Below are 57214 nucleotides of genomic sequence, written 5' to 3' on the forward strand. Positions count from 1 at the left end.
TTTAAGCAGTAGATAGAGCAATGGAATAATGATTGCAGCGAACATGGCGAGAAGAGAATCGATTCTGAACATTAAAGCCAATGCGCCGCTGACGGTGAAGAAGAGCGGCAAGGCAGCAAGTGCGGTCCCGCTGATGTAATCGCTCACGACATAAACATCATGAGTAAGTAACGCCAGCGTATCGCCATGGCGCCGCCGGTTGGAGAAAGCAAGCGGCAAGGCCTGAAGATGGTCGTAAACTCGGATTTTCAAGTCCGCCAGTATTCGTGTTGTCGTCCCACCAAGCAGGTATATATTGCTGAATTTTAAAACAGCCTGAACCGCGAACAGCGCCAATGCACCTAGAAAAAGTACCTGAATATCAATCGTGCTGCTGCCTGCGCGTTCCCCGAGGAACGTTTCAGCAAGCCTGCCACCAAGCCAAGGCATAACCAACAAAGCAGCGCTTTCGCATAGCATCAATACCAGGCCAACGGCCAACGCCAGGCGATAAGGTGCCGCTAATGTCAGCAGCATGTTTGTCTCACTAATTTTCGACAATCTGTTCATAGTTCCACAAGAGATCGATCGACGTGATCTGCTGGAGTGAGCACCAAGAGGCAGGCTGCATCCTCAACCGCCGTAGAATTTCTTACGATTTCGGAATCACGCGCCCGCAGAGAGTCTCAACTATCCCGGTTGCGTAAATACTTCAAAGACCCGGCCAGGGCCCGGCGTAAGTAGAGCCAAGGCAGCCACGATAGGTTTGCCTGGCGATATTTTTGCCGCATATGGGTTGCCGGCGGGAAGAGGAGTTCGGTCAGGAAACCGGACCTGCTTCGCACGCCTCTCGCGGCCTGGAAGTCCATCCATATTCGGTACCACCTGGGTCCGCTGAGATAGCCAGACGCGGTCTCTGTCGGTCCAGGACGGGAAAGCGCGCCAGACACGGCTTCGGGTATGGTGGCATGAAAGCGGGCTCGGGTCGCCTCGATGCCGTCCAGACAGGTCGCCCGCAATCCTTTACGCTCGGCAAGTTCAACAAATTCATTGCGTTGCGACGGCGATAGCATCGAAAACAGAAGCTGAATGTCGTAAAACCAGATCAGTCGATCGCCGCCATAATATTCCACGCCATCGACATAATACAAAGCGTGCTTGTGGACCGCTCGATGCATGCAGGCGAGCACGAGCGCGTGCACCGGATCAGCTGCGAGGGCATTCGTGCTTAAGTTCGGCAGTGGCCGGGCCCCGGAGCGCAATTCTTCATACGAGAACAGATTTGACAGGAGTGTGGAATTGGTGATCCGCCAATGCAAATCGAGGGTGTGTTCCTGATTGGAGGCGGGATCTGTCCAGCTGTAGCTCGTCTGACCGCTAATGACGTCCGCTCTTGTTCCCAGTTCACGAAACCCCAGGGTCTCTAAGGCTTTGGCTACCCGATCACGGGTGTCCGACGGCACGAGGAGGTCCGTGTCACCTCTTGTACGCAGGAAAGGCGCCGGATAGACATCGTAGGCTAGGGCCGTGCCTTTGAACAGAATTGGATGGACGCCAATAGCCACGAGCCGCTCCAGTACTTGATTCAGCAAGTACTGGTGGCGCATCTCCCACAATGCTTGAGCAGTAGCCTGCTGCCGACAAGCATCCAAAATAACTTTCGGCCAGCCCAAGTCACCGCGTTCGCGATCTGCAATAAAATGATGAAGCAGCGACTGGACACCGTGATAAGCACTCTGCTCGAGGAGGCCGTCCACGAACTCATCGTTGCCGTGCTCCGGCCAAGGCGGATTATCGCCACGTAAGGTGGCGCAAAGCAGCTCATCAATTCCCTGCACGACTAAAGCTCCGTTGCCGTTCGCAGCCCCCAAATCAGGCTGGTGGCACCTGTTACACAATAGCGGGGTTTTTCCAGATCTGGCGCCATTTTGAGGGCTCGACACTTGTGCCTGAGCATCGGATTCGCCCAAAAACCGGTGCCCACTCCTGGGTCCGATGCTTGTTGTTTGAGCATCGGATTCTCGCAAAACCGGTGCCCAGTTTTGGGTCCGATGCGGTGCTTTCAGCGCCGCCCCCTAGCCAGGCTGCCGAGGATGCCGCGCACGATCGCCCGTCCAACCGACGTGCCGACCGAGCGAACCACCGATTTGATCGCCGCCTCCGCCACCGTCTGGCGATTGGACGCTCGCGGCGCCGGTGCTCGCCTGCCGCCGGTGGGCTGGGGGGCGGGATCGTCATTGCCGAAGCCTGGAATGGTCCAGCGCGAGCCGCCGCTCTCCTGCTGCTGCGCCTCCGCATCCAACGCATCCTTGGCTTTTTTCTGCAGCATCTCGAAAGCCGATTCGCGATCGACGGTCTGATCGTACTGTCCCGCAACCGGGCTCTCGGTGATCAGCGTGCGGCGCTCGTCAGGCGTGATCGGGCCAAGTCGCGACGACGGCGGGCGAACCAGCGTCCGCTGGACCATCGACGGAACACCTTTGGCTTCCAGCGTCGAGACCAGCGCCTCGCCGGTGCCGAGTTGCGTGATCACGGTAGCACAGTCGAAGGCGGGATTGGGCCTGAACGTCTCGGCGGCGGTCCTCACGGCCTTCTGCTCCCGTGGCGTGTAGGCGCGCAGGGCGTGCTGCACCCGGTTGCCGAGCTGGGCCAGAACGGTCTCGGGGATATCCAGCGGATTCTGGGTGACGAAGTAGACGCCGACTCCCTTCGAACGGATCAGGCGGACCACCTGTTCGACGCGGTCGATCAGCACCTTAGGCGCGTCGTCGAACAGAAGGTGCGCCTCGTCGAAGAAGAAGACCAGCTTTGGCTTGTCGGGATCGCCGACTTCGGGCAGCTCCTCGAACAGTTCCGACATCAGCCACAACAGGAATGTCGCATAGAGCCGGGGATTCATCATCAGCTTGTCGGCGGCCAGCACGCTGATCGCGCCGCGCCCGTCGCGGGTGGTGCGCATGATGTCGGCGATCCGTAATGCCGGCTCGCCGAAGAAATTCGTCGCGCCCTGCTGCTCCAGAACCAGCAGGGTGCGCTGGATCGCGCCAACCGAAGGTTTCGTTACATTGCCGTAGCGAGCGCCGATTTCTTCGGCGCGTTCGGCGATGTTGGCAAGAAGCGCTTGCAGGTCCTTCAGGTCCAGCAGCAACAAGCCTTCCTCGTCGGCGATACGGAAGGCGATGTTCATGATGCCTTCCTGCGCCTCGGACAGGTTCATAAGGCGCGACAGTAGCAGCGGGCCCATTTCAGAGACGGTGGCGCGGATAGGGTGGCCCTGCTCGCCGAAAAGATCCCAGAAGATGACCGGAAATTCCTGGAAATCATAGGGATCGAGTTTGACCTGCTCGGCGCGCTTGACCAGAAAATCCTGTGCCGTGCCCATCATGGCGATACCGGACAGGTCGCCCTTGATGTCGGCGCAGAAGACCGGCACGCCGGCATTGGAGAAACCTTCCGCCAAAATCTGCAAGCTCACGGTCTTGCCGGTGCCGGTCGCGCCGGTGACCAGGCCATGACGATTGCCATACTGAAGCAGCAGGTTTTCGGCGCGCTGGTGGCTGTCATCAGGCTTTCGGCTGGCTCCGATGAAAATACTGGTGTCGTCAGCCATGTGTCGGGTCTCCGCAACCTGAAGTGTTGAATGCCCTGATCTATTGAAAGTAGCGGGGCTCGCCGCAGGTATAATGACGCCACTGCGCAGCGACAATGGCCATGGTCGAAATTGGGTTTTGGAGCTTGCGGATTTTGCGCATGTTTGGCAATCGGTTGACGGTTCACCGTAGCAGGACGCGTGTTGCATTGTGATATGCGACGGGGAACCGTAGACTGACGTTCCAGGCCTATCGGCCGAGAAGACGAGGAGAGCGGATGGCCGGTGCCTTGAACCACGATGCCGAACTTCCGAACCCTGACCGGCAGCGGTGGCTGGCCCTTGCGGAAAAAGCCATGGCCGGCGGATCCTTCGAGGAAAAGCTCGTATCCCATACGGACGATGGCATCCGCATCGAACCGCTTTATGATCGTTCGGTCACCGCAGAGCCTCTCGCACGGACAAACCCCGGATCGCCGTGGATCGTCAGCCAGCGTATCGACGATCCGGATGTCGGCCGCGCCAAAGCCCAGGCCCTGGAGGACGTCGCACAGGGCGCCACCGGATTGTCGCTTGTCTTCGAAGGCGCGCCGAATGCGTTCGGCTACGGCCTGCCTAGGACTGCCGAGGCGCTGGAGACCGTGCTCGACGGCGTGCCGCTCAACCGCATCCAGGTCCGCATCGACGCGCATCCCTGGAGCCGCGCCGTGGCCGACTGGCTGGTTGCGTTCTTGAGCAAGCGACGGTCAGACCCGGCAAAGCTCAACCTGTCCTTCGGCATCGACCCGGCGGCGATCTTTGCCGGAACCGGCCGGTTGCGGATGTCGATCGAGGCCTTGCAGGCATCGATGCCGCAGTCCCTGGCGCACTTTTTCTCGATGGGCGTGCCCGGGGTCCTGCTGGAGGCAGACGGACGCGTCTTCCACAATGCCGGCGCAACCGAAGCGCAGGAGCTGGGCGCCATGATGGCTTCGGCGGTCTCCTATCTCCGGATGTTTGAGGAGGCGCGCCAGCCGCTTGTCTATGCGGCGCCCCATATCGGCTTTGCGCTAAGCGTCGACCAGGACCAGTTCGTATCGATGGCCAAGGTCAGGGCCCTACGCAGGCTGTGGGCGCGGGTCCAGGAGGCATGCTCGATCTCCGCCGCTACTGCCAACATCCATGCCGAGACATCGTTCCGCATGATGACTTCGGCGGACCCGGAGACAAACATCCTGCGCACCACGATCGCCGCTTTTGCCGCGGCAGCCGGCGGGGCGGATTCGGTCTCCATCCTGCCGCATACTATCGCGCATGGCCTGCCGGCGGGCTTTGCCCGCCGTGTTGCCCGCAATACGCAACTGATCATGGTCAACGAAAGCCATATCGATCATGTCGCCGACCCTGCTTGCGGTTCGGGCGCCGTTGAAGCGCTGACTGCCGAACTCTGCGAAGCGGCGTGGGAAGAATTCCAGCGGATCGAGGCGGAAGGCGGCGTTCTTTCCAGTCTGCAGCAAGGACACATCCAGAAACGGGTTCAGGCGGCCCCCGCCCGCCGCAATGCTGCCTATCAGGCGGGCGAGCGGGCCATCATCGGCACGACGCTTCACCCGTCGAAGACCGAACGTCCGGTCGAAACCTTGGCGGCGGAGCGGCGGCCCGCGGTCACCGAGGGCGTCGCGGTGTGCGAGCCGCTGTTTCCGATCCGTATCGATCAATCGATCGGAGCAGCGTCATGATCCCGGATTTCAGCCAAATCGGCTGGTCGGCGCCGCGCCGGGCGCCGATCGAGGTCAAGGGCCAGCGGATGACCCCGGAAGGACTGGCCATCAAGCATGTGTACAACCAGGGCGACCTCAAGGGGTTGCCGCATCTCGACACTTATCCGGGCCTGCCGCCATTCGTGCGCGGCCCCTACCCGACCATGTATGTCCAGCAGCCCTGGACGATCAGGCAATATGCCGGCTTCTCGACGGCGGAAGAGTCGAACGCCTTTTACCGGCGCAACCTCGCGGCCGGCCAGAAGGGATTGTCGGTCGCTTTCGACCTTGCCACGCATCGCGGCTACGACAGCGATCATCCGCGCGTTGCCGGTGATGTCGGCATGGCAGGCGTCGCCATCGATTCCATCCTCGACATGCGCCAGCTCTTCGACGGCATCCCGCTTGACGAGATGACGGTGTCGATGACCATGAACGGCGCGGTGCTGCCGATCATGGCTCTCTACATCGTCGCGGCGGAAGAACAGGGCGTTGCGCAAAAGGACCTCGCCGGGACCATTCAGAACGACATTCTGAAAGAGTTCATGGTGCGCAACACCTACATCTATCCGCCAAAACCTTCGATGCGGATCGTGTCGGACATCTTCTCCTACACGTCGCAGCACATGCCGAAGTTCAATTCGATTTCGATCTCGGGCTATCACATGCAGGAGGCAGGGGCGACCGCCGACCTCGAGCTCGCCTACACGATCGCCGATGGCATCGAATATGCCCGCGCCGGTGTCGCGGCGGGTCTCGATATCGACCGTTTTGCGCCGCGCCTGTCCTTCTTCTGGGCGATCGGCATGAACTTCTTCATGGAGGTCGCCAAGCTGAGGGCAGCCCGCCTTTTGTGGTCGACGCTGATGCTGAAGAACTTTTCGCCGAAGGACGAGCGCTCGCTGTCGCTGCGCACCCATTGCCAGACTTCGGGCTGGTCGCTGACGGCGCAGGACCCTTACAACAACATCATCCGCACCATGATCGAGGCGATGGCGGCGACGCAGGGTCATACACAATCGCTGCACACCAACGCCTTCGACGAGGCGATGGCGCTGCCGACCGACCATTCGGCCCGCATCGCCCGCAACACGCAGCTCATCCTGCAAAAGGAATCCGGCACCTCCCGCATTATCGACGCGTGGGGCGGCTCTGCCTATCTCGAACGGCTGACGCATGATCTGGCGGCGCGCGCGCTTGCCCATATCGAAGAGGTCGAGAGCCTGGGCGGCATGGCCGCCGCAACCGAAAAAAACATACCGAAGCTGCGCATCGAAGAGGCCGCCGCGCGCACGCAGGCGCGGATCGATTCCGGCGAGCAGATCCTGGTCGGCGTCAACGCCCATCGTCCCGAGACGGATATCAAAGTCGACGTGCTGAAGATCGACAACGCCGAAGTCAGGGCCCGGCAATTGTCGAAACTGCAGCGGCTAAAAGGCACGCGCGACGTCGGCGCCGTCGAGAGCGCACTGAGTGCGCTGAGCCGGGCTGCGGAGAGCGGCGAAAATCTGCTGGAGTTCGCCATTCGCGCCGCGCGCGCCAACGCCACGATCGGCGAGATTTCGCTGGCGCTGGAAAAGGTCTTCGGCCGCCATGTCGCCTCGGTCCAGACGATCTCCGGCGTCTATCGCAAGGCGCTCGGCGACAATCCGGTGGTCGATCGGCTGCAGGACAAGATCGTGGCGTTCGAAGAGAAGTCCGGCGGCAAGCCACGCATTCTCGTCGCCAAGATGGGACAGGACGGCCACGATCGCGGCCAGAAGGTGATCGCCACCGCCTTTGCCGATCTCGGCTTCGATGTCACCGTCGGACCGATGTTCCAGACGCCGGACGAGATCGCGAGGCTTGGCGTCGAGCACGACGTGCATATCATCGGCGCGTCGTCGCTGGCGGCGGGACATTTGACGCTCATTCCCGAACTCAGGGACGCGCTGAAGAAGCTTGGCCGCGACGATATGCTGATTGTCGCCGGTGGCGTCATCCCGCCGCAGGATTATGAGGCGGTACGGCAGGCGGGGGCGGCGGAGATCTTCCCGCCGGGCACGGTTATCCCCGAGGCCGCCGACCGGCTGATGGACCGGCTGCTGCAGGCCGGCTGAACCTGTTATAATCCATGTTGCAACGACCGACAATTTGAGTTATAATTGGCGTTGCAACAAAGGCTGAGCCCATGAACACGACCATTCGCAAAATCGGCAATTCCGAAGGCGTGATCCTGCCCAAGGAAATTCTTGACCGCCTGAACCTGAAGGCCGGCGATCAGCTTGAAATCGTCGAAACGAGCAAGGGCATCGCCCTTCAGCCAGTGGACGATAGCTTTGAGCGGCAGATGGAAGCTGCTCGTCAAGTCATGGACAAATACAAAGTCGCGCTTCAGAAGCTCGCCGAATGAGCTGGGAGTTCCTGAGCCGGCGTGCGGTCGAAGCGATGCACGCCGAGCAGTTGCGTCGGCACGGCGGAGCGCACGGTTTGAGGGATGAGAATGCCCTCGAATCGGCGCTCGCCCGAGCCGAGAACAAGGCGAACTATGGTGATCCATCGATCGAGGATCTGGCCGCGGCCAATATCTTCGGCATCGCCAGAAATCACGCCTTTGTCGACGGCAACAAGCGCACGGCCATCGTCGCCGCCGGCGCGTTCCTGATTGTCAACGGCTATGTGCTGACGGCCGACAACGGCACGATCTATGAGTTCGTCATGGGCGTCGCCGCCGACGAGATCGACGAGGCTGGGGCGGCGGCATTCTTCCGCGACCATGTCGTCAAGATCGAGGTCTAGTTGTCGGAGAGCTTGACGATTTCCCACTCCTTGCCGTTCACCACGGCAATTTCGCCGACCTTCTTGCCGAACAAGGCCAGGGCCATCGGTGAAACATGGGAAATCGTCCCCTTGGCCGGATCGGCCTCATCCTCGCCGACGATCTTCCAGTGCACCTTCCTGCCGTCATCGCCTTCCAGGGTGACGCCCATGCCGAAGCGAACCAGGTCGCTGCCCGGTTCCGGCACGGAAAGCTCGGCGCTTTCACGCCGCGCGGTCCAGTAGCGCAGGTCGCGCGAGATGAGCGCGATGCGCTCGCGGTCGGCCCTCTTCTCCGCTCTGCCCAGATCATCGCGCAGGGCAGCCAGTTCGGCGTCGATCAGCGCCAGGCCGCGTTGCGTCACCAGATTGCGATGGTGGCTGATCGGCCGCTCGCCGATGCCGGCGATGGCGTTTTCGCTATCCTCTTCGCGGGTGAAGGCTCTGCTCATCAGTCGAGCTTATGCCTCGCGCGGCGACTTCACAAGCTATTGCCGGCAAACCGGATCTGCCGATCCGGTCTGGCACGATTCCTGCGGCGCGACGGCCGAACGCTGGGAATCTGTGCCGATGTTGAACAGACGAAAATTGCTTGTGCAGACTGCCGGTTTCGCCGTCCTGGGGCTCTCGCTCGGCAAGGCGGCGGCGGGCAGCCTGCCTGGCATCGACAATGCCTCGATGCGCGGCTCGATCAACGCTGCCGACCTCGGCGTGCAGCCCGGCGCGCTTGACGACCAGAGCAAGGCCTTCGCCACGCTGCTGCGCGAGGCAAACGATCGCGACATGCCGGTGTTCCTGCCGCCGGGGACCTATGTCGTATCCAACCTTTCGCTGCCCGGCCGTATCAGACTTTCCGGCGTGCCCGGCGCATCGCGGATCGTCTATGGCGGCAACGGCCATCTGCTCATGGCCGAACAGGCCGAGCATATCGAATTCACCGGATTGGTATTCGACGGCACCAATCGCCGGATCGGCGATTATGCGCAAGGCCTGCTCGACCTCCGCCGCGTCGCTCACCTCGTCATCGACAATTGCCAGATCACCGGCAGCGGCAAGAGCGGCCTGGCGCTCGAGCACGCTTCGGGCCGCATCGAGCGCTCGGAAATATCGGGCGCGGCCGACGCCGGCATCTATTCGGTCGAAGCCGCCGGCCTGGAGATATCAGGCAACACCGTTTCCGATTGCACCAATGGCGGTATCCTCGTGCACCGCTGGCAAGCGGCTGAGGACGGCACCATCGTCAGCGGCAACCGCGTCGAGCGTATTCAGGCGCGTAGCGGCGGAACCGGCCAGAACGGCAACGGCATCAATGCGTTCCGCGCCGGTAACGTCTTCATCTCGGGCAATATCGTCTCGGACTGTGCGTTTTCGGCGATCCGCGCCAACAGCGCGAGCAACCTGCACATCACCGGCAACACCTGCTCGCGGTCGGGCGAAACGGCGCTCTATTCCGAATTCTCCTTCGAAGCGGCGATCGTCAGCAACAACATCGTCGATGGCGCCGCCAATGGCATCTCGCTCGTCAATTTCAACGAAGGCGGCCGCCTGGGCGTGTGTTCCGGAAACATCGTCCGCAACCTCTCGACCAGCGGCCCCTACCCTGCCGATCCGCCCGGTTTCGGCATCGGTATCAACGTTGAGGCGGATACCACCGTCTCCGGCAACGTCGTCGAGAATGCACCACTCTACGGCATGCACATCGGCTGGGGGCCGTTCATGCGTAATGTGGTCGCCACCGGAAATATTATCCGCAAGGCCGGAACCGGCATCGCCGTCACCGTGGTCGATGGTGCTGGAACGGCGGTCATCTCCGACAATGTCATCGACGGCGCCCAAAACGGCGCGATCGTCGGCCACCGCTGGGCCGAGCCGGTGACCGGCGATCTCGCCTCATCAGGCAATGCCGGCTATGCGCATCTGACCATCGGACGCAATCATGTGAGCTGAATGCCCGTTCTCAGCTCAGCGCAGCGGAGGGGCGGAGTGAGCCGACCTTGGCGCCGATCCGGCTTTCTATGGGCGGATGTGCCTGTTCGATCAGTATCGCCGCCAGAGCCTTGTCGGGGTGCAAAACCCTGGCCATGCACGCCGCGACCATGACTTCAGCGGCGCGGCCGGCGCCATCATCGCATTTCAGTGCAATGCCAAGGCCAAGCTCGGGAAGTGCCGCGCAATAGACGCCTTCGGCCCCTCCCTTCACAAAAATCCGACCTGACGCGGCCTGCATCAGCGCAACATCGGCCCTGCCCGTGCCGGCGACCAGAAATGGCTCGGCCATGCAGGCGGAAAGGAGCCGCTTTGCGGCCTTGGCGCGAATGGGTTCAAAGCCGATACCTGTCGCCATGCGGGCAAAGCCGAGCGCGAAGCTGCGCAGCGGCACGGCATAGGTCGGGATCGAGCAGCCGTCAGTGCCGCAATGATCGACATCATGGGCGGCACCGGTCACCGCTTGCATTGCATCGCGCACCATCTCTTGCGAGGCATGGCCTGGTTTGACGTAGCCGCGATGGGCGATGCCGGCGTGGACGCAGGTGCAGAGAAAGCCCGCATGCTTGCCAGAACAATTGTTGTGCAGCGCGTTTGGCAAATTGCCGGTGCTGGCCAGCGCAACTGTCGCGTCATGGCTGGACGGCCAATGGGCGCCGCATTCCAGCGCCGCCACGTCCAGCCCGGCCTTGGCCAGCATCGCCCGCGCCAGTTCGACATGCGCCGGCTCGCCGGAATGTGACGCGCAGGCCAGCGCCAGTTCGCGGTCGCCGAAACCGTACGCATCGGCGGCGCCGCTTTCGACCAGCGGCAGCGCCTGGATCGCCTTGACCGCCGAGCGCGGGAACACCGGGCGAGCCGTATCGCCGATTTCCAGGAACGGCTTACCATCGGCATCGAACACCGCAATGGCGCCACGATGCGCGCTCTCGACCACGGCGCCGCGCAAAACTTCGACCAGAACCGGATTTGTCATGAATTCCCCGCTAACGCATGACCTCGAAAATCGGATTCGATTTTCGAAAAGGATCATGCGTAAAATCAAAGTGTTACAGCGTCCTTTGCGCGCCCGGAAGGGCGCGCGGCGCTGTAATGCGGGCCGCTTTTATCTGATCCGATCGAGAATGGAAACGTAGTTGGCGACCGCGGCGCCGCCCATATTGAAGATGCCGCCGAGCTTGGCGCCCGGCACCTGGATGCCACCGGCCTCGCCGACGAGCTGCATGGCGCTCAGCACATGCATCGACACGCCGGTGGCGCCGATCGGATGGCCCTTGGCTTTCAGCCCGCCTGACGGATTGACCGGCAGCCGACCGTCCTTCGCCGTCTCGCCGTCCAGCGCCAATTTTGCGCCCTCGCCCGGTTTCGCCAGGCCCATCGCCTCATATTCGATCAGCTCGGCGATGGTGAAGCAGTCATGCGTCTCGATGAAGGACAGATCGTCGAGCGTCACACCGGCCTTGTTCAGCGCCTGGTTCCAGGCCTGCTCGCAACCCTCGAATGCCAGGATGTCACGCTTCGACATCGGCAGGAAATCCTGCACATGCTCGTTGGCGCGGAAAGCGACGGCGCGGCGCATCTTCAATGCCGTCGCCGTGTCTGCAAGCACCAGGGCGGCGGCGCCGTCCGAGACCAGCGAGCAGTCGGTACGCTTCAGGGGACCGGCGACGAAGGGGTTCTTCTCGCTCTCGTGCCGGCAGAACTCATAGCCGAAATCCTTGCGCATCTGCGCGTAGGGATTGTCGACGCCGTTCCTGTGGTTCTTGGCGGCGATCATCGCCAGCGCGTCCGACTGGTCGCCATAGCGTTGGAAATAGGCTTGCGCGATCTGGCCGAAAACGCCGGCGAAGCCTGCCGGGGTGTCGCCCTCCTCGGGCAGATACGAGGCCTTGAGTAGGTTCTTGCCGATTTCTGGACCTGATGTCGTCGTCATCTGCTCGGCGCCGACCACCAGCACGATGCGCGCCGCATTGGCGTCGATGGCACAGATACCTTGCCTGACCGCCGCCGAGCCGGTGGCGCAGGCGTTCTCGACGCGCGTCGCCGGCTTGAAGCGCAGCCGGTCGTCGGCCTGCAGGACCAGGCTTGCGGTGAAATCCTGTGCGGAAAAGCCGGCATTGAAGTGGCCGAGCACGATCTCGTCGACCTCGTCCGGACCGATGCCGGCATGATCGAGCGCCTCATTAGCCACCTTGGTGATCAGGCCCTCCAGCGTCTCGCCTTCGAGCTTGCCGAAGCGCGAATGCGCCCAGCCGACGATGCATGCTGTCATGGTTTTCTCCATCCCGCGGGCCGGGCTACGCGATGTCGCGGCGCGCTATCAACATTGTTCAAGCATGAACCGTTCCAGCGACTTCGTAAAGGGGCCAGAACCACACAACCACTTGATCTTGATATCTGGTCACGGCAGCTGACATTTGCCACATAATCGCCTCGGATTTTTGTTGATTGATCCGTCAATAAAAAATAATCTTGCCGCAACGGACCGGAGCAAAGATGCCGAAAATCGGAATGGAGCCGTTGCGCCGCAGGGCGCTCATCGACGCGACGATCTCGGCGATCGGCGAGCGCGGTTCGCTTGATGTGACGATGTCGGAAATCGCCGGGCGCGCCGGCGTGTCCTCGGCACTTGCGCATCACTATTTCGGCGCCAAGGACGAACTTTTGCTGGCGACGATGCGGCACATCCTGGCCGAGTTGACCGCCGACATGCGGCGCGCGCTTCGATCGGCCAACACGCCACGCCAGCGCGTTTCGGCGGTGGTCGCCGTCAATTTCTCCGACGTCCAGTTCCAGCCGGAAACGATAGCCGCCTGGCTCGCCTTCTATGTCGAGGCGCAGAAATCGCCAGCGCTGCGCCGGCTGCTCAAGGTCTATGCGCGGCGCCTGCATTCCAATCTGTTGAGCGGCCTGACCGGCATTCTGCCGAGAAGCGAAGCCGACCGCGTTGCCGAGGCGACAGCGGCGCTGATCGACGGGCTCTACATCAGGCGCGCGCTGAAGGACGGCGTGCCCAATGCCGCGACCGCGATCGCGCTGATCGAGGACTATCTCGAAACGAAACTCGGCCGGCGGAGCGCGCAGTGACGTCCAAGCGACCCAATTTCCTGATCGTCATGGTCGATCAGCTCAATGGCACATTGTTCCCGGATGGGCCGGCGGACTTCCTGCATGTGCCGCATCTGAAGGCGCTGGCTGCGCGGGCCGCGCGCTTCAAAAACAATTACACCGCCTCGCCGCTCTGTGCGCCGGGCCGCGCGGCGTTCATGAGCGGCCAGTTGCCGTCGCGCACCGAGGTCTATGACAATGCCGCCGAATTCGCCTCTTCGATCCCGACCTATGCGCATCATCTGCGCGCCGCCGGCTACCACACCTGCCTGTCCGGCAAGATGCATTTCGTCGGGCCGGATCAGTTGCATGGCTTCGAGGAGCGGCTGACCACTGACATCTATCCGGCCGATTTCGGTTGGACGCCGGATTATCGCAAGCCCGGCGCGCGGATCGGCTGGTGGTATCATAATCTCGGTTCGGTGGCCGGCGCCGGTGTCGCCGAGATCACCAACCAGATGGAGTATGACGACGAAGTCGCCTATCATGCGGTGCAGAAGCTTTATGATTTCGCCCGCGTCTCGGACGAGGCCGCACGCCGGCCGTGGTGCCTGACCGTCTCCTTCACCCATCCGCACGACCCCTATGTCGCGCGGCGGCGCTATTGGGATCTCTACGAGAACTGCCCGGCGCTCGAGCCAGAAGTCGGCTTCGTCCCCTACGACCAACAGGACCCGCATTCGCAGCGGCTCTACAGCGCCAGCGACTATGACAGTTTCGACATCACCGGCGAGCAGATCCGCCGCGCGCGGCGTGGCTATTTCGCCAGCATCTCCTATCTCGACGACAAGATCGGCGAATTGCTGTCAGTGCTCGAGCGCACGCGAATGCTCGATGACACGATCATCCTGTTCTGCTCTGATCACGGTGACATGCTCGGCGAGCGCGGCCTGTGGTTCAAGATGTGCTTTTTCGAGGGCTCGGCGCGGGTGCCACTGATGATCGCCGGAAAAGACATTTCGGCCATCCTGATCGACGCGCCGGTCTCCAATCTCGACGTCGCGCCGACGCTTTGCGACCTCGCCGGCATCGACATGAGGGCGATTGCGCCATGGACCGACGGCCAGTCGCTGCTGCCGCTGCTCGACGGCAAGGAACGCACCGCACCGGTGCTGATGGAGTATGCGGCCGAAGGCTCCAACGCGCCGATGGTGGCGATCCGCGAGGGCCGTTACAAATTCATCCATTGCGAGATCGATCCGCCGCAACTGTTTGATCTTGAATCGGATCCGCGGGAATTGATCAACCTCGCCGCCGACCCGGCGCACACGGCTTTGGTGGCTTCTTTCACCGACAAGGTCCGGGCGCGCTGGGACATGGCTGCCTTCGATGCCGCCGTACGCGCCAGCCAGGCGCGCCGCTGGGTGGTCTATCCGGCGCTGCGCAACGGCACGCATTACCCCTGGGAATTCCAGCCGCTGCAGAAGGCCTCGGAACGTTACATGCGCAACCACATGAACCTCGACCTGCTCGAAGAGCAGAAGCGCTTTCCGCGAGGCGAATGATGACAACCCTTGTCCCCTCCCTCGATCACCTCAAACAGGCCTATGCCGTCACCGCCAAGGCGACGCAGATCACGCCGCTGCTGGAATCGGCGGCCTTGGCCAGAGAGACCGGCGCCGCGCGCGTCTTCGTCAAGCCGGAGTCGCTGCAATGGGCGGGTTCCTTCAAGGTGCGCGGCGCCTATTGGCGGCTGAAGCGGCTTTCGCCCGATGAAGCCAGGAAGGGCGTTGTCGCCTATTCCTCCGGCAATTTCGCGCAAGGGCTGGCCGCCGCCGGCCAGGCGCTGGGCATTCCGGTGACCATCGTCATGCCGATCGACGCGCCGGCCGCCAAGCGCGACGCAACGACCGGCTATGGCGCGCGCGTGGTGCTGACCGACCATGGCGAGCGCGCGCGTGAGGAGGTTGCCGCCGCCACGGCGCGCGAGATCGCCGAGACCGAGGGGCTGGCGCTGCTGCATCCGTTCGACGACCCCGAGATCGTCGCCGGCCAGGCTGGTGCCGGGCTGGAGGCACTAGAGCAACTCGACGCCAGGAATGCCAGCGCCGATCTGCTGTTCTGCGCGGTCGGCGGCGGTGGGCTGATCGGCGGCGTTTCGCTGGCTTTCCACTATCTGTCGCCGGCGACCGAGATCATTGGCGTCGAGCCGGAAGGTTTCGACGGCATGGGCGCATCGCTGGCGCATGGCGTCATCGAAACCATGCCGATCGGGCCGAAATCGATATGCGACGGGCTGATGGCGCGCAAGCCCGGCGACGCGCCATTCGCGGCGGTCAGAACCGCGGGCGTTCGCGGCATCACCGTCGACGATCAATCGGTGCGCGGCGCGATGCGCATCGCCTTCGAACGGTTGAAGCTGGTGCTGGAACCTTCGGGCGCTGCATCGCTGGCGGCGCTGCTCGGCGGCAAGGTGGATGTGAGCGGCAAGAGCGTGCTCGTGGTGGCAACCGGCGGCAATGTCTCGCTCGCCGATTTCATGACGCATATGAACGATGGGCGCATATGAACCATGCTTGAGGCGGATTTCGTCATCATCGGCGCCGGCTCGGCCGGCTCGGCCATGGCCTACCGGCTGTCGGAGGATGGCAAATATTCGGTGATCGTCATCGAATTTGGCGGCAGCGACGTCGGGCCGCTGATCCAGATGCCGTCTGCGCTGTCGATCCCGCTCAATATGAGCCTCTACGACTGGGGTTTTGCCAGCGAGCCGGAGCCGCATCTCGGCGGCCGTGTGCTGGCGACGCCGCGCGGCAAGGTCATCGGCGGCTCGTCCTCGATCAACGGCATGGTCTATGTCCGCGGTCACGCCCGCGATTTCGACCATTGGGCCGAACAGGGCGCGGCTAGCTGGGGGTTTGCCGACGTGCTCCCCTATTTCAAGCGCATGGAGGACGCCAACGGCGGCGAGAACGGCTGGCGCGGCCACGGCGGCCCGCTGACCGTGCAGCGCGGCTCAAGGACGAATCCGCTCTACGGCGCCTTCGTCGAGGCAGGCCGTCAGGCTGGCTTCGAGCTGACCGACGACTACAACGGCGCGAAGCAGGAAGGCTTTGGGCCGATGGAACAGACCATTCGCGGCGGCCGCCGCTGGTCGGCGGCGAGTGCCTATCTCAGGCCGGCGCTGAGGCGGAAAAATGTAAGCGTGGTCAAGGGTTTCGCCCGGCGGGTGATCATCGAGAATCAACGCGCCACCGGTGTCGAGATCGAAGTGCGCAGACGGATTCAGGTGATCAAGGCGCGACGTGAAGTGATCGTTGCCGCCTCCTCGATCAATTCGCCCAAGATCCTGATGCTGTCCGGCATCGGCCCGGCCGAACATCTCAGGGAATACGGCATTCCGGTGATCGCCGACCGGCCCGGCGTCGGCCGCAACCTGCAGGACCATATGGAGCTCTACATCCAGCAGGAATCGACGCAGCCGATCACACTGAATTCGGTGTTGAACCCGTTCTCCAAGGCGCTGATCGGCGCGCAATGGCTGTTCTTCAAGTCGGGCCTCGGCGCAACCAACCATTTCGAGGCGGCCGCCTTCGTGCGCTCGCGCGCCGGCGTCGACTATCCCGACATCCAGTATCATTTCATCCCGGCGGCGGTCCGCTATGACGGCAAGGCGGCGGCGAAGGCGCACGGTTTCCAGGCGCATGTCGGGCCGATGCGATCGAAGTCGCGCGGTTCCGTCATGCTGCGCTCGCCCGATCCCAGATCGAAGCCGGTGATCCGCTTCAACTACATGTCGCATCCGGAGGACTGGATCGAGTTCCGCCACTGCATCCGGCTGACGCGCGAGATCTTCGGCCAGTCGGCATTCGACCCTTATCGCGGCAAGGAGATCTCGCCGGGCTCGCACGTCCAGTCGGACGACGATCTCGATGCCTTCATCCGCGATCACGCCGAAAGCGCCTACCACCCTTGCGGCACTTGCAAGATGGGCCGCAAGGATGATCCGATGAGCGTCGTCGATCCGGAATGCCGTGTAATCGGCGTCGACGGGCTGCGGATCGCCGATTCTTCGATCTTCCCGCGCGTCACCAACGGCAATCTGAACGCGCCGTCAATCATGACCGGCGAAAAGGCCGCCGACCACGTTCTCGGCCGCACGCCGCTGGCGCCGTCCAACCAGGAACCATGGATCAATCCGCGCTGGCAGGTGTCGGATCGATAGAACGACGTGCGTCCATTCGGACGCACAAGCGCTCTATCGCTTTTTTAGTCCTCGCATCGTGCTTTCCGAAAATCGATTCCGATTTTCGGGCCGATGCGATAAGCGATGATCCGGCGGTGTCCGCCCGCCGGTCCCATCGAAAAAAGTTTGGAGAAGGTCCCATGCGCGCCCAGCCAAAGGCATCGCACTATGTCAACGGACGCTACATCGACGATGAGCAAGGTGCGCCGCTGCCGGTCATCTATCCGGCAACCGGCGAGACCATCGCGATGCTGCGTTCGGCGACGCCGAACGTGCTGGAACTGGCGATCGAAGCAGCGCGTGCAGCACAACCGGCCTGGGCGCGGCTGAAACCGGTCGAGCGCGGGCGCATCCTGCGCCGCGCCGCCGACATATTGCGCGCGCGCAACGCCGACCTGGCGCGCATCGAGACGCTGGATACCGGCAAGGCGATCCAGGAGACGCTGGTGGCGGACGCGCCGTCGGCGGCCGACTGCCTCGAATATTTCGGCGGCGCGGTCGCTGCCTATAATGGCGAGTCCGTCGATCTCGGCGGCCCCTTCGCCTATACAAGGCGCGAGGCGCTGGGCGTCTGCGTCGGCATCGGTGCCTGGAATTATCCGATCCAGATCGCCGGCTGGAAATCGGCGCCGGCACTCGCCATGGGCAACGCCATGGTGTTCAAGCCGTCGGAGAACACGCCGCTGTCGGCGCTGGCGCTCGCCGAGATCTACACCGAGGCCGGCCTGCCCGACGGGCTGTTCAACGTCGTGCAAGGCTATGGCGATGTCGGCGCCGGCCTCGTCGGCCACGATGTCGTCGCCAAGGTCTCGGTGACCGGTTCGGTGCCGACCGGCCGCAAGGTGCTGTCGCTCGCCGGCTCGAAGATGAAGCATGCCACCATGGAGCTTGGCGGCAAGTCGCCGCTGATCATCTTCGACGATGCCGACCTCGAAAATGCCATCGGCGGCGCCATGCTCGGCAATTTCTATTCGACCGGCCAGATCTGCTCCAACGGCACGCGGGTCTTCGTCCAGAAGGGCATCCACGACCGTTTCGTCGAACGGCTGGTCGAGCGGACCAAAAAAATCCGTGTCGGCGATCCGCTCGACCAGGAAACGCAGATGGGACCGCTGGTCTCCAAGGCCCAGCACGAGAAGGTCATCGGTTATATCGAAGCCGGCAAGCGGGATGGTGCCGTGCTCGCCTGCGGCGGCAATGTACCTTCGCTGCAAGGTTTCCAGGGCGGCTTCTTCGTCGAGCCGACGGTCTTCACCGGCGTCACCGACACCATGCGCATCGCGCGCGAGGAGATTTTCGGGCCTGTCATGAGCGTGCTGAAATTCGACGGTGAGGACGAGGTGATCGACCGCGCCAACGATACCGAATTCGGCCTTGCCGCCGGCGTGTTCACGCGCGACCTGTCGCGCGCCCACCGCGTCATCGCCGAGTTGCAGGCCGGCACCTGCTGGATCAACGCCTACAACCTGACGCCCGTCGAAATTCCCTTCGGCGGCTTCAAGCAGTCGGGAATCGGGCGAGAAAACTCGCTTGCCGCGTTGGCACTCTATTCGCAGTTGAAGTCGGTCTATGTCGAGACCGGCGACGTCGCGAGCCCCTACTGAGGCTCATCGGGCCGCCGCCGTTCGGAGATCTTAAAACGTCTGGTTGTAGGCGCCGACCTCAGGGCTGCGGCGCAGCACCGCGTCGACGGCTTCGAACATCTGCCGGCGCCGCTCCGACGACACCGGGCTCTCCACCACGACGACAAGCTCCGGCTTGTTCGACGACGCCCGCACCAGGCCCCAGGTGCCGTCCTCGGCAACGACGCGAACGCCATTGACGGTGATCAACTCGGCGATCTTCTGGCCGGCGAAGACCGCGCCGTCATGCTTCATGGCCTGAAAGTCGGAAACGACCCGCTCGACCACGCCATATTTCAGCTCGTCGGCGCAGTGCGGCGACATGGTCGGCGTGCCGAAGGTCAGCGGCAGGTCGCGATAGAGATCGGCCATGCTGCTTTTGGGGCTGCGATCCAGCATCTCGCAGATGGCGATGGCTGTGATCAGACCATCGTCATAGCCGCGCCCGATCGGCGGGTTGAAGAAGAAATGACCGGATTTCTCGAAACCGGCGATGGCGCCAAGCTCGGCCACGCGCCGTTTTATATAGGAGTGGCCGGTCTTCCAATAATCGGTGACGGCGCCATCGGCGCGCAGCGCAGCGTCGGTATTGAACAATCCGGTCGACTTGACGTCTACGACAAAGGTCGAGCCGGGATGCAGGCGCGCAATGTCCCGCGCCAGCATGACGCCGACCTTGTCGGCGAAGATCTCGTTGCCCTCATTGTCGACCACGCCGCAGCGGTCGCCATCGCCGTCGAAGCCAAGCCCGACGTCTGCTCCTGTCTCCAGCACCTTGTCGCGGATCGCGTGCAGCATCTTCATGTCTTCGGGATTGGGGTTGTAGTTCGGAAACCTATGATCGAGTTCGACATCGAGCGGGATCACCTCGCAGCCGATCCGTTCCAGCGCTTCAGGTGCAAAAGCGCCGGCGGTGCCGTTGCCGCAAGCGGCGACCACCTTGAGCTTTCTCGCTATGCGCTTGTCGCGCGTCAGGTCGTCCAGATAGATCTTGCGGAAATCCGCAACGAAGTCATAGGAGCCGCCGCCGACAAGGTCGAAGTCGCCGGCAAGCACGATCGCCTTCAATGCGCTCATTTCCTCCGGACCGAAGGTCAAGGGGCGCGCCGCCCCCATCTTGACGCCGCTCCAGCCGTTCTCGTTGTGCGAGGCGGTGACCATGGCGACAGACGGCGTGTCGAGCGCGAACTGGGCGAAATAGGCCATCGGCGACAGCGCCAGCCCGATATCCCTAACCCGCGCGCCGGCGGCCATCAGCCCGGAAACCAGCGCCAGCTTGATCGCCAGCGAATAGGAACGGAAATCATGCCCGGTCACGATATCCGGCCCGGCGCCCAAGCGCCGGATCAGCGTGCCGAGCCCCATGCCGAGCGCCTGGACACCGATCAGGTTGAGCTCCGGCGGCTCGGCAGAGCCCGGATGGCCGAACCACCAGCGCGCATCATACTCACGAAAGCCGGACGCCTTGATCAGCGCCGAGGTTTCAAACTCGAAGGTGTTGGGAAGGGCTTCGCTAACAATCTTCAGGGACAAGACAGCAACTCCAAGCGGCTGGATTCAGAGTGGTTTCAACGCAGGTGGCCACGCCTATAACACGAGCCGTTAAGCGGTGTTTATCGCGCAGGGAACTTAAACCTGTATGACGTTAAGGCGAAACGGCAAGAAATGCGACAGAAGCGCTGCCATTGGCGCTTGCAGGAACGAAGTACGGCGGCTATAAGCCCGCGGTCTGGTCACGGAGTGTAGCGCAGCCTGGTAGCGCACATCGTTCGGGACGATGGGGTCGCAGGTTCAAATCCTGCCACTCCGACCAGAAAAAACAGATACTTAGCTTTTTCCCGAAAAGTGCTACCCACCTGAAACCTTTATTGGCAGGACCGGAAGTAGCAACCCTGAAGCTTTGCCATGTCCTCGCCTGGGACATAGATCGCGTATCGTGAATTGGGGCTTCGCGGACCTCCAGATTGAAGGGCTGCAAGGCGCAATTGCCGTTCAGTTGGCCGCCGCTCTTCTTCTCGACGATGAAGTACCTTGCTCTGGCGCTGCGATGAGGTCAGCGCGTGCGTGATGTTATCTCACGGTATGAGAGTAGTGCGTAGATAAAGGTCAGTGTCCCGGCAAGTTCGAGACCTTCTTCGATGTTCGCCAGCATGCGATAGCGCAAGGATTCCATGCCTTCCGCCTCTGCAACGCTGCCGCCGACCATTTCAAGCCCGACCGCTCCGCCAAGAAACAGCGCCGCCGAAACCGCCAACAGCACTGCCAGTGATGTCGGGAAAGAGCGGATAAATGGAACAAAGGCAGCTAACCCCACCAAGCTAAGAATGCCTGCCGGCGCTGCCCATGCAAAATACAGCAGGCCCGTATTGGTTGACCTCGCAGCCAACGCAGCGGATAGCTTCTCATGAAGGCCAGTGAATTCATCGAAACAAAGAAGCAGGAACAGGAAGCCCAGGAAGTACCAATGCCAAGTGAACTGACTGCTACGGCCCGCCGCATCGTCTCCGCACTGAAATAGAAGACCGCTGCAGAAAAAAAGCACCAGCACGGAAACCCAAGTGAACGCGCTCCGTTCCACATCCACATCAAGGAGCCATACTTTTGTCGAAAGGTCCGGTTCCCGTCCAGCGTACAAGCTTAAATCTTGTACAAAACTTGCACAAAGAATCAGCAGAGATAACACTGCAACAATGGCGAGTATCGGTCTCCATTTGCTGAACAGAAGCGGGGCTTCCTTTTCCACACTTGCAATTGTCATAAAGGCTTCCTTTTCCACACTTGCAATTGTCATAAAAGTGTCACATAGAAGTTAGTAACTTGTCAACCAATGGCGTTCCCATGCGCAGCGACGGAAACAAGTTCGAGTTATTGCTCGGCGCAGGCGTGCTTGCTCTCCTAATGGCATTGGCCGGGCTCATCGCTTTCTACGAGGTTGAGGTGGTATTTCCGTTGGGGTAACGCGGGCGGGCATCTCGAGCAGCCTGATCGTGATCTGCGGCTTACGGAAAAAATACGTAACGTTTCCCGACATCGCCCGCCTCTAGCCGGCGGGCTGGCCGATGTTCCGCGCCAGGCAGCTAAAGCGCGTCGCGTTTGACCGGCCTCATGCGACGCGCGTTCCGTGCGCTGACTGAAGAACGTCGCAGCTCATTCAATCCGTATCGAGGTGCCACGTGCCGACGCCAATAGGCCTCAGCTCGCGACGGCGTGCCGGGAGGCATCACGGAACGCTCCGTGACTTGGCTGGTTATATCCAGACGCTGCGGCAGCAAGGGCCCGATGGCGCGAAATTTCAGCGACCACGCTCGTTGGCTTCCACAGGCTTGATACAAACAAAGAGGCATCCGATGATCGTCGAGGATCAGCAATCCGTGGCCGCGATGTTGATGGACCCTGCCGCATATGGCGAGAGCGGGCCGGTCGAGGCGATCGAGACCCATATCTCGCGTATCTTCCTGGTTGGCGAGCGCGCCTACAAGATCAAGCGAGCGGTCAGGCTGCCCTATGTCGACTTCTCGACCCCGGCGCTGCGGCTCGCCGCTTGCGAGAAGGAGGTCGAGCTCAACTCCAGGACTGCCCCCGGCCTCTATCTGGGGGTGCGGCGCATCACCCGAGAGGGCGGCGGCGAGCTGGCCTTCGACGGATGCGGCGAACTGGTCGATGCGGCGATCGAGATGGTCCGCTTCGATCAGTCGAAGCTGCTCGATCGAATGGCAGTCGGTGGCGAGCTGACGCCTGCGCTGATGACGGATGTCGCGCGCATGATCGTGCTCTATCATCGCGGCGCGCCGGAGATCCACAGGGGCAGCGGATCCTCGAACCTGGCAGGCGTGCTCGCCATCAACGAAGCCGGCTTTGCCACCAGCCATGTTTTCGACGAAGCCGAGATAAAGGCGTTCACCGGGATTTTCCGCACCGCCCTCGCCCGTCATGGCGCGTTGCTCGACCGGCGGGAGACGGCAGGCAAGATCCGGCGATGCCATGGCGACCTGCATCTGCGCAACATCTGTCTCTTCGACGGAGAGCCCCGCCTCTTCGATTGCATCGAATTCAATGACCAGATCGCCAGCATTGATGTGCTTTACGACCTGGCTTTCCTGCTGATGGACCTCTGGCATCGCGGCTTTCCGGAGCTCGCCAACCTGGTGACGAACCGCTACCTCGACGAAGCAAACGACGAGGACGGCTTCATCCTCCTGCCGTTTTTCATGGCAGTGCGGGCCGCGGTGCGCGCGCATGTCACCGCAACCCAGATCGAGGAAGGCGGTGACATGCCCGGCGGCCTGGTTGCCGAGGCCAGATCCTATTTCGAGCTTGCCCGAACACTTCTCCAGGAAAAGCCGCCGCGGCTGATCGCCATCGGCGGCTTGAGCGGTTCCGGCAAGACGGCCGTTGCCGAGGCACTCGCCGCCCATGTCGGCCCGCCGCCCGGCGCGCGCATTGTCGAGAGTGACCGCATCCGCAAAGCCATGCATGGGGTACCGGCCGAGACGAAGCTGCCGGACAGGGCTTATCGACCTGATGTGTCCGACCGCGTCTACCGCGAAATGGCATGGCGCGCCGACTTGATTCTTTCCGAAGGCGGCTCGGTGGTCGCCGATGCCGTCTTCGACCGGCCGGCCGATCGCGACCGCATCGAAAAGGCGGCAAGTGATAGAGGCGTTGCTTTCGCCGGATTCTGGCTCGAGGCGGATCCGCTCGTTCTTTGGCGACGGGTAAGCGAGCGCCGGGGTGGCCCTTCCGACGCCACTGTCGATATCTTGTCGCGGCAATTGCAGCGAAATGCCACCCCATCCTCCTGGCGCAAGGTCGACGCCGATCGAAATCTCGCCGATATCGCCACCGAGTTGGCAAGCGTTTCGGAAGCGGCCGCTGCTGCGCAGGGTGCTCCACTCAAGACAGCATGGTGACGGCGACGCGCATAAAGATGGGTGAATGGGCATGACGCAGGAAAAACTGGTGGTCTGCGGCAAATGCGGCGGGGTCAATCGCCTGCCGCCGGGACGGGATGCCGGGGAGGCGAGATGCGGAAAGTGCGGCTCCAGGCTGTTTTCGGGTCACCCGGCAGACGTCGATGCACAGAGTTTCGATCGCCAGGTCACGCGAAGCAGCCTCCCCGTCGTCGTCGACATCTGGGCACCATGGTGCGGCCCGTGCAAGATGATGGCGCCGGCCTATGAAGCGGCAGCCAACGAACTGGAGCCGCATGTTCGCCTGATCAAGCTCAATTCCGACAATGAGCAGGCCGTTGCAGCCAGGCTCGGTATCCGCGGCATCCCGACCATGATTCTCTTCCACGGCGGACAGGAGGTTGCGCGCACATCCGGCGCAATGACGGCGGGGCAGATCGTCAGGTGGGTCCGCGATCATCTGCCGACGGCCGCGGCCTGAAAGCCGTCACGCTGTGGATTCGCTGATCCGCATCAGCAAAGGCGCCAACGAAAGCAAGCTGGGCGACTTGGCGGCCGACGCGCGGAGGCAGAAGCCATATGATGACCTAAAGCCTGTTGCAGGCTGTTCCCAGGCCCAAATGGCTTGCGCAAGCTCAATAGTCCGGGCGATGCGCGAGAAACGCCTTGCCGGTGCCAACACCGCGCCGCGGTGCTCGGGCTCGGTGCGAAGGGCGCCTAACGAGCGTATTTTGCGCGCCACGCACCGCGCCGGCTTGCCTAGGCAATGTCGTCGCGAATGCAGGCCTTCAAATGGCCATCGGACGTTGTTGCCCGTAATGGCGGGACGATGCCGGCGCAAGCATCCAGGGCAACCGGGCAGCGGGTTCGGAAAACACACCCGGTTGGCGGATTTGCCGGGCTTGGAATGTCGCCCTTCAGCACCTGCCGGCCTTGCCTGGCCAATGGGTCGAGCGACGGAATGGCCGAGAGCAGCGCGCGCGTATAGGGATGCTGTGGCCGGGCATAGAGCGCGGCCGCCGGTGCGACTTCCATGATGCGGCCGAGGTAGAGGACGATCACCGTGTCGCAGATATATTCGACGACGGCCAGGTCATGCGAAATGAACAGCATGGTCAGGCCGAGCCGGACCTGCAGGTCGCGCAAAAGATTGATGATTTGCGCCTGGATCGAGACATCGAGGGCAGAGACCGGCTCGTCGGCGACGATGAATTCGGGTTCGAGCGTAAGCGCCCGGGCGATGCCGATGCGCTGGCGCTGCCCGCCCGAAAATTCGTGGGCGTAGCGATCATAGGCATCGACTGGCAGCTCGACAGCAGCAAGCGCCCTCTCGGCCTTCGCCCGCCGCTCGCGCCTGCTGCCGATGCCCTGAATATCGAGGCCTTCGGTCAGGATCTGACCGATGGTCATGCGCGGCGACAGGCTGGCGAACGGATCCTGGAAAATATACTGCATCTTGCGGCGCTGGCGAACCAGCGGCCCGGCGCTCAGCTTGGTGATATCGACGCCGTCAAACCTTATTTCGCCGGACGTCGGCTCGATGAGACGCAGCACCGAGCGGCCGATCGTGGTCTTGCCGGACCCGGACTCGCCGACGAGGCCGACCACCTGGCCGCGCGCGATGTCGAAGGAAATATCGTCCAGCGCCCTGACGACGGGACCGCGCGAGAACGCCGTGGGCGCAAAATGCTTGGTCAGGTTCCTGACCGTAAGGAAGGGAGCGTCCACTGTCAGAGATCCTCCCAGCGCAAACAACGGCTTTGCTGGGTCGACGTCGCCGCGAACAATGGCGGTACAGCAGTGCGGCAGGCATCGACAGCCAGGACGCAACGCGGCGCGAAAGAGCAGCCCTTGGGCAGCAGGGCCAGTGATGGAACATTGCCGGCGATGGTCGGCAGCGGCGTTCCTGCTGCCTTCAGCGTGGTGGCCTGGCCAAGCCGCGGCACCGAACGCATCAGCCCGGCGGTGTAGGGATGACGCGGACGGGTGAACACCTCGCTCACCGGACCCGATTCCACGATGCGCCCGGCATACATCACCGCGACCCGGTTGGCGATCTCGGCAACGACGCCGAGATTGTGCGTGACGAACAGAATGCCCATGCCGCGTTGCGCCTGCAGCGCGGCCAGCAGGTCGAGAATCTGGGCCTGGATGGTGACGTCGAGCGCGGTGGTCGGCTCGTCGGCGATCAGCAAGGTCGGATCGCACGACAAGGCCATGGCGATGGTGGCGCGCTGGCGCATCCCTCCCGACAGTTCATGCGGATATTGCCGCGCCCGCCGATCAGGGTCGGGAATTCCGACCTGAGCCAGCAGCCGCACGGCATCAGTGGCCGCATCCCGATGCGACCTGCCGAGATGGATGCGGATCGGCTCGGCGATCTGTTCGCCGATGCTGTAGACCGGATTGAGGCTGGTCATCGGCTCCTGGAACACCATGCCGATGTCGTTGCCGCGCACCTTGCGCAGCGACTCGGGATCGAGGCCGGTCAGTTCGGTCACGGTGCCGTCCCTGCGCCGCAGCGCGATCGATCCCTCGGCGATGCGTCCGATCTTCTTCGGCAGCAGGCCGATGATCGACAGGCTGGTGACCGACTTGCCCGATCCCGACTCGCCGACCAGTGCAACCGTCTCGCCCGAACCTATCACCAGGTCGACGTCCTGCACGGCGGCGATGTCGCGTCCGGCGATACGGAACACCGCCCGCAGACCGGAAATCGAGAGGATCGGCGCGTCCACGGTCAGCGCAGCAAGCCGACGTCGCGAAGGATGATGTCGACCTTTGCGGCTTCCTCGTCGTTCAGGCTGCGTTGCGGCCGCGCCATGGTGTTGGAGGCGATGATGCCGAGGCTCCTCATCGCGGTCTTGAATGCGCCGACCCCGGCCGAGCCGGCGCTCGTCCTGCCGAGCGAGATCCAGACGATCTCGAACAGCTTCAACAGCCGCTCCTGCTCCAGGCGGGCTTCGGCGTGCTGACCCGCCTGCACCAGGTTCCACAGCCTGACGTAACCGTGCGGGTCGACATTGGCGAGGCCCGGCACGACCCCATGCGCGCCCATGGCAAGCACGCTGTCGACCAGGATCTCGGACCCGGTCATGCCGAAAAAATTCGGGTCGTTGGCCATGTCCTTGAGCACATAGCGCAGATTGCCGTCGTCGCCGCTGGAATCCTTGATGCCGGCGATAGCGCCCTCGCTGGCAAGGCCGACGGTGGTCTGGCGCTCCAGCTTGACATGGACGCAGACCGGGATGTCGTAGGCGATGATCGGGATGTCGACCGCGTCCTTGATATAGCGGAAGTGATCGCCGATCTCGGGCTGGCTGGTGCGGGCATAGAACGGCGCGGTGACCACAACTGCGTCAGCGCCGGCCGATCTGGCTGTCAGGGCGTGGTTGATGACGCGATCGGTTGTCGGGTCGATGACCCCGGCGAAGATCGGAACGCGGCCATTGTTGACCTTGACCGCGTGCTCGATGATGGCCCGGCGGCCGGCCTCGTCATGGAACACCACCTCGCTGGTCGAGCCGAGCACGAACAGGCCGTGAACGCCGCCGTCGAGCAGGTTTTCGATGGTCCGCGTGAACGACGCAAAATCGACACTGAAATCGGCATTGAGCGGGGTGACGACGGGTGGCACGACGCCGGTAAACAGGGGCATTTTTTCAAAACCTTCAGGTCAGTTGAGATCGGAACGAGGGTCGAATGCATCGCGCAGGCCATCGCCGATGAAGTTGATGGCCAGCACGGTGAGCACGAGTACGGCGCCGGGAAACATCCATTGCCAGGGGTATTGCTCGAGCACCACGGTGGAACGGGCGAGATTGAGCATGTTGCCCCAGCTGGCTTCGGGCGGTGCGATGCCGAGGCCGAGGAAGGAAAGGCCGGCTTCGAGCAGAATTGCATTGGCGATCTGCAGCGTGGCGTAGACGACAAGGATGTCGATGCAGTTCGGCAGGCCGTGACGGAACAGGAGATGCGGCAGCCCCGCTCCCATGCCTCGGGCGGCGACGACGAAGTCCCGCTCGCGCAGTTCGAGCAGCCGGGCGCGCACCATGCGCGACAGCACCGGCCATGAGAGCAACGAGATCACCAGGATGGTCGGCGCGATGCCGGTGCCGGCGATCGAAGCGAGCACGAGCAGGAAGATCACCGGCGGCAGCGTCATTGCGAGGTCGACGAAGCGCATCACCGTGCCGTCGACAAGGCGCCCGCCGAAGCTGGCGACGGCGCCGACCAGGAAACCGATGACGATCGAGATGGCGACCGAGCAGACGGCGACCAGCAGCGAGATCCGTCCGCCTTGCAGCAGCCGGGCCATGACGTCGCGGCCGACGCCGTCGCTGCCTAGCCAATGAATGGCGGACGGCCCCTTGTTGATCGCCCTGAGATCGATGGCATTGGGGCTGAACGGCCACCATAGGGAATAGGTCGAGACCGCCAGCAGGATGGGGACGACGATAAGCAGACCGGCGCGCGCCGCACGATTATCAAAGAAACGGTCGAGCGCGCGGCGGACCGGTCCCTTGGTTTGCGGCCCGGCTGTCGGGACGACTGTCGGGTCAATTGCCGGATCTGGTGCGGTGATCGTCATCGCGACACCTGAATGCGCGGGTCGACGACGGCATAGACGATATCGGTCAGGAGATTGACCAGAATGACGCAGATGCCGATTACCAGAGTGGCGCCCATGATCACCGGGTAGTCCCTTGTGCCGACGGCGTTGACCAGCAGCAGGCCCATGCCCGGCCAGTTGAACACGCTTTCGAGGAAGATGGCGCCGCCGATGGCGATGCCGACCGTCGACCCGATCAGGGTGATAACCGGTAAAAGCGCATTGCGGGTTGCATGCTTGATGATCACCCAGAATTCGCGCACGCCCTTGGCACGTGCGGTCCGCACATAGTCCTGGTTGAGCACTTCCAGCAGCGATGCGCGCATGTAGCGCATGATCAGCGCGGCGTGTCCGATGGACAGCAGGCAGGCGGGCAGGACCAGGTGCGCGAACACGTCCGCTACGGAAAAAGGCGCGCCGGCGGTTTGCATGCCGCCTGATGGCGCCCAGCGCAGCAGCACCGAGAAAAAGTACAGTCCCAGAAGCGCCGTCAGAAACGCCGGGCTGGAGATGCCGACGAAAGCAACCACCGACAGCGCGATGTCGGGCAGCGCGTTGCGGCGGACGGCGCTGAAGATGCCGGCGGAAATGCCGAGCACGATGGCGATGGCCAGGCCGGTGCCCATCAACAGCGCGGTTGGGCCAACGCGCTCCATGACCAGCGGCAGCACGGCAACGCCGCTGCGCTGGATCGAATAGCCGAAGTCGCCGCCGAGCGCAGCGCGAAGCCAGGCGAGGTATTGCACGGGAAGCGGCTGGTCGAGCCCAAGCCGGTCGCGCAGGACTTCGAGGTCGGAAGCAGACATCGGGCTGGACGGATTGATATAGGCATCGATCGGATCGCCGGGCGCCAGCCGCAGAAGGATGAAGATGAGGACGCTCAGGGCGACCAGCATCAACAGTCCTGTAGCGCTGCGGCGGGCAATGAAACTCAGCATTGGCTGTCCGTGGCGATGGTGAGCGGAGCCGGCATCGTGCCGGCCCGTTTCGTTGGCGGGCCGGAATGGCCCGCCAGCCGTTTTACTGGATGCCCCAGCGTTCCGGGTGAGCCGCATAAGGACCGCCGGCCGGCGCCGGCGTCCAGACAAAGTCACGCAGCTTGTTAGAGGCTACGCCATAGCGGTTGGCCACCCATAATGTCGCCCAGGGCAGATCCTTGTTCATCACCTTGCAGACTTGCTGCCAGGATTGATCGATCTTGGCCGGATCGGTCTGGGCGAGCGCAGAGTCCAATGCGGCGCTGAGATCATCGAACTCGATGCGCATGGTGTTGAAGCCTGCCGGCGGAATCTGGGACTTGTTGAGACCCGGGCTGATGCCAGCCGGATTGGGACCGTTCTGCAGGCCGGCATAGACCATCGCAAACGCGTTCCAGTCGGGCGTGCCTTCCTTGTAGACGATGCCGTTGTAAGTCGGCGTATCGACGACGCGCGGCACCACATTGATGCCGACCTCGGCCAGCATCGACTGGATGGCGGCCATCACGTTGGCGGCTTGCGGCGAGCCGTAATAGGTCAGCAAGGTGATCGGCTTGTCGCCGTTGATCTTGTCCCAGCCCGCCTCGGCAAGCAGAGCCTTGGCCTTGGCTGGATCATAGGCATAGGGTTCGAGGCCCTGCGGGAGCAGATGCGGCGCGACGTAGCCGCAATTGGCCGGCTTGGCCGCGCCGCCATAGAGGCTCTCGATGATGGCATTGCGATCGATCGCATACATGATCGCCTGGCGGACGCGAACATCCCTGAACAGCTCGACCTTCTGGTTGAGGCCGATGTAGTTGACCACATAAGAAGCGCCCTCGATCACCTTGAAATTGCTGTCACCCTTGAACGACACTGCATCGTCGGGCTCGACATAGGTGAACTGGATTTCACCGGCGCGCAGCGCCGCAACGGCCGCCGCTGGGCTCTCGAAATACCGGTTGATGAGCACGTCGACCTTCGGCTTGCCGCCGCGATAGTCGTCATCCGCGGCCAGTTCGACATATTGGTCGCTGACATAGCGCTTGAACTTGAAGGGGCCGGTGCCGACCGGCGTGGTGGACCACCAGGTGCTTGTGGCCAGCGTTTCCGGCGGCATCGCGGCCAGGGCATGCTCCGGCAGGATCATCACCTGCGAGAGAATAGGCAGGAAGGAGCCGTTGGGCTTCGACAATTTGACCACCACGGTGCGATCGTCCGGCGCATCGACCGACGCGATATCGCCGAGACGCGCGGCAAACAGACTGCCGGACGCCTTGTTCCTGGCGAGCTCAAGCGTGAACTTGACGTCCTTGGACGTGAACGGCTTGCCGTCGTGCCAGGTCTCCTGGGCAAGGTTGAACGTGTAGGTCAGTTGGTCGTCGCTGACCTTGTAGTCCTTGGCCAGATCGCCTTCGAGCTCGGTCAGTTCGGCGTTGTAGATGACCAGCGGTTCAAAATAGGTGCTGAGCCAGGTAAAGCCGCCGGTCGCAGCCAGCGGATTGAAGTTCTTGGGAAAGCCGCCGGGACCGACGTCGAAGCCCCCGGCTATGGTCTTGGCGTCCTGTGCCTGGACGCTGGTGGCCTGGCCGCCGAGCAGCAGCCCGGCAACAGTCAGATGACGAGCTATGGTCTTGATGCGCATGGTTTTCCTCCCTTGGCATTGTCAGGTAGTCCGGCGTTGGTCAGGCAATCCGGTTTTTGGCGATCACTTGCTGAATCCCCCTGTAGTGGTCGTCGAGGCGCTGACGCGCCCGGTCGACATCCTTGGCGGCCACCGCCTCAACGATCTCGTGATGGTCGCGCCAGGTCGCCAGCGGCGTCGGATTGTCGAGGCTGGTGAAATTCGAGGCCTTGTTGAACGCCACCCAGAAGATGTCGATCAGCGCGCTCAACATGTGATTGTTCTGGCAGCGGAACAGCAACTGGTGGAATTGCTGGTCCTCTTCGGCAAAGCTCTCCTGGCGCTCGGCGCGCCGCCGCATGCTTTCGGTCAGCTGGCGCAGAGCGGCGATGTCTTCGGCGCTGATCATCTCGATGGTTTTTGCGATCAGGCCGGTCTCAAGGACGCGGCGGATCTCGCGCAGCTCCTCGACGTCGCGCAGCGAATCCTGCAGGCCGTATGCCAGATTATCCAGCAAGGGCTTGAACGAGAATTCCTTGACGAACACGCCAATGCCCCGACGCGTCTCCAGAATGCCGATCGACTCCAGCGCCTTGATCGCTTCGCGCACCGAGTTGCGGCCGACGCCGAGCCGCTGCGCCAGGAAGGTCTCCGGAGGCAAGGGGTCCCCCGCCTTGAGCTGATTGCTCTGGATATATTTCCTGAGGCTCTCCTGCACGCTGACGTGAAGCAGCGGCGGTCGGGTCAGCGGTTCGATCGATTTTTGGTCCGGGTTCAACTTGGTTTCCGAGCTCGACTTGGGTTCCGACATTTTGCTCCCAGCGCCGCTGCAATTGCGGCCGATGGCGCGTCGCAAAGCGGCCGGTGCTTGTAGCATAGCGACTTGTAGGATATCCTGCAAGCAAGAGGATTGCATCGCTGAAATGAAGATTGTCCTGGCCGGCTCAAGCCATTGGCACGCCGAAATGCATCTCGACGCTGCAGGTTTTTGCGGCACCGAGATTGCCGGCATTTGGGATGAGGACGCGCAGCATGCGCGCGCCTTCGCGACGCGCCAGCATTTGCCGTTCATCACCGACTTTGCGAAAATCCTCTCCAGCCCGCCGGACGCGATCCTGCTGATGGGACACCCTTCGACGGTGCCGGCGCGGGCGCGTGCCGTCATCGAAGCCGGCATACCGCTGATCCTGGAAAAGCCGGCGGCCAGCAGCACCGCAGCGTTGGCTGCGCTCAGCGAACTGGCGAGGCAGCACCAGGCCTTTGTCAGCGTTCCCCTGCCCAACCGCTTTGGGCCGGCCGCCACTGCCTTTGAACGGCTGCGCAGCCAAGGCCGCGCCGGTGCGGTCGCGCATTGCCAGTTCCGGCTGGTCAATGGCCCGCCGCAGCGCTATGCGGCCGACGGCGTCGCCTGGATGGTGGATCCGGCGATCGGTGGCGGCGGCGCGCTGAGGAACCTCGGCATACACGGCGTTGACGCCGCGCTCGGCCTGGCAACCGGCGCGCTCAGGCTAAAAACCGTCTCGATCGAGAACCGCATTCACCGCGCCCCGGTCGAGGACCATGCGCTGCTTGTACTGGAAGACGCTGCCGGAGCGTTGTTCGTCGTCGAGGCCGGATACACTTTTGCTTCGATGCGCCCCGGCGGCGATTTCGAATGGCGCATCGTCAGTGAGAATGCGACCCTCATCGACTATGGCGAGCGCGCCTTCTGTGCGACGCTCGACGATGGCGCTATCATAGAATTGCCGATCGAATTGCCGGCGACGCGCTACCGCCTGTGCATGAGCGACACGCTCGACCGGCTGGTTCGAAAAGCGCCGCCGGCGACTTCGATCGATGACTATGTTGCGGCGATGTCGCTGATCGACGCCGCGTATGAAAAGGCAGGACGATGATTGGAATAGGCATTATCGGAGCGGGCGATTTCGGCGCCGCCCATGCAAGGGCAATCAAGCAGGTGCAGGGCCTGCATCTCGTCGCATCGTGCCGCGGGAATAACGATGCCCTGGCCGCCTTCACCAGCGAACATGGTGGTCGCGGCTACACCGACTGGCGCAAGCCGCTCGACGACAAGGATGTCGACGCCGTCCTCATCGCCAGTCCTCACCATCTCCATGCCGAAATGGCCATCGGCGCGGCGAACGCCGGCAAGCACATCATGCTGGAAAAACCGATGGCGCCGACGGCGGCGGCCTGCGATGCGATCAACGCCGCCGTGGCCGCCGCTGGCGTCAAGCTGATGGTCGCCCATCTCATGCATTTCGCGCTGCCTTGCATGGCGGCCAGACAAATGCTTGAGCAAGGAACGCTCGGCCGGCCGCTCGTCGGATCGAGCTGGATCATCAAGCTGTGGATGGAGCACAATCGCCGCGACTGGCACCTGCGCAAGGCGACCGGCGGCGGCATGCTGTTGACGGCCGGCATCCATGCGCTCGACCGCCTGGTCTGGCTCATGGATGACGACGTCGTGTCGGTGAGCGCCATGCTTGACGCCATGTCCCATGACCAGGAAGCCGACGACACTGCCCTGCTCGGACTGCGCTTCGCCGGCGGCGGACTCGGCCAGGTGCAGAGCGTCGGCTATCGCAATGGCGCGGCCGGCTACGCCATGGACCTGGTCTGCGAGCAGGCAACGCTGCGCATCGACATGGGCCGCGGCACGATGCTTGGCCGCGACACGGCCTGGACCGACCTGCCCGGCTCATTCGAGCCGAACTGGATGCATGCCGCGCTGGTGCGCGAATGGAGCGCGATGCGCGATGCCATTGCCGACGACAAGCCGGTGCCGGTCGACGGCGCCTATGGCCGCAATATCATTGCCATCATCGAGGCCGCCTTTGCGTCGAACGAAACGCGCCGCGAGCACGAGATCGCCGGTGCGCCCTGAGCTCGACGATCACCTGAGCCACTTGCCCGCACACGCGCCGCGCGGCGTCTGGGGCGCGGTGATGCTGGCCATCGACGATCGCGGGGCAATCGACTGGGAAGCGACGGAGGAGACGATCGCCCGGCTCTGCGCATCAGGCGTCGATGGCATCTATTCCAACGGCACGGCCTGCGAATTCCACTGCCAGACCGAGCCCGAGTTCGACCGGCTTTGCGCCCTGATGGCCGCGATTGCCGGCCGCGCGCGCCTGCCCTTCCAGATCGGCATCAGCCAGTCCAATCCGCGCGTCGCACGCGAGCGGCTGATGCGGGTGTCGGCGCTTCGTCCGGCCGCGGTGCAATTCACCTTGCCCGACTGGTGGCCGCCCAGCGACGGCGAGGTCATGCGCTTCGTCGGCGGTCTGTGCGAGACCGCGCCCGACATGCCGCTGGTGCTCTACAATCCACCGCATGCCAAGCGCCGCCTGACGCTCGAAGGCATCGCCAGGCTGCGTGCGTCGGTGCCGTCGCTGGTCGGCGCCAAGCTGCCGGGCGGCGACGCCGGCTGGTACGCCGACATGCGCCGCGAACTGCCGGGATTTTCGGTCTTCGTACCCGGCCATACGCTGGCGACGGGATTCGCCCGGGGCGCCCACGGCAGCTATTCGAACGTTGCCTGCCTCAACCCCAAGGGCGCGGTAATGTGGTGGCAGACGATCCGCACCGACGTGGCAGCCGCTGCCGAGGTCGAGACGCGCATCCAGGCCTTTCTCGCCACCCACGTACTGCCCTTTCGCGCGCGCTACGCTGTCAGCGATGCGGCGCTTGACAAAGCGATGGCCGCGGCCGGCGGCTGGGCGCCGCTTGGCCCGCGACTGCTCTGGCCCTACAGCTCGGTTCCCGACGAGGCGATCGCGACGCTGGCCCAAGCCGCACGAACGGCCTTCCCCGGATGGTGGCAGTGACCTCGGCTAATCGCCTGTGCCTGCCCCCTGATCCAAGAGGAACAACCATGGCCTGTTCCGGATTTGACGCCTGACGGACTCGTGGTCATGCTGGACTGATGACAAGGGGTGTACTGCTGGACCTCGCAGGCGTCATCTATGATGGCGAGACCGCCATACCAGGCGGGATCGACGCCGTCACGCGTTTGCGCCGGGCCGGCTTGGCCATACGCTTCATAAGCAATACCACGCGCTCTTCGAAACAGAGGGTTCTCGAACGTCTGCAGGCGATGGGGCTCACCGTTGCCAAGGCAGATGTTTTCACCCCGGCGCACGCAGCTCGCGAATGGCTGCTTCGCAATGGCCGTGCGCCATACTTGTTGGTCCACCCCGGCCTTGCGCCGGATTTTTGCGAACTGCCAGATCGCGACAATCGCGCCGTCATCGTCGGCGATGCCGGAGACGCCTTCACCTATGCGGCGTTGAATGACGCGTTCCGCGAGCTGAGCGCCGGGGCCGAATTGCTGGCCCTTGCCACCAACCGGACGTTTCGGGATGCCGACGGCGAGCTCAGCCTCGATGCAGGGCCATTCGTCGCGGCATTGGAGTTTGCCTCGCTGAAACGCGCAACCGTTCTCGGCAAGCCGTCGTCGGAATTCTTTCTGTCGGCGCTGGCAAGCATGGACTGTCCGCCAGACCAGGCGATCATGGTCGGCGACGACGCCGAGGCCGACATAGCTGGCGCGCTGCACGCCGGACTGTCGGGCGCATTGCTGGTGCGGACAGGCAAATACCGGCAGGGCGACGAGAAACGGTTTGATCCGCGCCCGACCGCAACCGTCGCCGATCTCGCGGCGGCGACCGACTGGATCCTTGCTCGCCGAGACTGATTGCGCGGGCTGAACCGGCCGTACAGCGCAAGCAGCCCAGACCTTCTGCGCGGAATAAACGAAGTGCAATTGAATGCTGATCACAACGGAAGGCGGATAACAGCGTGCGCTTCGCCAGCGGTGAAAGTCTGACAGTACCGGTGGACGGCAAGAAACTGACCCATATCCGGGGGTGCCGATGGCTTTCCAGAGATACCAGGGTACAGTGCTCGAAACTGGCAGGGTGGTGTGATGTCGACCATACTTGTGACTGGGGCAACGGGTGGGATCGGGCAAGCAATTTGCGAACGGCTTGCGGCCGGTGGCGCACGTCTGATTGTAGCGGCCCGCAATCAGGTGCGGCTTGAGTCGCTCGCTTCGACCCTGCCTGCACCAGCCAACGGTTCGCATGAAGCTATACCGGTTGATATGGCATCCGATGCCGCTTTGGGCGAGTTTGATCGGCACCTCGCCACGTCGGGCCTCAAGCTTGATGGGGTCGTTCTTATGCCGCCCCAACCGCATTCATCCGCTGACCCTATGCCCGAGCCAGAGGTCTGGCGAACGCTGTTTCAGATAAGCTTCGTTGGGCCGCTGTCCCTGTTGAAGTCGGCAATCGCTCGGATGGAACCGGCCCCTGAAGCAGGCCGTCGCTGCAAGGTCGTAATCATTTCCGGCATTTCTTCGGCTCAGGTTCTTTAGCCACTACGCTACCGCAAACGTCATCCGCACCGCGTGGCTGGGAGAAGCGAAAACGCTTGCCTTTGCGCTCGGCGAAAGAGGTATTCATGTGAACACTCTTTCACTCGGTGGCACGCTTTCGCCCTGGTATCGGGATGCAATTGGCAGGCGAGCGCAGGACGCCGGCGTGACGTTTGAAGAAAGGATTGCGGTCGAGACCGACAATATTCCACTCAAAAAGTATGGGACGCCGTCTGAAGTTGCCGTCGTCGTCGAGAGCTTGTTGTCGCCCCTCACTGATCACATGACAGGCTTGAACATTCTACACGATGGCGGATTCACTCGGGCTTATTGAGGACGCCCTGAGCGCGATTGCGGGGCTGACCTTCCATGTTGTCCGTGGTTGCCTGATCGGCGGCCTTTCAGCCTGAGCTGCTCCACGCGTCGGCTACCAAGTGTCAGGCTTTTACCACTAGGTCATCTGGCGCTCCATTTCCACCTCGGCCCCCAGACTTTCGATGTCGCGGAAGATCGAAGCGACAGCCAGCGTGCGCCCTTCGCGCTTGAAACGGAGCAGGCAATCCCTGGCAACGATGTCGCCATCGATCGCGATCTCGTCCCATTGCGCGGCATGGCCGACATAGTTGATGGGAACATCGTAGTGCTGGCTCCAGAAGAACGGCACGGCGACGAATTTCTGGCGATGGCCGAGCATGTTGAGGGCTGCGGTTCGCCCCTGCCGCTCGGCAACAACCCAATGCTCGACCCGAATGTTTTCGCCACTGTGGGGGTCCGGCCACCGCGCAATGTCGCCGGCCGCGAAGATGCCTGGTGCGCTCGTCTCCAAAAAGGCGTTTACCGCGACACCGCGGTCAAGGGTGAGCCCCGCCGTTTCGGCAAGCCCTGTCCGCGGTCGCACGCCGATGCCGGCGACGACGAGATCCGCCGCCAACGTATCGCCACCGCTGAGTTTCACCTTGCTGGCGTCGATGCTGCTCGCGGTGTGCTCGAGATGGAACACGACACCATTCTCCTCATGGAGGACGCGGATGAAGTCGGCCATTTGCGGACCCATGATCCGTTCCATGGGCCGTTTTTCCGGCGCCACGACATGAACTTCGATCGCGCGCGAGCGCAGGGCCGCGGCAACCTCCAGGCCAATGAAACTGGCGCCAAGCACGACGGCGCGGCGCGCAGTCGTGGCCCGCTCGATGATCGCCTTGCAGTCTGCGAACGAGCGCAGCGTGTGAACATGTGGCTGGTCGGCGCCGGGTATGGTCAGGCGAACCGGTTCGGCTCCGGTCGCCAGGAGTAGCCTGTCGTAGGCAGTCCGGGCTCCGTCCGCGAGCACAACCTCGCCAGAACGTGCATCGATGCTGGCGACATCCGCATTGAGGCGCAGGTCGATATCGTTCTTCGAATAGAAGCTTTCTCGGCGCAGCGGAATCCAATCCTCCGGTGCTTTGCCGGCGAGGTAGTCCTTGGAAAGATTGGGCCGATCAACCGGCGGCGCTTCGTCGTTGCTGAGCATGACAATGCTGCCTTGATAATGTTCGCGCCGCAGTGTTTCTGCCGCCGCGAAACCGGCGGCGCCGCCGCCGACAATGACGATTTTTTCGGGAGCTTGGCCGGAGCCGCCAGGGCGCGGCTTGGACACCGTCCGCTTGCGCTTCTCGCCCACGACTATCCGATCATCGCGTTGTTCCACCGACCAGCACGCGAGTGGACTGAAAGCAGGGGCGCGCAAGGCCTCGCCTGTCCGCAAATCGAAACACGCGTGATGCCAGGGACACCGGACGGTGTCTTCCACCACAAGACCGTCGACGAGCGGCCCGCCATAATGTGTGCATGTCGCCCCGATGGCAAAGATCTCGGCCCCGCGGCGCACCAGCAGCACCTCGTCATCGCCGCAATGGCCGAGGAGCTTTGCGCCATCGGCAAGGTCGGATAACGCGATGCCCTCGACCAGATCCGGCCCGGTTGGTTTGGTATGACCTTCAGCCATTTTCCTCTCCCTTGGTGCGATCCCCTGTAAGGACGAGAAGCGGGAAATCGTCAGGTCACCAGCCTCGGCATACCTTCTGCCTGGCGGGCGCGCGCGTTCAGGGTTCTCGGACACCGCTTGTGCCCAAACGTCCGGCCGCCTCATTCGTTGCCTGTTGGGCAGTACATGCCGTCGATTTCCTGGCGTTTGGATTCGTTGCCGCGGCTGCAACGGTCGATTGTCGAACGCATCTCGGACTGAAGGAATGGCGCCGTCGCGTAAACTTTTTCGCCGGACATGCGTTGTTCGTTCTCCAAGCCAAGGAGACAGCCATGCAGATGAAATCGGAAATCGCCGGCGAGGCGGCCAAGCAACGCCACATCCAGCGCGGCATCGACGCCAAGGACAAAGCGAAGGGCAACGGCAAGCAACAAGGCGCCATGCAGGCCGGAGCACGCAAATATCCCGAGCCACCCTTTCCCGAGCAGCACCAGCCGAAGCCGGGGCACGAATGGGCGATTGAGCCGGCGCCGCTTTACGACGCGCCATTCTATATCGGATCAAAAAAGCTGGATGGCAAAGTGGCCATCATCACCGGCGGCGATTCCGGCATCGGCCGAGCCGTGGCCGTGCTCTATGCGCGCGAAGGCGCCGATGTGGCGATCGTCTATCTGACCGAGGACAAGGATGCTGAACAAACGAAGAGGGCCGTCGAAGCCGAGGGCCGTCGCTGCATGCTGGTCAAGGCCGACGTCAGCGAACGCGACCACTGCCACAATGCTGTGGCTGAGGTGGTGAAGGAATTTGGCCGGATCGACGTGCTGGTCAACAACGCCGCTTTCCAGGTCCATTCCAGCGACTTCAGCGAGCTGACCGAAGAGCATTTCGACACGACGCTGAAGACCAACCTCTACGGCTATTTCCACATGGCGCAGGAGGCCGTGCCGCATATGAAGCCCGGTTCGGCGATCATAAACAGCGGCTCCATAACCGGCATCGAGGGCTCGAAGCAGCTGGTCGACTACTCGATGACCAAGGGCGGCATTCATGCCTTCACGCGCGCACTGTCCGGCAACCTCATCGAAAAGGGAATTCGGGTGAACTGCGTGGCGCCGGGCCCGGTGTGGACGCCGCTCAACCCGTCGGACAAGCAAGCCGGCGACGTTTCGAAATTTGGCGCAGGCACGCCGATGAAACGGCCGGCGCAACCGGAGGAAATCGCGCCCGCCTATGTGTTCCTCGCCTCGCCGCATTGTTCAAGCTACATCACCGGCGAGATATTGCCGATCATCGGCGGCTACTGAGAACTTGTCGCCCGCCCGGCCTCGATCAGCGTGGACCTCTCGCCGGTGCCGGTGGTAGCGGCGATCTCAGATATGAAATGGTCGACAGATGTATTTCATTGCCTTGGCGACGGACTATGACGGCACGCTGGCGCACGATGGGATCGTAGCTGAAAAGACGCTTGCAGCCCTCGAACGGTTCAAGAAAAGTGGCCGCAAGCTCATCCTCGTCACCGGCCGAGAACTGCCCGACCTCAAGCGGGTTTTTCCCGAGCTCGGCGTGTTCGACAAAGTCGTCGCCGAAAATGGGGCGTTGATCTACACGCCGGCCAGCGAGGAAGAACGTGCGATCTCACCGGCACCGGCGCCGAAGTTTGTCGCCAGGTTGAAGAAGCGCGGCGTCAAGCCGCTTTCAGTCGGACGGTCGATCGTCGCGACCTGGGAACCATACCAGGCAACAGTTCTTGAGGTCATCAAGGAACTTGGGCTGGAGCTGGAAATCATCTTCAACAAGGGCGCGGTGATGGTGCTGCCCAGCGGCATCAACAAGGCAGCCGGGCTGGCAGCCGCACTTGAGGACCTCAGGCTGTCGCCACACAATGTGGTCGGTATTGGCGATGCTGAAAACGATCATGCGTTCCTGCAGGCCTGCGGCTGCAGCGTCGCTGTCGAGAACGCCCTTGCGGCAGTCAAGGATACAGCGGATCTTGTAACGCGCGGCGCGCGTGGAAAGGGCGTCGAGGAACTGATCGAAAAGCTGGTCAAGCGTGATCGGGAATTTGTCCGAAAAGGCCGTGACGGCATCCTTCTTGGTTCGGTCGGCGGCGACGAAGTCTATCTGACGCCGACCGACACGGTCCTGATCGCCGGAAGCTCCGGCATCGGCAAATCCACCTTGGCCACCGCGCTGACGGAACGCTTCGTCGAGAACGGATTCCAATTCTGCGTTTTCGATCCGGAAGGCGACTATGACGGCCTCGAAGGCGCCGTCCGGATAGGCGATGGCTCAAGCGAACCGACAAAGGCACAAGTGCTCGACCTGATCGAAAAGCCCGACACCAATGTGGTCGTCAACGGGCTGGCGTTGCGGGTCAATGAGCGACCAGACTTCTTTGCCGACCTGCTCCCCGGTCTTGGCAATTTCCGCTACCGCACGGCGAGGCCGCATTGGCTGGTCATCGACGAGGCGCATCATCTTCTGCCCAAGAGGCGCGACGACACGCGCGCCATCCTGTCGTTGGAATTGCCGGGCACTGTCCTGATCACCGTTCATCCGGAAGCGATCTCGACCGACGCCCTGCGTCTGGTCACTGCCGTCATTGCGCTCGGTCCCAAGGCCAAGAATGTCATCAAGGCCTTTTGTCAGGAGACGGACACCAAGCCGCCAAAGGATATTCCCTCGCCAGAAGGCGAGCGCGTGCTGTTCTGGCGGCCGCAAGCCCGCAAGAAAATTGCCATGGTCAAAGCGATCGAGCCGCGCCAGTCGCTCAAGCGTCACAGCCGCAAGTATGCAGAAGGTCAACTCGACGAGGCCGGCAGCTTCTATTTCAGAGGTCCCGACGACGCGATGAACCTCCGGGCCCACAACCTGATGATCTTCGCTCAGATTGCCGATGGCATCGACGACAGAACCTGGGAGCATCACCTGCGCGCCGGCGACTATTCCGAATGGTTTCGCCGACAGATCAGGGACAAGGAGCTGGCGCGCGAGACCGCCGAGGCGGAAAAGGACGAAAGGCTCTCGGCGCAGGAAAGCCGCGAGCACGTTCTGGATGCGGTACGTCGCCGTTATACGGCTCCTGCCACCGCCCCGGAGGAATAGGGTGGAATAGAGAGGAATAGGGAGCGAAAAGGATCGCCCATGCACATCATTCTCGGAGGCACGGGCCATGTTGGTTCTGCTGCAGCCATGTCGCATTTACAGCAGGGCGAAGCAGCGGCCGGGCTGATCGCGTCATCCATGCGGAGTTCCAGTTCATCCATGGCGTTTCCGACTGGTCAGGGTTCACTGTATCCACTAGCAAAGAGGCGCAGGTCATAGGCCTCGGGATCGCGACGAAAGATCAACGCGCCCTTCCGTTGGGATTTCTGTGGGACATAGTCGAGCGTAGCGCTGCTCTCCTCGACGACCTCATCGCCATTGCGGAGCTCACCTTTGATCTCGACAGCAGCAACCGATTTCCCCGCCCTGTTTGCAGCGGCGAACTCGACCACGTAGCCGCCCTCGGTGACCGCGACGCCAAGCGGCAGCACAACGATCCGGGCGGTCCCATCGCGCGTGCTCAAGCCATCGACGACAAGATAACTGAGCACGGCAAGCAGAACTATGGAGCTTATCCCCGCCACGACCCACTCCGTGACCGAAGTCCCGGGTTTGCGTGTCTTTGCTTTGTTGTCGGACTGCTGCTTCTGTTGCTTGTCGCCTTTTGCGGAAGTCTTTGTCACAGAATGAGCCTCGCAACCGCCGCCCCGAGCGCGCCAGGAAACGACAGAACCACGACTGCACTGAGTGTCTCCGAGAAGCCGGCGCCATCGCTCCTGCCGAACGTCCACAGGATGTAAAGGTTCACAAGCATCACCAGGACATAGCCGACGATCGCATAGCGAAAGAAGATGCTGACGAATCCAGCGCCTGGCTCGGGACTGTGCGAGCCGCGGAATTCGAACTCGTAGACGAAGGCGTGCATGAGAGCGAGGGTGACCACCACCAGGGCGATTTCCTGCCAGGGTTGCATCTTGTAAGCGATGAGGACGACCTCTTCCGTTGGTGCGATGTTCACCGATAGAAACAGCGCTCCGACCACCATCAGGAACAGCTCTCCGGTGTAGCCGGGCTCGGGAATGTCCTCCTCTTCCAACAAACTCGTGCCGAGCTGAGCGCGTGCCAAGGATGCTCCGAGACTGCCTGGGACAATTTGCACCGCAATTTTGCCAATCGCCTCCCGTAGCGGCATTTCGGCGGTCACGATGCCGAAAATAAAGAACACCGCCGTAGCCGCCACAGCGGCCACAAATATGGCCACAAAGGCATCGGCGATGCGGTCGCGCAGCGCCACCGTCTGGCGAAAGCCTCCATACTTGTGCAGCAGCACCAGCATTGGCAAAGTGACTGCGAGCAGCAGGGCGAGCCGCAGTGGATGAAGGTGAAAGCCCAGCGCCCAAGCTTCCATGGTCATCAGCACCGGGACGGCGAAGATCAACGCTCCGGCAAAGGCGCGGCCAAGGCCAATCCAGAACTCACGCGGCGTTGGTGCATGCCTGACGGTGATATCGGTTGACGCCACGTCCGCTCCTCGGAGATAGCCTGCGGGGAACAATGTTTCCTGGGCAATCTTGTTCCGGGCCACTGTATCTTCGCCACAGTCGACGGCGCTGCGATGGTCAAAGCCAAGCCAAACCTGATGGGAACTCGCGAGCCAGCTTTCCGTTCAAACTCTCGATCGAATGACAATTCAAAGCCGACACAGCGTCTGGAGTGAAATCATGAAATCGCAGCTCGTCGCCGAAAGCGCCGGACAAAGGACGTTCGTGGTGGTGCTTGACCCCGGCGAGGAAGCGTTCGCAGCACTTACAGCCTTCGCGGTCGATCACGACATCGGCGGCGCCTCGCTGACCGCGCTCGGCGCCTTCGAAACGGCGACAGTCGGCTGGTTCGATATCAACGAAAAAACCTATCGAAAAATCCCAGTCCAGGAACAGTGCGAGGTGCTCAGCGCGATCGGCGATGTTGCTATCGGCGACGACGGCAAGCCCAGCCTTCACGTCCATGCGGTGCTCGGATTGCGCGACGGCAGCACGAAGGGCGGACATCTGCTCGATGGCATTGTTCGGCCGACTCTCGAAGTCACATTGGTGGAAACGCCTGGTCATCTGCGCCGCAGAAAACGTCCGGAACTCGGCATCGCCTTGATTGATCTGGATGCCTGAACACGGATCAGGCCTGGTCCGCTGAACTGCGTCCGGTCCGATCATCGCTTTTGTTTGATTTGTTTAGCATCCGCGGGCGCCTCGGGTGCGGCTTCCCAGCCGAACACGCTGCGGCCGCCGAGCGGATGCGACCGATCGAACTCTCCGGCGACGATTTCCTCCAGGCTGGGGCCGGTGACATAGCGTTCGACCTGCCGCGACTGGTCGTCCAGCCGCTTCAAGGCACCGATTTCTTCGTCGCGACCGAGCCTGGCCTTGTGGACGGCCGACTTCAGGACGCCGATCGTCTCGTCATAGACTTTCAGCGGCACGGGGAATGGATGCCTGTCCTTGCCGCCATGTGCCAGCGAGAAGCGCCCGGGATCGGAAAACCGGCATGGCGCGCCGTGCAGAACCTCGGCAACCAGCGCCAGCGCCCGCACCGTGCGCGCACCGACGCCGGGGACCAGGAGAAGTTCTGAGAAATCGGCGGGGCCACGCTCGGCAGCCGCCGCCATGTTGCCATGAAGACGACGCATGACGACATCGCTTTCGCGAACGTCGTGGTGCGCCGGCATGGCCAGGTGCGGCAGCATTGGCTGGTCGGGCTCCGGTGCGACAGCCACATCACGTTCGAGCGCGGCGAACTCCCTCAGAATGCGATCCGGTCCGAGATCCTGCAGGAGGTCCAACTGGCCCTTGCGCGAGGCGTCGGCGCGGCGGTCGGTCAGGTTGACGATCTCGCCCTGGTTGGCGCCTTCGATGGCGGCATGCGGCTGCTCGACGAAACTCTTCAGGCCTTCGGACAGCCAGTGATAGCGGCGCGCCACCTTGCTGTCGCCGTTCATGCCCTGCTGCACCACGACCCAGTCGCCGTCATCGGTGACGATAAAGCCATGCAGATAAAGGTCGAAGCCGTCCTGGACGGCGGCGCTGTCAACCTTGGCGACGAGCCTGCTGGCCGTTGCCAGGGCTGTTCCATCGAAGCCGACGCGCTCGCCGATGACGGCAAGCTCATGCGGGGTTTTGCGCGAATGCGCGCCGCGGCCGCCGCACACGTGAATACCGAGTTCGCCGGAAAGCGGAGCCAAACCACGTTTGAGGGCACCGATGACGCTGGTCGTGATGCCGGAGGAATGCCAGTCCATTCCCATGACGGCGCCAAACGACTGGAACCAGAAGGGATGCGCCAGCCGGCGCAGCAGCTCCTCGCGACCGTAATGGTGAATGATCGCCTCACACATGACCGCGCTAAGCCGCGTCATACGGTCGCCAAGCCATTTCGGCACGCGTCCGCCATGAAGTGGGAGGTCTGCGCTTCCCGATCGTTGTGCCAAATCTTGCTGCCTGTTGCCGATCTATGCCCTGCTCAACAGTAGGTATAGAAGGTGAAGAAGCAAATCCAGAACGGGTTCGCCGTGCATCTCAGCACTTATCGAACCGCAAAAACAGGAGCCGGTCTCGATTCTGGTCATCGAACTATCGCTTCTGATCGAGTCGACCGTTGCGGGCGCAGGGTCCGCAGGGTGATCGAATAACGGTGCGCGGCAACCGGCTGGATGCTGTGCGCCCATTCGGTGCGCGCCCGGCCCGTCATCAGGTAAGCCGACCTTGGCTCGAGGGTGACGGTCTCGCGAGCCCATCTCGTGCCGTTCTTCCGGCGGAGCCTAAAGCTGCATGGCGCAAGAAGAGAAACGCCGGCCACGGCATCGAACTGCGGCTTGTCGCGATGCCAGCCGATACCCGCGCCGGGCCGGTACTCGTTGATCAAGACCTGCACGAAAGCATCGGCGGGCAGCCGCGCAAATGCCGCCACCTTGTCCCTGAGCGGCATCAGAAAAGCAGGGATCGCCGGCGCCTCGACGACTTTGCGTTGGTCAAAATCGTAGCGCAGGCCAAACCCGGCGACGCGCCGGTTTGCGAGATGGCCATGAAAGTCGAAAGGCTGGAAGGCGAGACTTTCGAGCTGCCGCACCAGCTCGGCCTCTTCCTCCGCCGTGATCAGCTCCGGCTGGTAGTGAAATCCTTCCGGCAGGTCGTCACGTGCGTGAAAGTCGGGCGCGAGCAACAGGTCGCCTTGTCCGGCGAATTGCGGCTGCCTGGTCTTGAGCGATGGCATCTACCCTAATTGGTGAAGCCAGCCCAAGGCGGCAAGGCCTTGGAGGCGTCGAGCCGGCCGGATCACCGCCTCCATATCTCGGGCGAGACGGAACCTGGCTTGCCGGGGCGGGTTATTGTCCGGACGCATCGAGGGTTAAGAAATGCCTTCAACTGCTATCCAGAGCATGAATTACGACCCGGCGACGAGCACCCTCTCCGTATGGTTTGTCCCAAGCGGAAATCGCTATGATTACCACGACGTGCCGCCGCAGACCTACGCAGCATTCCGCAAAGCCTCGGCAAAAGGCCGGTTCTTCAACGCTTTTATTCGAGACCGGTACAGCTACCATTTGGTACCCTCTGCACAGCGAATTTGACAGGTCGGGCCGATCGGCAGAGAACCTCGATAATTCCCGTCAGTCGCAATCGAAACGTTGGAGATTGGCCGAAACGCCCATCGCTTCGTCAGAGCAAGGAGCGAAGCGACGCGGCGCAGACCTTGGGATCCATGCCGTTACCTTGGAGCGCTGCTGCGGTGCAGAACCTTTGATCGCGGAGGGCAGCGCCCCCCTCTGTCCTGCCGGACATCTCCCCCACTTGGGGGAGATTGCCAGCTTCGCGGACATCGTCCTTTTTTGCACGGTTGGTGGTTGGCGAAATCGGTGGTGACGTCCAATCTCCCCCCTAGTGGGTCCCTAGTGGGTCCCTAGTGGGGGAGATGTCCGGCAGGACAGAGGGGGGCGCGAAGGATCGCTACATTGCGCTTTTATTCTGAGCCGCAGAGGTCGCTTGGCTCCTGCTCCGCGCTGGGATGACGAAACCACCCCGTGCCTTTGTCGTCCGTGGTGCGTCCGCTCGGTCGGCCGATCCCTCACTGCGCCGGGGGCGTACCGGGTTGATCGCCGCCCGTGGTCGTCTTCGGCGTCGGATCCTTGTCGATCTCGGGATTTTGGTCGACGGTGTTGGTGTTGCTCTGTGTCGGTTCAGTGCTGCTGGTGCTGCCCTGTGTCGGCTCGGCCTCGTTGCTGCAACCCGCCAGAGCCAGAGCCGCCACCAGCGCCGACAAAAACGACAGTCTCGTCAGTGATAATCCAGTCATGGCCAACCGCTCCCTTGCTGCTCGACAACGGCGGGTGGTGAATTTGGTTGCAGCGGAATGGCTTATCTGCTGGCCCACTGGCCCATGACCCCTCTGATCATCGCCGCGCAGGCGCCAAAGGAACAAATCGCGGCGCCGCCACGTTGCATTTCCTGAGCAATGTTTGTGACAGTGAGGCTATTGTCTTGGCGCCGAGAGCAAATTGGAAGGGTTTTCTGAAAATCGGAGAACTCAGCTGCCCAGTGGCGCTCTACACGGCTGCCTCAGCCTCAGAGCGGATCGCCTTCCACACGATAAACCGCGCCACCGGCCATAGGGTGCATCGCGCCTTCGTCGACAGCGATAGCGGCAAGCCGGTCGAGAAGGACGACCAGGTCAAAGGCTTTGAGATCGGCTCGGGTGAGTACGTCGTGCTCGAACCCGATGAGGTCGCAGCCGCTGTCCCGGAGAGCGACAAGACGCTGTCGGTCTCGGCCTTCATCGGCTGTGCCGATGTCGACGATGTGTATTTCGACAAGCCTTATTACCTGGCCCCGTCGGACAAACACGCTGAGGAAGCGTTTGGGCTGATCCGCGAAGGCATGCGCAGGAAGAAGGTCGCCGCGATCACCCAGACCGTGCTGTTCCGGCGCGTCCGGACCCTGCTTATCCGCGCCTATGACGAAGGCCTGGTCGCAACGACGCTGAATTTCGACTACGAGGTGCGCTCGGCGGAGGAGGCTTTCGACAACATCCCCGGCTTGAAGATCGAGGGCGAGATGCTCGAACTGGCCGAACATATCATCAAGACCAAGAAGGGCAAATTCGATCCGACCAAATTCGACGACCGTTATGAGGCGGCGCTCGCCGAGCTAGTGAAGGCAAAGCTCGAAGGCAAGAAGATCGCCGTTCCGAAGCCGGCAAAGCGGGAGAAGGTCGTCGATCTTATGGATGCGCTGCGCCAGAGTGCCGGCGTTGGCGGCAAGCAGCCCTCGACAAGAAAGCCCGCGGCAAAGTCAAAGCCAGCGCGCCATGCCAAGGCGAAGCAGACAGCGCCGCGTCGGAAGGCCGGCTGACCGATGGCGCTCGAGACCTACCGCAAGAAGCGCAATTTTTCCGTTACCCCGGAGCCGCAGGGCCGCAGGGCGCCCAGGACCGGCAACAGCTTCGTCATACAGAAGCACGATGCCACCCGGCTCCATTATGATTTTCGTCTCGAAATGGACGGCGTCCTTAAGAGCTGGGCCGTCACAAAAGGGCCGAGCCTGGTCCCCGGCGAGAAGCGTCTTGCCGTCCACGTCGAGGACCATCCTCTGGAATATGGCGACTTCGAAGGCACAATCCCGAAGGGCGAGTATGGCGGCGGCACCGTCCTCCTTTGGGACAGAGGCGCCTGGACGCCGATCGGCGACGCGCATCGCGGCTATGCGAAAGGCCATCTCGATTTCGAACTTCACGGCGAGAAGCTTGGCGGCCGCTGGCATCTTGTGCGGATGGCCGGAAAGCCCCGGGAGAAGCGCGAGAACTGGCTGCTGATCAAAGGCGACGATGACGCCGCGCGCACCGAAGGTGATCCCGACATTCTGGACGAGCGGCCGGAATCCGTCGCGACCGGCCGCAAGATCGAGGACGTCGCCGGCGAAGAGCCCGGCTGGTCGTCCAAGACAGGGCGCATTCGCAAGCGCCGCGGCGGCAGCACGAGGGCCGGTCCAGCCGAAGAGCCTCCCGCCACTGGCAGCATTCCCGAACCGTCAAAGATCAAGGGCGCCAAGAAGGCGGCGCTTCCCGATTTCGTCGAGCCTACGCTGGCGACCCTGGTCTCGTCCGCGCCATCGGGCGAGCGCTGGCTGCACGAGATCAAATTCGACGGCTACCGGCTGCAGGCCAGGATCGAAGCCGGCCGCGTCAAACTGTTGACGCGAAGCGGTCTCGACTGGACGAAGAAATTCGGAAAGGCGGTCGTTTCGGCGCTGGCCGATATCCCTGTCGGGACGGCGCTGATCGACGGTGAACTCGTGGTCGAGACATCCGCCGGCGCATCGGATTTCTCCGCGCTGCAAGCCGATCTCAGCGAGGGCCGCAGTGATCGCTTTCGCTTCTACGTCTTCGACCTGCTTCATCTCGACGGCTACGATCTGCGCGACGTTGCGTTGATCAAGCGCAAGGAATTGCTGGAAAAGATCATCGGCAGTGACAGCGGCATCATCAGCTACAGCGGCCATTTTGAGGAGGATGGCGCCCTGGTGCTGCGACACGCCTGTCGGCTGAGCCTGGAAGGCATTGTCTCCAAGCTTCGCGATGTGCCCTACCGCTCCGGCCGCAGCAAGAACTGGGTGAAGTCGAAATGCTCGGCGCGGCAGGAATTTGTCGTGGCCGGCTTTATCCCCTCGACAACCTCGCGCAAGGCGATCGGTTCGCTTGTCCTGGGTGTCTATGACGACGGCAAGCTTCATCATGTCGGGCGCGTCGGCACCGGCTACACGGCAGCGGTCGCCGAGAGCCTGTTCAAGAAGCTCGAACGGATACGCATTCCGTCAAGCCCGTTCGACGAGCGGCTGAGCGCCGACGAGGCTCGGCTAGTCCGCTATGTCAGGCCGGACCTCGTCGCCGAAGTCGAGTTCCGGGCGTGGACCGCCGACGGCAATCTGCGCCACGCCTCGTTCCGCGGATTGCGCGAAGACAAGCCGGCGAAGGAGATCGTGCGCGAGACGCCGAAGACGAGCAAGGAGGTGGCTAAACCCCAGCGCCGGACCGTCAAGCTCACCCATCCCGACCGCCTCTACTGGCCGGACGAGGGCGTGACCAAGGAAGGTCTCGCCGACTATTATGCCGAGGTCTGGCGCTATGCGTCGCCCTACATCGTCGGCCGGGCGCTGGCGCTGGTGCGATGTCCCAACGGGATTTCGGGCGAGCAATTCTTCCAGAAGCATGCCTGGAAGGGGCTCAATCCAAGCATCGTACTGGTCCACGACCCCAAGGATCCGCCCGACGAGCGGCTGATCAGCATCAATGATCTCGACGGGCTGATCGGTCTCGTCCAGTCGGCGGCGCTGGAGATCCACCCCTGGGGCTCGACGGTGAGCGATTGGGAGCGTCCGGATACGATCATCATGGATCTCGACCCCGGCGAGGGCGTGAGCTGGGAGGCGGTGATCGAAGCCGCCGTCGAGACCCGCGACCGGCTGAAGGATGCAGGGCTTGTCCCCTTCATCAAGACCTCCGGTGGCAAGGGTCTGCACGTCGTGGCGCCGTTGAAGCCGAAAGCGGAATGGCCTGTTGTAAAAGCCTTCACCAAGGCGATTGCCGACTCCATGGCTTCGGACAGTCCTGGCCGTTACGTCTCGACCATCACCAAATCCAAACGGCGCGGAAAAATCCTCGTCGACTATCTGCGCAACCAGCGCGGTGCGACCGCGGTCGCACCCTATTCGACAAGAGCACGGCCGGGTGCGGCGGTGTCGATGCCGCTTGCCTGGGACGAGCTCGGCCCCGGCATCGGATCGGCCTATTTTACCGTCGAGAACACGCCGACCCGGCTTGCCTCGCTCGCGTCGGACCCCTGGCAGGATTTCCGCGCGGCCGCAGCGCCAATCGAAGACCGTGCAAACCGGCGCAAGAAAGCGGCTTGAGGACGGCACTACGAGTGCATGCATCGGAATAATCAGGCGATCTGCTCGAAAGTGCATTGCTCCGGAGCCTTGTCCGGCCGCCAGCGCAGGAACTTGGTGCCGTGCCGGAAACGGTCGCCGGTGACGTGATCGAAGCGTACCTCGACCACCAGTTCGGGCCGGACCGGCTCCCATTCGCCGCTGCTCTCGGTGCTCCAGCGGCTCGGTCCGCCCGGCGCCTTTCCGGTAAAGCCGGGTGGCTCGCGCATGGCTTCGAGTTTGCGGGTAAGCTCGGCCCTGTCCTCCTTGGCAATGGTCGAGGTGAAACCGACGTGATCGAGCTTGCCGGCCTCGTTGTACAGACCCAGCAACAATGAACCGACCTGCGGACTGTTGCTGAGATAGCGAAAGCCGCCGACCACGCAATCGGCCGACCGCAACCGCTTTACCTTCACCATCGCGCGCACCCCCGGTTGGTACGGACCGTCCAGCCGCTTGGCGACCACGCCGTCTGTCGCCCCATGTCCGGCATCCCCTAACCAGGAGCGGGCTTCCTTTACATCGCGCGTACAGTGCGAAAGCACGATGTTCCTGCGGTTTGCCGAAGCGACGAAAGCCTCAAGGATCGCTCGCCGTTTTTTCAGGGTCCGCGCCAACCAGACGGTTCCGTGCTCATCGCAGAGCATGTCGAACAGGACGATGCGAGCCGGGGTTTCGGCGGACAGCTTGCGGATCCTGCTCTCGGCGGGATGAAGCCGCATCTGGAGCGCGTCGAACGAAAACTTGCCGTCGACCGAGATGACGATTTCACCGTCGACGACAAAACGGCGCGACGGTAGTTCCTTCAATGTCGCGACGAGTTCGGGAAAATAGCGTCCGAGCGGCTTGCCTGACTTTGCGCGCAACTCCACCGCATCATCCTGCCGGAATGCCAGGCAGCGAAAACCATCCCATTTGCGTTCGTATTGCCATCCGTCTCCTTCGGGAATCGCATCGGCCGCCTTTGCCTCCATCGGAGGCGTATCGAGCGGCAGGAGGAAATCGCTGGATCGGCGGGTGCTGTCGAAAGCAGGATCGCGGGGTATGACCTTCATTGTGCTGCCTTTGTCCCCCAGCCCAGCCTGCTCCCAGGCGCTTATTTCCGCTTTCCGGCCTCCGAGCCGATGCTCTTGCGCAGCGCATCCATGATGTTGATCACGTTGCTGGCCGGTTGCTCGGCCTTGGTCTTCGCCTTGGCCGGACCCTTCTTGCCCTTCTTCTTCGAGGCAATGATCTCCAGCAGCCGCGCCTGGACGGGATCTCCAGTCATGGCGGGATCCCACTGCCTGGTTCGCTCATCGATAAGGGTCGAGACCATATCCATCAGTTTCGGGTCGGGTTTGACGTTGTCGATCTTGCCGAAATAATCCTCGGGATCGCGAACCTCGTCGCCATAGCGCAGTGTCCACAGCACGATGCCCTTGCCTCGTGGTTCAAGCATGACGGCGCGTTCGCGGCGGTACATGACCAGTCGCGATATTCCGACCGTCCCCGTCGATTGCATCGCGTCGCGAATGACCGAGAATGCCTCCTCCCCCACCGGGTCGTCAGGGGTGAGATAGTGCGGCTTGTCGTACCAGATCCAGCCGATGCTGTCGGCATCGACAAACATGTCGATGTCGATGGTGCGCGTGCTCTCGAGCGCGACCGCGTCGATCTCGTCGTCCTCGAGCAGGACGTATTCGTCCTCGCCGCGCTGGTACCCCTTCACCTCGTCGTCTTCAGCAACGGGCTTGCCGCTGACGGCATCGACATATTGGCTGACCACCCGATGCCCGCTCTTGCGATTGAGCGTATGGAACCGGACTTTTTCGCTCTCGGTGGTAGCGGGCGTCATCGCGACCGGGCAGGTCACCAGCGAAAGCTTCAGATAGCCTTTCCAGAAAGGACGTGGCGCCATCGAGCACCCCCGGCAGGAGTAAAACAGTCGAACGCAGCAGGGCGATCGATTGTTCCAGCAGCGATTTTTTCGCGCGCCCAAGGCGAGCAGCCAAGAATCCATCTTTTTTCCGGTTCGAGAAGGAAGCGATGAACGCAAGCGCAGTTCGGGACGTACAAACAGCCCGGCGGCAGCGACGCGGCGCAGACCTCGCAGTGCTCCGGCCGACCAGAATCGAGCGCTACCACCCAGGCGCCGTTTCTGAACCGCAGCATTCTTTGGCGGATGTAACGGCATGGATCTCAGGGTCTCCGCGACGTCGCTTCGCTCCTGCTCCGCCCTAGGATGACGAAGGCGTTGTAGCTCGTTCTAATCGCTAGCGTTGGCGATAGCCCATGGGACAACCCTTTGCCGGAGAGCATCCGGGCCCAGAACCGGGTTCTCAATCGCATCGTTCGCCAATTTTTGCCAAGGGTTGATGAAACAATTTGCCCCAATCGCCGTTTCGCCAGCAAGCTGAATTTGGGCGAGGAGGAAGCCTGAGCAGCACCACGCCAGGGTTTCGGCCTTGGAGGTGAAGACTATGCGCTTTAACGCCTTGAGATTCAAAGATCGAACGGATGCGGGGCGCCAGCTTGCCGCCGCTTTGACCAGGTTCGCGGCAACCGATCCACTGGTGCTGGCGCTGCCGCGCGGCGGCGTGCCGGTTGGCTTCGAAGTGGCGAAGGCACTCCGTGCCCGGCTCGACGTGCTGCTTGTGCGCAAGATCGGCGCGCCGGGCCATTCCGAATATGGCATCGGCGCGGTCGTCGACGGGGAAAATCCGCAGCTCGTCCTCAACGAGGAGGCGATGGCTTTGGTCCGGCCGTCAGACGAATACGTCGAAGCAGAGAAACGGCGGCAACTGCTCGAAATCGAACGCCGCAGAAAACTCTACCTCGGCAGCCGGCCTGCGGCTTCGGTCCTGGGCCAGACCGTCATCGTCGTCGATGACGGCATTGCGACCGGAGGCACGGTCAGAGTGGCGCTCAAGGCGCTAAGGAAGGATCGGGCGGCGCATGTCATGTTGGCCGTCCCGGTCGCACCCCGGGACACGCTGGACCTGATCAAAGCCGATGTGGACGAAGTGGTATGTCTCGCCACGCCTGAGCCTTTTGTTGCGGTGGGCCGATATTATGAGGATTTCGAACAGACCACGGACGCGGAGGTGATCCGGCTGCTGCGTGAGGCAGAGCAGTTTGAGAGCAGGTCGTCGACGCGATCTGCCGAAGGAGCACGCCATGGCTAGCAAGGACCGACAACCGATGGAGATCGTCGAGCGCGGCGATATTTCTGCGCGAACTCAAAATAACCAAATCGCGCCATCCGATAGAACCGCTCTTCAGTGGCGAATGGGCCTGAGCCGTACGGCCCCCTCCCCTTGAGCTTTGCAGCCACCTGAAGCGGCCCCAGTCAGGGCCGCGCTACCGCGCCCCAGCGGCGAGTGAGCCGTCAGTCGCGCAAACGATTGGCAGCGTAATCCTGGCGCTGCTCAGTTGCGATCTGCCTGGAATCCAGACCGCGTTCCTTCGTATGCTGGCCCTTGTCGCGGTTGGACAGGACTTTGTTTTCCTCGAGCTTGTCCTTTGGGGTGGTGGTCATGGCGCCTGCACCGGAACCCTTTCCCCGCGCACCCGCTCCGACGTGCTTCTTGCTACCTTTGCCATAGGCTTGCTCCAATTCTTGTTCGTCGGGACGGTTCTTGTGATGAACGCTCTCCTGATTTTCTCCGCGAAGGATGTTGCGATCGTCAGGGTCGACGAGGTCGGGTGCCTTGGGCCTGATTTCCGACCCCTTGCGCAGCGCTTCACGTTCCGCTGCTGATCGCTTCAGGTCAGCCTCAGCGTCGAAATCCTTGCCGGCGCCCTTCGTGTTCTCCCGCTTTTCAATGATGCGCAGTTGCTGCTCATGGGTTCTGCGTCCAGCCATTGGTTTCCTCCAAGCTGCCTTGCGTTCGATTTTTTGAGGCCCAGATCGCTGGCGGAACCGTCGACTTCCGGTGATTGCAGTTGGCCACGGTGCTTGCCGAAGCGGACCAATCGTGCGCCACCACGATCTGAGCCTGTCCTTATGGCGATAATGGCAGGGCGGCGGGATCGTTCCGAGATGGCGGCCGAATAAACCGTCTATTCGCTCATCTGCTCCGGGCTGCTCATCCGCATCTGCCATGATCCGTCAGTCTTTCGCCTCGCGGTGTTCCGATGGAACATCAGAGCATCTCCGTCGTTCGGCGACTGATCGCCTATGTCCACGTCTGACGCCCCGCCGTAGCGAGCGCGTAAAGCTGCAAGAGGATGGACCGCACGATCAAGGACGCCACGGTCAAACGCTTCTACTACGAGAGCCACGATCAGCTCAGGTAACACCTCGCCGACTTCGTTGCCGCCTACAACTTCGCTCGCAGGCTCAAGACCCTCAAGCGCGATCCAACGGACTCGCGAGCAGGTTACGCCGCCCTGCGCCGAACTGGAACTCGGTCGGGCTTGAGCAGCTCGTATCGATCAAGGGATCAAAAACCCGCACATCTGGCGAAGTCCTAGATGATTTCGGCACATTCTTTCGAGCGCACGATGCGATGAAGGGCTGATCGGAACTTTGCTTCCGCATTCTTGGCAGCCGAGGTTGGTTGGAACATGTCGCCCCGAGTCGAACGCATTCACAGCGATGAGCGTCTCCCGGCCGAGGTCGACGTCGTCATCGTCGGCGGCGGCATCCTCGGCTCTACGGCCGCCTATTTCCTGGCGAAGCGTGGCCTCTCTGTGGCTCTGCTCGAGAAGGGCCACGTCGCCTGTGAACAATCGAGCCGAAACTGGGGTTGGTGCCGCCAGCAGAACCGCGATCGGCGCGAACTGCCGCTCTCGGTGATCTCCATGCGACTGTGGGACGAGCTGACGCGCGATATCAATCGGGACCTTGGATTTCGACGCTGCGGTCTCGTCTATGCCACTCACGACGAGGCTGTGCTCGCCGGCTGGGAAAGGTGGCGCGAGGTCGCCAGGGAGTACGAGGTCGACACCCGCATGCTGAGCCGGGCGGAGGTGGCCGAGCGCGTCCCCGAAGCGCGCGACAAATGGGTCGGCGGGACCTATTCGGACCGGGATGGTAAGGCCGAACCTGCGCTCGCCGCGCCGGCTATCGCCGATGGGGCCAGAGCTCTGGGCGCCACCATCCACCAGGAATGCGCCGCGCGGGCGCTCGACTTGGCCAATGGCAAGATTGCGGGCGTGCACACGGAGAAGGGCTACATCAGAACCAGCGCGGTGCTGTGCGCCGCTGGCGCCTGGTCCTCGCGCTTCCTTAGGCCGCTCGGGATCAGTTTCCCCCAAGCGAGCATCCGGCAGACCGCGCTGCGTTCCACCCCGACAATCAACATAGGCGAGGCGGTCTCCACACCCTACTGCACGATCACGCGCCGACTGGACGGCAGCTATACGCTTGCGATCAGCGGCAAGGCGAACCTCGAAATCACGCCCCAGGCTATCCGGTATAGCCGGGAATTCATGCCGCAATTCTTGCGTCGCCTGAAGAACGTCAGGCTCGGCATCGGCCAATCGTTCCTTTCGGGGCCGGATTCAATGCCGGCGCTGCTGACCAGCGACGATCGGATCTTCGAACAGAATCGGGTGCTGGATCCTCCACCCTTAAAATGGCTGGTAAGCCAAGTGGTGGAGAGTGTCCGGAAGACCTTCCCCCAACTCGGCGATATAGAGATCGATAGTGCCTGGGGCGGCTTCGTCGATTGCACGCCGGACGCAGTGCCTGTGGTGTCGCAGGTGGACGGGGTGAAAGGCCTCGTCCTCGCGGCGGGCTGCTCGGGCCACGGCTTCGGTTTGGGCCCGGGGCTTGGCTATCTGGCCGCAGAGCTTGTCGTAAACGACACGCCTTGCGTCGATCCTACACCGTTCCGCCTGTCGCGTCTGGTCGACGGCTCGAAGCTGGACATCGCCGCTATCTGAAGATCAGCCGGAAGTCAGGCCTGACGCGCACCAAGCGAAGTCAAAGTGTCAGCAGACGGGTGAGCGGAATCCCCACGTTCCCTCGCAGTCAAGTCTCCGGGTGCATGAGCGCAACGTGGTAGGAGTTGCACCAGAATCCGCTCGGGAGAGCGCCGCGCTCATCGCGCTCGTCTTTGGCGCAGTTGGAACCGTCGCAGGAGTTCATTCTAGCGTTTTCTGCTTCTGCCGGTAAGGCGAATTGCTCGGCCCATACGCCGCGCCAGCGGCCGGGATGTTTGCCGCAACCTACACACGTGGCAGCGCAAACTTCAACGCCGTGGCCCTGCACTACGGCATCATGCGGGAGACCGGTTTCTACGGCGCTGGGGTGTCGTCGACAACGTCTTAACCAACCTGTGGGTGCTCGCCCCCTGCGCGGGGCACGCACGGCTTTATCTCACCCAGCTCTTCCACAGGCGGAGCGGCCCCGCACCTCGTCCACGCCGGAGGCGTCAATCTCGGCGCCGATTCTTACAAGCGCCCTCGCCCTGCTTCTCCCGGTTGTCCTTGGCCTGGGGCGGTCATTGGCCCGGGACAACACACTGGAGGCAACCATGCCAACACCGCCGAGATCCTTGTCGACACATTTCGACGGCCGTGCGTTACAGGATTCCGCTCAAGCTTCTGGTGATCAAGAACAACATGCTCAACCAGATCGCCTGGGAGCAAATGATGTTCCTTGGCAACCTGCAATTTGCCTGCGAACTCCAGCCGATCGATTTCGCCCTGGCCGCGGAGGTCATGGGGGGCATCGGCTACCAGCGTCACCCGGCCTGAGGACGTCGATGGGGTTCTTGATGCCGCGTTTGCCGCGGAAGGCCCGGTGATCATAGAGGC

The 57214-nt window shown here is 62.5% G+C and carries 50 protein-coding genes, 1 tRNA gene and 2 pseudogenes (1 of these 53 only partly in view); 28 read left to right on the forward strand and 25 right to left on the reverse strand.

Features of this window, described 5'->3' with window-relative positions; all coding sequences use genetic code 11:
- The 3 genes from BQ8794_RS28560 to BQ8794_RS28570 form a co-directional block, all read right to left on the reverse strand.
- Positions 1-516, reverse strand: a 516-nt coding sequence (locus BQ8794_RS28560) for an ABC transporter transmembrane domain-containing protein (RefSeq protein WP_244555131.1), incomplete at its 3' end; no start/stop codon positions are given.
- 149 nt (positions 517-665) lie between these two features.
- Positions 666-1817 (reverse strand): nucleotidyltransferase family protein, encoded by a 1152-nt coding sequence (locus BQ8794_RS28565; protein WP_167378868.1) that lies wholly within the window; start codon positions 1815-1817, stop codon positions 666-668.
- Between the two features lie 224 nt (positions 1818-2041).
- The gene (locus BQ8794_RS28570; RefSeq protein ID WP_077382035.1) at positions 2042-3589 is read right to left on the reverse strand and encodes a helicase HerA-like C-terminal domain-containing protein; all 1548 of its coding nucleotides are present in this window, start codon (positions 3587-3589) and stop codon (positions 2042-2044) included.
- A 257-nt stretch (positions 3590-3846) separates the two neighbouring features.
- Here BQ8794_RS28570 and BQ8794_RS28575 point away from each other — a divergent pair, with 257 nt between their 5' ends.
- From BQ8794_RS28575 to BQ8794_RS28590, 4 genes are all read left to right on the forward strand, one after another.
- Positions 3847-5286, forward strand: coding sequence for a methylmalonyl-CoA mutase subunit beta (locus BQ8794_RS28575; protein ID WP_077382037.1), 1440 nt, complete (start codon positions 3847-3849; stop codon positions 5284-5286).
- Positions 5283-7406 (forward strand): methylmalonyl-CoA mutase, encoded by a 2124-nt coding sequence (gene scpA, locus BQ8794_RS28580; protein WP_077382039.1) that lies wholly within the window; start codon positions 5283-5285, stop codon positions 7404-7406. The genes BQ8794_RS28575 and scpA overlap by 4 nt, the downstream gene beginning before the upstream one ends.
- Before the next feature lie 71 nt (positions 7407-7477).
- On the forward strand, positions 7478-7699 hold the full coding sequence (locus BQ8794_RS28585; RefSeq protein WP_077382041.1) for an AbrB/MazE/SpoVT family DNA-binding domain-containing protein: 222 nt from the start codon (positions 7478-7480) through the stop codon (positions 7697-7699).
- The gene (locus tag BQ8794_RS28590; RefSeq protein ID WP_077382043.1) at positions 7696-8085 is read left to right on the forward strand and encodes a type II toxin-antitoxin system death-on-curing family toxin; all 390 of its coding nucleotides are present in this window, start codon (positions 7696-7698) and stop codon (positions 8083-8085) included. The genes BQ8794_RS28585 and BQ8794_RS28590 overlap by 4 nt, the downstream gene beginning before the upstream one ends.
- On the opposite strand, the gene greA is transcribed toward BQ8794_RS28590, so the two are convergent.
- The gene (gene greA / locus BQ8794_RS28595; protein ID WP_077382045.1) at positions 8082-8555 is read right to left on the reverse strand and encodes a transcription elongation factor GreA; all 474 of its coding nucleotides are present in this window, start codon (positions 8553-8555) and stop codon (positions 8082-8084) included. The two genes, BQ8794_RS28590 and greA, sit on opposite strands and share 4 nt — an antisense overlap.
- 118 nt (positions 8556-8673) lie before the next feature.
- Between greA and BQ8794_RS28600 the strand changes: the two genes are divergently transcribed.
- Positions 8674-10050, forward strand: a complete 1377-nt coding sequence (locus BQ8794_RS28600; RefSeq protein ID WP_077382257.1) for a TIGR03808 family TAT-translocated repetitive protein — start codon at positions 8674-8676, stop codon at positions 10048-10050.
- A 10-nt stretch (positions 10051-10060) separates the two neighbouring features.
- On the opposite strand, the gene BQ8794_RS28605 is transcribed toward BQ8794_RS28600, so the two are convergent.
- Together BQ8794_RS28605 and BQ8794_RS28610 are read right to left on the reverse strand one after the other, a co-directional pair.
- Positions 10061-11065 (reverse strand): asparaginase, encoded by a 1005-nt coding sequence (locus BQ8794_RS28605; RefSeq protein ID WP_077382047.1) that lies wholly within the window; start codon positions 11063-11065, stop codon positions 10061-10063.
- A 129-nt stretch (positions 11066-11194) separates the two neighbouring features.
- Positions 11195-12361: an acetyl-CoA acetyltransferase gene (locus BQ8794_RS28610; protein WP_077382260.1), complete on the reverse strand. Its 1167-nt coding sequence runs from the start codon at positions 12359-12361 to the stop codon at positions 11195-11197.
- Positions 12362-12585: 224 nt separating this feature from the next.
- Here BQ8794_RS28610 and betI point away from each other — a divergent pair, with 224 nt between their 5' ends.
- The 5 genes from betI (at position 12586) to betB (ending at position 18987) form a co-directional block, all read left to right on the forward strand.
- Positions 12586-13176 (forward strand): choline-binding transcriptional repressor BetI, encoded by a 591-nt coding sequence (gene betI / locus BQ8794_RS28615; RefSeq protein WP_077382049.1) that lies wholly within the window; start codon positions 12586-12588, stop codon positions 13174-13176.
- Positions 13173-14702, forward strand: a complete 1530-nt coding sequence (gene betC / locus BQ8794_RS28620) for a choline-sulfatase (protein WP_077382051.1) — start codon at positions 13173-13175, stop codon at positions 14700-14702. Before betI ends, betC begins: the two co-directional genes overlap by 4 nt.
- A complete protein-coding gene (locus tag BQ8794_RS28625) occupies positions 14699-15706 on the forward strand; it encodes a threonine/serine dehydratase family protein (RefSeq protein WP_077382053.1) in 1008 nt (335 codons plus the stop codon). The genes betC and BQ8794_RS28625 overlap by 4 nt, the downstream gene beginning before the upstream one ends.
- Before the next feature lie 3 nt (positions 15707-15709).
- Complete coding sequence (gene betA, locus BQ8794_RS28630) at positions 15710-17362, forward strand: choline dehydrogenase (RefSeq protein ID WP_077382055.1); 1653 nt, start codon at positions 15710-15712, stop codon at positions 17360-17362.
- Between the two features lie 161 nt (positions 17363-17523).
- On the forward strand, positions 17524-18987 hold the full coding sequence (gene betB / locus BQ8794_RS28635) for a betaine-aldehyde dehydrogenase (protein ID WP_077382057.1): 1464 nt from the start codon (positions 17524-17526) through the stop codon (positions 18985-18987).
- Between the two features lie 30 nt (positions 18988-19017).
- Here betB and BQ8794_RS28640 read toward each other — a convergent pair whose 3' ends face one another.
- Positions 19018-20538, reverse strand: a complete 1521-nt coding sequence (locus tag BQ8794_RS28640) for a phosphomannomutase/phosphoglucomutase (RefSeq protein WP_077382059.1) — start codon at positions 20536-20538, stop codon at positions 19018-19020.
- Between the two features lie 203 nt (positions 20539-20741).
- On the opposite strand from BQ8794_RS28640, the gene BQ8794_RS28645 reads away from it, so the two are divergent.
- Positions 20742-20818: transfer RNA gene (locus BQ8794_RS28645), tRNA-Pro, on the forward strand.
- 240 nt (positions 20819-21058) lie between these two features.
- Here the strand turns inward: BQ8794_RS28645 and BQ8794_RS28650 are convergent.
- Positions 21059-21796: a hypothetical protein gene (locus BQ8794_RS28650; RefSeq protein ID WP_077382061.1), complete on the reverse strand. Its 738-nt coding sequence runs from the start codon at positions 21794-21796 to the stop codon at positions 21059-21061.
- Positions 21797-22352: 556 nt separating this feature from the next.
- On the opposite strand from BQ8794_RS28650, the gene BQ8794_RS28655 reads away from it, so the two are divergent.
- Together BQ8794_RS28655 and trxC are read left to right on the forward strand one after the other, a co-directional pair.
- A complete protein-coding gene (locus BQ8794_RS28655) occupies positions 22353-23915 on the forward strand; it encodes a bifunctional aminoglycoside phosphotransferase/ATP-binding protein (RefSeq protein WP_077382063.1) in 1563 nt (520 codons plus the stop codon).
- 31 nt (positions 23916-23946) lie between these two features.
- Entirely contained in the window at positions 23947-24396 is a 450-nt protein-coding gene (gene trxC, locus BQ8794_RS28660) for a thioredoxin TrxC (RefSeq protein WP_077382263.1), read from the forward strand.
- A 278-nt stretch (positions 24397-24674) separates the two neighbouring features.
- Here the strand turns inward: trxC and BQ8794_RS28665 are convergent, their stop codons facing one another.
- From BQ8794_RS28665 to BQ8794_RS28695, 7 genes are all read right to left on the reverse strand, one after another.
- Positions 24675-25643 (reverse strand): ABC transporter ATP-binding protein, encoded by a 969-nt coding sequence (locus BQ8794_RS28665; RefSeq protein ID WP_077382065.1) that lies wholly within the window; start codon positions 25641-25643, stop codon positions 24675-24677.
- Between the two features lie 2 nt (positions 25644-25645).
- Positions 25646-26653: an ABC transporter ATP-binding protein gene (locus tag BQ8794_RS28670; RefSeq protein WP_077382067.1), complete on the reverse strand. Its 1008-nt coding sequence runs from the start codon at positions 26651-26653 to the stop codon at positions 25646-25648.
- Positions 26654-26655: 2 nt separating this feature from the next.
- Positions 26656-27573: a dihydrodipicolinate synthase family protein gene (locus BQ8794_RS28675; RefSeq protein WP_077382069.1), complete on the reverse strand. Its 918-nt coding sequence runs from the start codon at positions 27571-27573 to the stop codon at positions 26656-26658.
- 18 nt (positions 27574-27591) lie between these two features.
- Positions 27592-28506 carry an ABC transporter permease gene (locus BQ8794_RS28680; RefSeq protein ID WP_077382071.1) on the reverse strand — a complete coding sequence of 305 codons (915 nt, stop codon included), beginning with the start codon at positions 28504-28506 and terminating at the stop codon, positions 27592-27594.
- Positions 28503-29465, reverse strand: a complete 963-nt coding sequence (locus BQ8794_RS28685) for an ABC transporter permease (protein WP_077382073.1) — start codon at positions 29463-29465, stop codon at positions 28503-28505. Before BQ8794_RS28685 ends, BQ8794_RS28680 begins: the two co-directional genes overlap by 4 nt.
- A gap of 82 nt (positions 29466-29547) precedes the next feature.
- A complete protein-coding gene (locus BQ8794_RS28690; protein ID WP_077382075.1) occupies positions 29548-31128 on the reverse strand; it encodes an ABC transporter substrate-binding protein in 1581 nt (526 codons plus the stop codon).
- Between the two features lie 40 nt (positions 31129-31168).
- Positions 31169-31918, reverse strand: coding sequence for a FadR/GntR family transcriptional regulator (locus BQ8794_RS28695; protein ID WP_077382077.1), 750 nt, complete (start codon positions 31916-31918; stop codon positions 31169-31171).
- Positions 31919-32030: 112 nt separating this feature from the next.
- Between BQ8794_RS28695 and BQ8794_RS28700 the strand changes: the two genes are divergently transcribed.
- From BQ8794_RS28700 to BQ8794_RS37120, 6 genes are all read left to right on the forward strand, one after another.
- The gene (locus tag BQ8794_RS28700; RefSeq protein WP_077382079.1) at positions 32031-33002 is read left to right on the forward strand and encodes a Gfo/Idh/MocA family protein; all 972 of its coding nucleotides are present in this window, start codon (positions 32031-32033) and stop codon (positions 33000-33002) included.
- Positions 32999-33994 carry a Gfo/Idh/MocA family protein gene (locus tag BQ8794_RS28705; protein WP_077382081.1) on the forward strand — a complete coding sequence of 332 codons (996 nt, stop codon included), beginning with the start codon at positions 32999-33001 and terminating at the stop codon, positions 33992-33994. The genes BQ8794_RS28700 and BQ8794_RS28705 overlap by 4 nt, the downstream gene beginning before the upstream one ends.
- On the forward strand, positions 33984-34937 hold the full coding sequence (locus BQ8794_RS28710; RefSeq protein ID WP_280174623.1) for a dihydrodipicolinate synthase family protein: 954 nt from the start codon (positions 33984-33986) through the stop codon (positions 34935-34937). Before BQ8794_RS28705 ends, BQ8794_RS28710 begins: the two co-directional genes overlap by 11 nt.
- Before the next feature lie 98 nt (positions 34938-35035).
- The gene (locus BQ8794_RS28715; protein WP_077382085.1) at positions 35036-35806 is read left to right on the forward strand and encodes a TIGR01458 family HAD-type hydrolase; all 771 of its coding nucleotides are present in this window, start codon (positions 35036-35038) and stop codon (positions 35804-35806) included.
- A 231-nt stretch (positions 35807-36037) separates the two neighbouring features.
- Entirely contained in the window at positions 36038-36487 is a 450-nt protein-coding gene (locus BQ8794_RS37115) for an SDR family NAD(P)-dependent oxidoreductase (protein WP_280174624.1), read from the forward strand.
- A gap of 37 nt (positions 36488-36524) precedes the next feature.
- Positions 36525-36821, forward strand: coding sequence for an SDR family oxidoreductase (locus tag BQ8794_RS37120; RefSeq protein WP_280174625.1), 297 nt, complete (start codon positions 36525-36527; stop codon positions 36819-36821).
- A 117-nt stretch (positions 36822-36938) separates the two neighbouring features.
- Here BQ8794_RS37120 and BQ8794_RS28725 read toward each other — a convergent pair whose 3' ends face one another.
- Together BQ8794_RS28725 and BQ8794_RS35815 are read right to left on the reverse strand one after the other, a co-directional pair.
- Complete coding sequence (locus tag BQ8794_RS28725; protein ID WP_077382088.1) at positions 36939-38471, reverse strand: FAD-dependent oxidoreductase; 1533 nt, start codon at positions 38469-38471, stop codon at positions 36939-36941.
- A gap of 140 nt (positions 38472-38611) precedes the next feature.
- Positions 38612-38749: a hypothetical protein gene (locus BQ8794_RS35815; protein WP_167378869.1), complete on the reverse strand. Its 138-nt coding sequence runs from the start codon at positions 38747-38749 to the stop codon at positions 38612-38614.
- A gap of 33 nt (positions 38750-38782) precedes the next feature.
- Here BQ8794_RS35815 and BQ8794_RS28730 point away from each other — a divergent pair, with 33 nt between their 5' ends.
- The gene (locus tag BQ8794_RS28730; protein WP_077382090.1) at positions 38783-39754 is read left to right on the forward strand and encodes an SDR family oxidoreductase; all 972 of its coding nucleotides are present in this window, start codon (positions 38783-38785) and stop codon (positions 39752-39754) included.
- 88 nt (positions 39755-39842) lie between these two features.
- Positions 39843-41555: an HAD family hydrolase gene (locus BQ8794_RS28735; protein ID WP_077382092.1), complete on the forward strand. Its 1713-nt coding sequence runs from the start codon at positions 39843-39845 to the stop codon at positions 41553-41555.
- Positions 41556-41731: 176 nt separating this feature from the next.
- On the opposite strand, the gene BQ8794_RS28740 is transcribed toward BQ8794_RS28735, so the two are convergent.
- Entirely contained in the window at positions 41732-42178 is a 447-nt protein-coding gene (locus BQ8794_RS28740) for a TIGR02588 family protein (RefSeq protein WP_077382094.1), read from the reverse strand.
- Positions 42175-42963, reverse strand: a complete 789-nt coding sequence (locus tag BQ8794_RS28745) for a TIGR02587 family membrane protein (RefSeq protein WP_342188828.1) — start codon at positions 42961-42963, stop codon at positions 42175-42177. The genes BQ8794_RS28740 and BQ8794_RS28745 overlap by 4 nt, the downstream gene beginning before the upstream one ends.
- A 253-nt stretch (positions 42964-43216) precedes the next feature.
- Here BQ8794_RS28745 and BQ8794_RS28750 point away from each other — a divergent pair, with 253 nt between their 5' ends.
- Positions 43217-43660 (forward strand): PPC domain-containing DNA-binding protein, encoded by a 444-nt coding sequence (locus BQ8794_RS28750; protein ID WP_077382096.1) that lies wholly within the window; start codon positions 43217-43219, stop codon positions 43658-43660.
- Between the two features lie 41 nt (positions 43661-43701).
- On the opposite strand, the gene BQ8794_RS28755 is transcribed toward BQ8794_RS28750, so the two are convergent.
- Both BQ8794_RS28755 and BQ8794_RS28760 read right to left on the reverse strand, forming a co-directional pair.
- Positions 43702-44976 (reverse strand): DUF763 domain-containing protein, encoded by a 1275-nt coding sequence (locus BQ8794_RS28755; RefSeq protein WP_077382098.1) that lies wholly within the window; start codon positions 44974-44976, stop codon positions 43702-43704.
- 134 nt (positions 44977-45110) lie between these two features.
- Positions 45111-45758 (reverse strand): alpha-ketoglutarate-dependent dioxygenase AlkB, encoded by a 648-nt coding sequence (locus BQ8794_RS28760; RefSeq protein ID WP_077382100.1) that lies wholly within the window; start codon positions 45756-45758, stop codon positions 45111-45113.
- 142 nt (positions 45759-45900) lie between these two features.
- Here BQ8794_RS28760 and BQ8794_RS28765 point away from each other — a divergent pair, with 142 nt between their 5' ends.
- Positions 45901-46116, forward strand: a complete 216-nt coding sequence (locus BQ8794_RS28765) for a KTSC domain-containing protein (RefSeq protein ID WP_077382102.1) — start codon at positions 45901-45903, stop codon at positions 46114-46116.
- 494 nt (positions 46117-46610) lie between these two features.
- On the opposite strand, the gene BQ8794_RS28770 is transcribed toward BQ8794_RS28765, so the two are convergent.
- A complete protein-coding gene (locus tag BQ8794_RS28770; protein WP_077382104.1) occupies positions 46611-46838 on the reverse strand; it encodes a hypothetical protein in 228 nt (75 codons plus the stop codon).
- Positions 46839-47023: 185 nt separating this feature from the next.
- On the opposite strand from BQ8794_RS28770, the gene ku (BQ8794_RS28775) reads away from it, so the two are divergent.
- Together ku (BQ8794_RS28775) and ligD are read left to right on the forward strand one after the other, a co-directional pair.
- Positions 47024-47893, forward strand: coding sequence for a non-homologous end joining protein Ku (gene ku / locus BQ8794_RS28775; RefSeq protein ID WP_077382106.1), 870 nt, complete (start codon positions 47024-47026; stop codon positions 47891-47893).
- A gap of 3 nt (positions 47894-47896) precedes the next feature.
- A complete protein-coding gene (gene ligD / locus BQ8794_RS28780) occupies positions 47897-50446 on the forward strand; it encodes a DNA ligase D (protein WP_077382108.1) in 2550 nt (849 codons plus the stop codon).
- Positions 50447-50478: 32 nt separating this feature from the next.
- Here the strand turns inward: ligD and BQ8794_RS28785 are convergent, their stop codons facing one another.
- A complete protein-coding gene (locus BQ8794_RS28785) occupies positions 50479-51519 on the reverse strand; it encodes an ATP-dependent DNA ligase (protein WP_077382110.1) in 1041 nt (346 codons plus the stop codon).
- Between the two features lie 41 nt (positions 51520-51560).
- Entirely contained in the window at positions 51561-52364 is an 804-nt protein-coding gene (gene ku / locus BQ8794_RS28790) for a non-homologous end joining protein Ku (RefSeq protein ID WP_077382112.1), read from the reverse strand.
- Positions 52365-52926: 562 nt separating this feature from the next.
- Here ku (BQ8794_RS28790) and BQ8794_RS28795 point away from each other — a divergent pair.
- A complete protein-coding gene (locus BQ8794_RS28795) occupies positions 52927-53631 on the forward strand; it encodes a phosphoribosyltransferase (RefSeq protein WP_077382114.1) in 705 nt (234 codons plus the stop codon).
- A 440-nt stretch (positions 53632-54071) separates the two neighbouring features.
- Here BQ8794_RS28795 and BQ8794_RS28805 read toward each other — a convergent pair.
- A pseudogene (locus tag BQ8794_RS28805) lies at positions 54072-54311 on the reverse strand (hypothetical protein); the annotation flags it as partial.
- A gap of 704 nt (positions 54312-55015) precedes the next feature.
- Here BQ8794_RS28805 and BQ8794_RS28810 point away from each other — a divergent pair.
- Together BQ8794_RS28810 and BQ8794_RS36860 are read left to right on the forward strand one after the other, a co-directional pair.
- A complete protein-coding gene (locus BQ8794_RS28810) occupies positions 55016-56338 on the forward strand; it encodes an NAD(P)/FAD-dependent oxidoreductase (RefSeq protein WP_077382116.1) in 1323 nt (440 codons plus the stop codon).
- A 627-nt stretch (positions 56339-56965) separates the two neighbouring features.
- A pseudogene (locus BQ8794_RS36860) lies at positions 56966-57214 on the forward strand (thiamine pyrophosphate-dependent enzyme); its annotated part runs 148 nt beyond the window's last position; the annotation flags it as partial.

It is taken from the genome of Mesorhizobium prunaredense, assembly GCF_900156895.1.
GTDB lineage: Bacteria > Pseudomonadota > Alphaproteobacteria > Rhizobiales > Rhizobiaceae > Mesorhizobium > Mesorhizobium prunaredense.

What these genes read in the sequence shown, in the direction of transcription:
- BQ8794_RS28570 (WP_077382035.1), bottom strand. Translation starts at nt 3,589, where the DNA reads ATGGCTGACGACACCAGTATTTTCATCGGAGCCAGCCGAAAGCCTGAT.
- BQ8794_RS28575 (WP_077382037.1), top strand. Translation starts at nt 3,847, where the DNA reads ATGGCCGGTGCCTTGAACCACGATGCCGAACTTCCGAACCCTGACCGG.
- scpA (WP_077382039.1), top strand. Translation starts at nt 5,283, where the DNA reads ATGATCCCGGATTTCAGCCAAATCGGCTGGTCGGCGCCGCGCCGGGCG.
- BQ8794_RS28585 (WP_077382041.1), top strand. Translation starts at nt 7,478, where the DNA reads ATGAACACGACCATTCGCAAAATCGGCAATTCCGAAGGCGTGATCCTG.
- BQ8794_RS28590 (WP_077382043.1), top strand. Translation starts at nt 7,696, where the DNA reads ATGAGCTGGGAGTTCCTGAGCCGGCGTGCGGTCGAAGCGATGCACGCC.
- greA (WP_077382045.1), bottom strand. Translation starts at nt 8,555, where the DNA reads ATGAGCAGAGCCTTCACCCGCGAAGAGGATAGCGAAAACGCCATCGCC.
- BQ8794_RS28600 (WP_077382257.1), top strand. Translation starts at nt 8,674, where the DNA reads ATGTTGAACAGACGAAAATTGCTTGTGCAGACTGCCGGTTTCGCCGTC.
- BQ8794_RS28605 (WP_077382047.1), bottom strand. Translation starts at nt 11,065, where the DNA reads ATGACAAATCCGGTTCTGGTCGAAGTTTTGCGCGGCGCCGTGGTCGAG.
- BQ8794_RS28610 (WP_077382260.1), bottom strand. Translation starts at nt 12,361, where the DNA reads ATGACAGCATGCATCGTCGGCTGGGCGCATTCGCGCTTCGGCAAGCTC.
- betI (WP_077382049.1), top strand. Translation starts at nt 12,586, where the DNA reads ATGCCGAAAATCGGAATGGAGCCGTTGCGCCGCAGGGCGCTCATCGAC.
- BQ8794_RS28625 (WP_077382053.1), top strand. Translation starts at nt 14,699, where the DNA reads ATGATGACAACCCTTGTCCCCTCCCTCGATCACCTCAAACAGGCCTAT.
- betA (WP_077382055.1), top strand. Translation starts at nt 15,710, where the DNA reads ATGCTTGAGGCGGATTTCGTCATCATCGGCGCCGGCTCGGCCGGCTCG.
- betB (WP_077382057.1), top strand. Translation starts at nt 17,524, where the DNA reads ATGCGCGCCCAGCCAAAGGCATCGCACTATGTCAACGGACGCTACATC.
- BQ8794_RS28650 (WP_077382061.1), bottom strand. Translation starts at nt 21,796, where the DNA reads ATGACAATTGCAAGTGTGGAAAAGGAAGCCTTTATGACAATTGCAAGT.
- BQ8794_RS28655 (WP_077382063.1), top strand. Translation starts at nt 22,353, where the DNA reads ATGATCGTCGAGGATCAGCAATCCGTGGCCGCGATGTTGATGGACCCT.
- trxC (WP_077382263.1), top strand. Translation starts at nt 23,947, where the DNA reads ATGACGCAGGAAAAACTGGTGGTCTGCGGCAAATGCGGCGGGGTCAAT.
- BQ8794_RS28675 (WP_077382069.1), bottom strand. Translation starts at nt 27,573, where the DNA reads ATGCCCCTGTTTACCGGCGTCGTGCCACCCGTCGTCACCCCGCTCAAT.
- BQ8794_RS28680 (WP_077382071.1), bottom strand. Translation starts at nt 28,506, where the DNA reads ATGACGATCACCGCACCAGATCCGGCAATTGACCCGACAGTCGTCCCG.
- BQ8794_RS28685 (WP_077382073.1), bottom strand. Translation starts at nt 29,465, where the DNA reads ATGCTGAGTTTCATTGCCCGCCGCAGCGCTACAGGACTGTTGATGCTG.
- BQ8794_RS28690 (WP_077382075.1), bottom strand. Translation starts at nt 31,128, where the DNA reads ATGCGCATCAAGACCATAGCTCGTCATCTGACTGTTGCCGGGCTGCTG.
- BQ8794_RS28695 (WP_077382077.1), bottom strand. Translation starts at nt 31,918, where the DNA reads ATGTCGGAACCCAAGTCGAGCTCGGAAACCAAGTTGAACCCGGACCAA.
- BQ8794_RS28700 (WP_077382079.1), top strand. Translation starts at nt 32,031, where the DNA reads ATGAAGATTGTCCTGGCCGGCTCAAGCCATTGGCACGCCGAAATGCAT.
- BQ8794_RS28705 (WP_077382081.1), top strand. Translation starts at nt 32,999, where the DNA reads ATGATTGGAATAGGCATTATCGGAGCGGGCGATTTCGGCGCCGCCCAT.
- BQ8794_RS28715 (WP_077382085.1), top strand. Translation starts at nt 35,036, where the DNA reads ATGACAAGGGGTGTACTGCTGGACCTCGCAGGCGTCATCTATGATGGC.
- BQ8794_RS37115 (WP_280174624.1), top strand. Translation starts at nt 36,038, where the DNA reads ATGTCGACCATACTTGTGACTGGGGCAACGGGTGGGATCGGGCAAGCA.
- BQ8794_RS28725 (WP_077382088.1), bottom strand. Translation starts at nt 38,471, where the DNA reads ATGGCTGAAGGTCATACCAAACCAACCGGGCCGGATCTGGTCGAGGGC.
- BQ8794_RS35815 (WP_167378869.1), bottom strand. Translation starts at nt 38,749, where the DNA reads ATGTCCGGCGAAAAAGTTTACGCGACGGCGCCATTCCTTCAGTCCGAG.
- BQ8794_RS28730 (WP_077382090.1), top strand. Translation starts at nt 38,783, where the DNA reads ATGCAGATGAAATCGGAAATCGCCGGCGAGGCGGCCAAGCAACGCCAC.
- BQ8794_RS28735 (WP_077382092.1), top strand. Translation starts at nt 39,843, where the DNA reads ATGTATTTCATTGCCTTGGCGACGGACTATGACGGCACGCTGGCGCAC.
- BQ8794_RS28750 (WP_077382096.1), top strand. Translation starts at nt 43,217, where the DNA reads ATGAAATCGCAGCTCGTCGCCGAAAGCGCCGGACAAAGGACGTTCGTG.
- BQ8794_RS28760 (WP_077382100.1), bottom strand. Translation starts at nt 45,758, where the DNA reads ATGCCATCGCTCAAGACCAGGCAGCCGCAATTCGCCGGACAAGGCGAC.
- BQ8794_RS28765 (WP_077382102.1), top strand. Translation starts at nt 45,901, where the DNA reads ATGCCTTCAACTGCTATCCAGAGCATGAATTACGACCCGGCGACGAGC.
- BQ8794_RS28770 (WP_077382104.1), bottom strand. Translation starts at nt 46,838, where the DNA reads ATGACTGGATTATCACTGACGAGACTGTCGTTTTTGTCGGCGCTGGTG.
- ligD (WP_077382108.1), top strand. Translation starts at nt 47,897, where the DNA reads ATGGCGCTCGAGACCTACCGCAAGAAGCGCAATTTTTCCGTTACCCCG.
- BQ8794_RS28785 (WP_077382110.1), bottom strand. Translation starts at nt 51,519, where the DNA reads ATGAAGGTCATACCCCGCGATCCTGCTTTCGACAGCACCCGCCGATCC.
- ku (WP_077382112.1), bottom strand. Translation starts at nt 52,364, where the DNA reads ATGGCGCCACGTCCTTTCTGGAAAGGCTATCTGAAGCTTTCGCTGGTG.
- BQ8794_RS28795 (WP_077382114.1), top strand. Translation starts at nt 52,927, where the DNA reads ATGCGCTTTAACGCCTTGAGATTCAAAGATCGAACGGATGCGGGGCGC.
- BQ8794_RS28810 (WP_077382116.1), top strand. Translation starts at nt 55,016, where the DNA reads ATGTCGCCCCGAGTCGAACGCATTCACAGCGATGAGCGTCTCCCGGCC.